Source organism: Acinetobacter sp. YH12144 (assembly GCF_013418345.1).
GTDB lineage: Bacteria > Pseudomonadota > Gammaproteobacteria > Pseudomonadales > Moraxellaceae > Acinetobacter > Acinetobacter amyesii.
In genome coordinates, this window is sequence record NZ_VPCD01000011.1 from 57672 (window position 1) to 115342 (window position 57671).

Below are 57671 nucleotides of genomic sequence, written 5' to 3' on the forward strand. Positions count from 1 at the left end.
CAGGCCAACCTTTAACAGCAGAACAGAAAACACAACATTTAGATGTACATATGCAAATCTTGGAAGCGCTGATTCAAGCCAAAGCCAATGTGCATTTATGGGATGCTGAAGAAATTTATGGTCCATTATGGGATGCTGCGAGTGCAGCATGTGTCCCTGCGGTACAGCGTTTATTGGATGAAAAAGTGAATCCAAATATGATTGATAGCGATGGTTTAACCATTTTATCGTCGATTAGTGAATTATTTTTTGACTGTGATTTTGATGCGGTAAATTGGTCAGAAGCATTGGAAGAAGAAAAACAAACCTTGGAGCTTTTGCGTAGCCATGGCGCAAAAATGACCAAAGAATTAGCATAATTGTGAGTAAAAACATGACTGTATTTAAAGTTTTAAGCATTGCAACATTATCCAGTTTGAGCCTGTCTGCATTTGCGGCGGATTTTTCATTTGATCGTCCGGGCGCGGGTATGGGCACAGGCATTACCCCTGTAGGTCGTTTGGCATGGGAACAAAGTTTGCCAGCAGCGAGCTATAGTGAAAGTCGTGATGAAAATGGTGAAAAAGTAAAAAACACCACTTTAAATGCAGACATGTTATTCCGTACTGGTTTGGCAAAAGATTTGGAATTGCAATTGGGTTGGCAAGGTCCTGCATGGTCTAAAACCAAAGTTGCGGGTCGCTCAGTTGAAGATGATGGTTTGGGTGATGTCAGCATTGGCCTGAAAAAAGCTATTGATTTGAATGATGAGAAATTGTCGATGGCTATTCTTGCTGAAGCGATTATTGCAACAGGCAATGAAGGTTTTAGTGCTGAGGACGATATTTATAGTCTGACTTCCGCTGTGGCTTATGATTATAGCGATACAATTGGGACTTCAATGACCATGCGTTATGAAGTTCAAGATGGTGATTGGGCTGTGAGTGCCATTCCAGGAATGGAATATCAAATTGCGGGTAATTTATCGGGTTTTTCTGAGCTGGTTTATCGCAAAGCAGAGAGTACCGATCAGGAAGTGTCTTTGGCTTCAGGTCTGACGTATGCCGTTTCGGATCGTATGCAGTTGGATGCGAGCGTCGGTCTAGAACTCACCGGCGGTCATAAAAATTATCAGTCCGGTTTGGGCGTATCTTACCTGTTCTAAAAGAACCCTAAATTTTAAAACGTATAAATACAGACTGAGGATGAATTCAGCTGAATGAAACAATGGACTTATGTTGCGGCAGCGGCTGTGCTGTCGTTCAGTATGGGCGTCTCTGCTCAGGATGCATTACTTTCAGCTGAAGATGCTTTTCCTTTCTCGGTCGTCTCCGATCGTGCAGATCAGGCGGAGCTGAGTTGGGATATTCCAGCGCATTATTATCTGTATCAGCACAAAATAGAGGTGAAGCAGGGCAATCAAGTTTTGGCTTTGGATTTGCCTGCTGCTGAGGATTTAAAAGACGATAACTATGGTCATACGCAGGTGTATTACCAACAGTTGAGTTTTAAAATTCCAACTCAAAAACTGCAGACTTATCAAGTCAGTTGGCAAGGCTGTGCCAAGGATCGGGTGTGTTATCCACCACAGAGCATCAGCTTTGAAACGGATGCTTCTGGTTTGGTCACACAGCAAAATCTAGCCACTCCAAGCAAACGTTTACTCGACTTTGCAGCAGAAAATAATGCTGAACAGCCTACGGCGAATCGTTTAGATCAGCAGAGGGCAGATAATGCTGCACTGGCTTCTGAACGCTATACCGCAAGCGACCAAATGTGGTCTGAAAAATTAGCGCAAAGCTCTATATTTTATGGACTTTTGCTGTTTTTTGGCCTGGGTTTTTTGCTGGCTTTTACCCCTTGTTCATTGCCAATGCTGCCGATTTTAACCTCACTGATTGTCCGCGACAGCCGAGGTTTAAAAGCGTGGATGATTGCACTGACTTTTGTCACCAGTATGGCGATGGTGTATGCCATTCTTGGCTTGGTGGCCTCGTCAGCAGGTTTGAATTTCCAGCGTTGGTTGCAACAACCCTCGACTTTAATTGCCTTTAGCGTGCTCTTTGTGGTTTTTGCCCTGAATTTATTTGGTTTATTTGAGCTGAAATTGCCACGCAGTTGGGTCAATCGCTTAGACCAAGCTCAGTCGATGCAAAAAGGTGGTAGTCTCGTTGGCGCAGGGGTCATGGGGATGATTTCAGCATTGCTGGTCGGTCCTTGTATGACAGCACCGTTGGCAGGCGCATTATTATTCATTTCCCAAACCCAAAGCCAGTGGCAAGGTGCATTATTGTTATTCACTCTCGGCTTTGGCATGGGTACACCGCTATTGTTGGCCAGTGTCCTTGGCTCACGGGTATTGCCTAAAGCGGGTTTGTGGATGAATCAAATCAAGGTGCTTTTTGCTTTCATCATGTTGGCATTGGCTTTGTATTTTATTCGACCATTGATCAGTGAAGCTTGGTTACAGTGGTTATCCCTTGCTCTGGGTCTGGTGTTTAGCGCTTATGTGCTTTGGCGCATCTTATGGCGCAGTACTCAGCTCAAATGGTTGTATATCTTGGTGTTCTGTGCAGCCGTACCTTATATTGTGTACAGTCAATATCAACACAGCCAACGTTTTTTAGTCGAAGAAAACCAAAAGCAAAGTGCTTGGCATGTGGCACATACAGCGGAAGAGTTTCAACGTTTATTAAGTGAAATTCCCCAAGGTCAATCCGCGATTATTGATGTCTATGCCGATTGGTGTGTGGCCTGCCAGCCGATTGAACATAAAGTTTTAAAATCGGCTTCGGTACAACAGGCTTTGGCACCGTATTACTTAATTAAGTTAGATTTGAGTCAGTATGATGCAACCCATCAAGTGCTACTCAATCAATGGGATATTTTAGGGCCACCGACCTATTTATTTTTAGATATAGCGCATCAAGAGATACGTGGACTACGCTTGACGGGCGCTTTTAGCGAGAAAGAATTGCTAGCGCAATTGGAAAAATTTAAATCGCGTGGAGAATAAAAATGATGCAATTATATATTGCCAATAAAAACTATTCGACGTGGTCTATGCGACCGTGGTTGGTGTTACATGCGTTTAATTTACCCTTTCAAGAGATCTTGATTCCTTTTTCTGAAGAAGCAGATGGCGGAGCGTTCAAGCAGCAAATGTTAGCCCTACATGCCAATGGCAAGGTGCCCCTACTGCAACATGACGGTGTGATGATTTGGGACTCATTGGCGATTTGTGAATATTTGGCAGAGCAGTTTCAAGAACTCCCGTTGTGGCCAAAAGCTGCTACACAACGTGCATGGGCACGGAGTATTTGCGCGGAAATGCACAGTAGTTTTATGCAATTGCGTAGCTTATGCAGTATGAATCTGCAGGCGGATTATGGTCGGCATGGTCAGAGATTATGGTCTGAACATGCTGAATTACGTGCTGAAGTAGCGCGAATCGAGCAGATTTGGTCGAGTCGTACTGCGGTGGATGGCTTTCTATGCGGTGAGTTTAGTATTGCTGATGCGTTTTTTGCACCCGTGGTAACACGTTTACAGACCTTTCAATTACCCTTGAGTGACAACACACGTCGTTATATGCAAAAGATTTTGCAGCATCCTTCTGTGGAGGCATGGATCACGGCTGCTCAACAGGAACAGCCAGTCCGTCGAATGGAACAGTATCCACGTTAAAAGCTCAACGACGCATCTGAGCTGTAGAAAAGTTTTAAACCAAATGGCTAAAGCTTTGTTGTTCGGTGTAGGCCATCACCATGTTACGGCCACCAGCTTTAGCTGCATATAGCGCCTGATCTGCATGGGTCAGCAATTGTTGCGGTACCAATTCTGGCGTAGAAATCGCAATGCCAAAACTGGCTGTCACATGAATTGACTGACCATCATGTCCCCAAATTTCAAGCTGCTCAATGGCTTTTCGACAGCGCTCTGCAATGAATATCGCTTGTTCTAAGTTAGAATTTTTTAGCACCAAAATAAACTCTTCCCCGCCAAACCGCCCAACCACATCACTACCGCGTAAATGTTGGTTTAATACTTGGCTGACGAGAATCAAGGTTTCATCGCCTTTATCATGTCCATATTCATCATTGATGCGTTTGAAATGGTCTAAGTCCAATAAGACCAGTGCATATGTATCTGTTTTAGCACTATCGAGCTGTTCCAAACACTGATTGATACTGCGTCGATTAAATAAATTGGTCAGTGGGTCGACTTGACAAAGTTTTTGAATCAAATGCTCTCGGTGACGCCATTGGCTGAGTAAGATTTCAAATAAAGCCAAACAGGTTAATAAAATAGGAACAATGAAAAAGATCATTGAAAACAGCCAAAAACTATTTTGATAGCCATAGGCATGAGGTTGAAAAATCGGGGCATAGGGGATAATGCCGCGGATGCTTAAATACATGCATATAGATAAAAAAATCGTGGCTGGGATCAGCATGCTATACACGATTTTTCGTGTAAATAGTACCAATCCAACGGTCACAAGGCTCACGTAGGAGATCATAGTGGCTGGACTCATGACGCCAATTAAATAACCATCACGACATAAAGAAATGACGAATAAGCCGACCGAAAGATAAGGTAAAATTAGCTGAATCTTGGGATTATCTTTTCCAGCATAGCAAGGCCAAATCAGCAGGACCATTAAGCAAAAAAAGACGATATTGGTCCACAATTGAGAGTGGATGAGCTCAAGGTTAACCCACTGCCAAAGTTCTGGCGTGACATAAACATAAAATTTCCAAATGATCCAAAGCAGATGAATGGCTGAGCCAAGCATCAGCATGAGCATACACTTTTTCAGGATACTCCAATTCATCACCACTTCATCTTCCAGCAAATACTGGGCGATTCTATTGCGGAGGATCATGTCACGTATGCTTGATTTCACCGTCATCCTGTGTCATTGCCCTGTTCGAGTTATCAGTTTTTTTCTTAAAGTTTATATAGATATCATTTTATAGGCTTACATTAGCATGAAAATTTACACTTGATAACGGTCAAGAACCGCTCAGTAATTTTAAATTTTTTGCGAGTTCAAAATGATTGTTCTAAAAATAAAACATAGTGTCATAAGGATCGGGATTATTCTATTTATGAAAAATGATTAGACTAGGCTCAAGTTAATAACAACAGCTTTAGGTTTTAGTCATGAAAATTCTGCATATTGATTCAAGCATCATGGGCGACGCTTCAGTTTCACGTCAACTCAGCGCTGAAATTGTACAACAGCTACAGCAAAAACATGGTGATGCGGCACAGGTTCAACATCTCGATTTAGCTGTACAGCAGATTCCACATCTCAGCAGTGAAATTTTGATGGGTCAAAATGCAGAACAATCGGCTTTAGGCGAGCAGTTGTTACAACAGTATTTGGATGCTGATGTGGTTGTGGTTGGTGCTGCTATGTATAACTTCGGTTTGCCATCAACTTTGAAAGCATGGATTGACCGTATCAGTGTTGCAGGTCGTACCTTTAAATATACAGAACAAGGTCCAGTGGGCTTGGCAGGTGACAAAAAAGTTTATATTGCCAGCAGTCGTGGCGGTGTGTATGGCGATAACAGCCCTGTAGATTATCAAGAAGGTTTATTAAAAGCCGTGTTTAATTTTACAGGTGTCAGCGATATTGATGTGATTCGTGCCGAAGGTGTCAATATGGGGCCTGATATGAAAGCACAAGCAATGGCGACAGCTCAGGCTCAAATTCAAGCCATTTAATAGATTGACATTTCCCTCTTAGGTCAGCATCTGCTGACCTTTTTTTATGGTGACTTTGATTAGTTTCAGGGATCAGTTTTCAGGAATTGGTTTTCACGGATTAGTCCTGATCTAGTCGGTGTGCAAAATCAGCTAAATCACTCAGCGCACGTTGTCCTTCTTCAAACCAAGAGCTAAACATTTGGAAGTTATGCCACATGCCAGTGTACAGCTTAAATTCGACATCTAGGCCGGCTTCTTCTGCTTTGACTTTAAAGCGCTGCGCATCATCCAGTAAAATTTCTTTAGAACCCACTTGAATATGAATCGGAGGCAGTCCTTTGAGCTCGGCAAAAAAAGGCGAGACCAAGGGATCAGCTCGATCGACCGAGCGTGGTACATAATAATCAATGCCGGTTTCGAGGGCTTCTATGCTTAACAGCGCATCATGCTTACGGTTATAGCGTAGGGACTCACTGCTCAGCGTCAAGTCTAAAAACGGTGACATCAACACCAAACCACTGACTTGTGGAAGTTGTTCCTGTTGAATTTTAAGGGCTAAGGCAAGCGCCAAGTTTGCACCACAAGAGTCGCCTGACAAAATAATATCTTTGGCTTGAACCCCTTGATCTAATAACACCGCATACACATCAAAAAGAGCATCGAGTGTTTCAGGAAACTGTGCTTCTGGGGATAAAGGATAATCCAAATGTAACACTTGCATTTGCGTGCGCGCAGCAACTTGAGTCAGAAACGCCCGATGTGTGTTCATCGAACCCAAGAAAAATGCGCCCCCATGAATATGAAAAATTAATTGGGTCGATGCCTGTTGAGGTTTGATTTCTTCGGCTTTTAAGCCGGCTAAGCGAATTGGACGAATTTGTACATCCGGGTTTTGGGGAAATGCACGACACATTTGTTCCAAAGCAAAACGTAAAGTATTGGGCGGTAAATTGAACTGGCTCGGCCCACGGATTGTGGTTTTTAAAATGCTTTCTGTAATCAGTTGTTTCGTCAGTGGTGATATCTTCATTGTCTTTCCATCTTTTTCTATTTTTGGAATCGTGTGAGCATATTTACCAACACAAATTACAAGGTTACACTAAACGGTCACATACAAAAATTGATAAATTGTTGTGACTTTTGGATACTAATGTCGTCTATATCAGACCAGGGAAATAAACAAAAATGAAAAAAATTGCACTAGCATTAGGATTGATGAGTTTAGCCGCATTTGCAAATGCTGCAGACCCGCTAAATGGTACAACTTGGAAAACCATTGATGATAAAACCAAGCAGCCAAAAGCGATTGTAAAATTCACCGAGCAAAAAAATGGTACGCTTTCAGCGAGCATTCAGTCAGTTTTGACACCAGGTGAAGAGAATGCATGTAAAAAATGTGAAGGCCCATATCACAACAAATCATTAAAAGGCTTGCGTATTGTGACCGGTCTTAAAAATGTTGGTGGTACAAGCTATGAGAGTGGTTCAATTTTGGATCCTCAATCAGGTAAAACTTACAAGTTAAAAGGTCAATTGGCTGATGGCGGCAAAAAACTAGAGCTTCGCGGCTTTATTGGTGTTGCTGCTTTAGGTCGTAACCAAACATGGATCCGCGCCAACTAATTTGACGTGATTCCTACAAAAAGCCTGACATCGTCAGGCTTTTTTTATGACTGGTTGCTCAGTCAAAATTGAACAAGGGCAGTGCATGAGTGTGATGAAAACATTTATTTCAATGCACGGTAAGCGTTTTCATCAAAGCCAACCAATAAGTCGCTACCTGTATCGAGTACTGGGCGTTTAATCATGCTGCTATGCGCTGTTAAGCACTGAATCAAATTTTCTTCACTGGCTAAGGCTGTCTGTTGCTCTTCTTCACTGAGTTTTTTCCATGTGGTGCCTTTTTTGTTGAGAATCACATCAGCACCTTTGGCATCGAGCCATTTTTTTACGGTTTCAGCATCAATCGCTTCTTTTTTATAGTCATGAAATTCGTAGCTTAGGCCTAATTCGTTGAGCAAGTCGAAAGCTTTTTTCATGGTATTGCAGTTTTTGATGCCATAAATTTTAAGCATGAACAGGTGTCCTCAATTATTCAAAACAATAAGATAAAAAATACAATTCAGCATTATCCTACAGGCTAATTCATCAATGCTCAAAGCCCGATCGTGATGTGGATTAAGAAATAAATGTTTTGCTGTACAAGTCGCATGCTGTAAATATTAGGCATTGTCATCAAAACGACATTTTGGCGTTTTAGAATAGCCTACAGAACAAAACGAATCAGAAAAGAAAGCGATGCCATAACTAGAAAATTCAGCCTAAGGTTGCACAGTCAGAAGTAAAAATAAAGCGAGAATAAGAATTTGCTGTGCAGATCGAATTTTTAGCTGTTTTATTTGGGGGAGTCTAGAGATGTAAGGGCTAGATAAGAGAAAACCCGCATTTAATCATCCTGATCATGCGGGTCTCAGTCCAACGTCCATTGTCACATCCTTGAAAACAAGCTAAATCATTTAGTTTGTTTTTATACTTCCTTCGGCGTCCAATCCTTTTGTGTCATCCTGACATGTCCCTTTGCCGTGCGACCATAATGCTACGTTCGAGTTGTGAGATAAATCCACAAATTCGTCATGTAATGTGAGAAATAACCTCTAATTGAGTAAACAATCGTTCACTCAATTAATTGCTGAAAGCTTAAATTTTATAGTCAATAATCACTGGGGCATGGTCGCTAAACCACTCATCTTTGAATACCCAAGCATTCACGGTACGTTCTTTCCAGTCAGGTGAACATGCATGGTAGTCGATACGCCAACCCACATTTTTGGCACGGGCTTGTCCGCGGTTAGACCACCAAGAGTAAAGCTCGGCTTCTTTACGTACCTCACGGAAGGTGTCGACATAGCCAAGCTCATCATAAATATGATCGAGCCATGCACGTTCATGTGGTAAGCAGCCTGAAGCCTTTTGGTTCCCAGACCAATTTTTAATATCAATACGTTTATGCACGATGTTGTAGTCACCGCAAACAATCACTGACTTATTTTCAGCACGCCATTGCTTCAAAATTTGTTTGTATTCGTTTAAAAATAAATCTTTACGTGCCTGAGCTTCTTCACCCGATGAACCAGAAGGCAGGTAGAGCGAGCAAATATGTGCAGTTTGTCCAAGTCCTAAATCGAACTCAGCAGAAATAAAGCGGCCTTGAGTGTCTGCCAATTCAAAACCTAAACCATCTGTCACTGAAACAAAAGGTAGACGGCTATAAATCGCAGTACCGGCATAGCCTGGGCGTTCTGCAGGGAAAAGGTGTGTAAACCAACCTTCGGGTTTAAATTTATCGGTCCATTGTTCATGGGTAATGCGGCTTTCTTGCATGCAGATGACATCGGCATCTGAAGTTGCCATCCAGTCAAAAATACCTTTTTTTTCAGCGGAACGCAGGCCATTCACATTAATTGAAACGACACGTAAAATTTTTTGATCACTTGGATAGCTACTCTTTGGTATCATGCTCAGGTTTAACCTCAAACTTAAAAAAATGGAGCACCTCATGACAGCGCAAGCGGCATTTAATCCACAAGCTTTTATCGAACTCGCATTATCACGTGGTGTGCTTAAATTTGGTGAGTTTACTTTAAAATCGGGTCGTGTGAGTCCTTATTTTTTTAATGCAGGTCTACTGAACGATGGTGAAGCCTTATCATTATTGGCTTCTGGCTATGCAGCTAAATTAACACAATGCGATAATGTGGAAGTGGTCTTTGGCCCAGCTTATAAAGGTATTCCATTTGTAGCAGCTACGGCTGTCGCACTGTCACAAAACCATGGTGTGAGCGTACCTTGGGGCTTTAACCGTAAAGAAGCGAAAGACCATGGCGAAGGCGGTGTATTGGTTGGTGCGTCTGTTGAAGGTAAAAAAGTCTGGATCATTGATGATGTGATCACTGCGGGTACAGCGATTCGTGAAGTAGTAACTATTCTGAAAAATGCCGGTGCACAAATTGCGGGCGTATTGGTTGCACTAGACCGTCAAGAAAAAGGACAAGGTGATTTGTCTGCGATTCAAGAAGTACAAAAAGAACTCGAAATCCCAGTTCATGCCTTAATTACCATGAAAGATTTGATGACTTTCTTAGAGGCTAAAGGTGAAACTGAAGCTTTAGCGAAAATGGAAGCGTACCGTGTTAAATACGGCATCTAATTTTTCGGGATTTCAAAAGGCAGCTGAAGCTGCCTTTTTTACGTCTTTAAATGATGATTGTTGCATCTAACTAACAAAAAACGTGAAATATTGCTTAAAAAGTAGGCGTTAAACGTGAAGAATCAATAAAAAGCCGTCTCAGTGCGCTATTTACTGAAACGGCTTTAGTTAAAGTATTGATACTTATAGAAAATTTAAAGAATTTCGTATAACGTGTATTATGTTAATTTTAGGGAAATTTAATAAATAGAAGACTTTCATTATGAATTCCATCAGAACTTTTATTATTTTAATACATTTTACTGCTATATGTGGATGTACTGACTCTTCAGAACCTAGGTCTAAATCTTTATCAGAAAAATCGGATATTGAATATTATAAAGATATATCAAAATCAGGGGATTTAGTGACTTGGGGGATTTCATCGGATTTAATTATAAAAACAGTTGTAGGTGGTAAAAAGAATATTGAGCAAGGCATAGTTTTAAGTAACCCTTTTCTTGGGCAGTTTCCTATTAACTTCATTCCTACAGTAGAAATACTAAATGACGATGATAAAATTGAGAACGTTGCCGATTTTCAAAAGCCTATGCAATTTAATCTACTTTTGAATAATGCTAAGAATATAAAAATTAATAACTTTTATGATAGGAGTTATCAAGATCAAGTAAAAGTGCATCTACAAAATTTCAGTACACTTGATCCCATATCTTTTAAATATAAACGAACACCAAGAGAATGGATAAACTATTTAACATCACATAAATTTGTAAAATATGAAGATTCATTTAAAAAATTTGATTTAGAATGCTATTCAATAAATTTGGATTCTGATATTTCTTATCATTGTTTAGGTCATGCATCAGATCCATACCATTCTGAATTTTTAATGACAATTAATCGTAATCTTACAGACCAAATCGTAATAACCACAAAATCTGAAACACCTCTCTATCCTAACGTGAATATTGAATGGAGAATGCCTTATGAATCATTAAAAGATTGGAAAGCTGTAGATCAAAATATTTGGCGTTTATTAAAAGCTTGGAATGCTAATCAATAGAGTAACTATCGCAAAACTTCCACTATTTTTGAGTCTATTTAACATAATGGTGGTTATACGAAATGCACATGTAAGCCCAAAATAGAAATGTCCGGTTTCTCCAAAGTAAAAATGTCCGCTTTTAGAATATGCGCTTTTGCAATTTCCTTAGCGGACGGTTTGATATGTTGGTGTCTATGTCGGATAAAGAACTTAAACGATTGTCGGTCTTGCAAGAAATCTGTGATCAACGTATAACTCAATCCCAGGCTGCTCAGCTACTTCATATCTCAGAACGTCACATCAGACGCTTACTGCAGAAATACAAAGCTCAAGGTCCCGCTGCATTAGCCCATGCCGGTCGTGGCCAAATCAGCAATTCTAAACTTTCTGAAGAACTCAGACTTAAGTGTCTCAATATTGTTTCAGATCAACTTTATGGTTTCGGACCCACTTTAGCGCATGAAAAGCTCACCACCGTGCATGGATTCGATCTTTCAGTAGAAACCCTGCGTTCCTGGATGATTGCAGCCGATTTATGGATCCCTCGCTGCAAGCGCCTGAAACGACCATATCAGCCTCGTTATAACCGAGATTGTTATGGTGAATTGATCCAAATTGATGGCTCACACCATGATTGGTTTGAAGGTCGAGCACCTAAATGCTGTCTGCTAGTATTCATCGATGATGCCACAGGAAAATTGCAGCATTTACGCTTCTGTGCGTCAGAGTCAGCCTTTGACTATATGATTTCGACACGTTTATATATCGAACAGCATGGTAAGCCATTGGCATTTTACAGTGACAAACATTCAGTTTTTAGGGTGAATCAAAGTAGCAAGAAAGACACCAAGATTACCCAGTTTGGACGTGTTCTGAGCACTCTCAATATCGATATCATTTTCGCTAACTCCCCTCAAGCCAAAGGTCGTGTAGAACGAGCGAATAGAACACTTCAGGATCGTCTGATTAAGGAGATGCGTCTAGAAGGCATCAGTTCAATTGCAGATGCCAATAAGTGGCTGCCGTGCTTTATTGAGCAATTTAATCGTAAATTCGCCAAGATGGCTTTTAATCCCAAGGATCTACATCGGCCTATCGCTGAAACAGCCGAAGAATTAGATGATGTTTTTACCTGGCGTGAACCCCGCAGGGTCACGAACAGCTTGACGATTACTTATGATAAATGCGTATATATCTTGGAAAACAGCGAAGAAAATCAAAGATTGGGCGGCAAGTATCTTGAGTTCCTGGAATATCCGGATGGTACTGTAGCCATTGAATATCAGGGAAGAAAAATCAATTACAGCATCTTTGATAAATTAAGTCAGCTCAACCAGAGAGAGATCGTTGAGAATAAACGTTTGGGTTCTGTGCTGGCCCATATCCAGCAGCAACATGAGGAATTGGAGAAACAGAATAAACGTTCCCGCCTCAAGAAAAGTATGCCGAGTCGTAAAGCTCAGAAAGTTGTTATTGAACAAAGAAATTTAAATCCTGTGCTTGACTCTTGTAGTTAAAAACAGGACATTTTAAATGGTTTATCGCATAGACATTTTAATTGGTGAATAACATCTCTTCATCACACTTCTTACATTCCAACATTACCCCTAACTTTTCTTTCCGTCCTTGCTCAGTGATAACCCAAGGACGGTTTTGCCATGGAGGATCATGGCGGACATGCTGTGTATGACCACAAGCTAAAATGGCATACCAATGATTTTCATCATCCAAGGCAAAATCAACAATGGCTTGCTGCATATTAAACACCTATCTAAATTAAAATGATGCTGAAAAGGGAAAAGAGTTCATGTTGAGCAATCACAACGGCTTGAATATCGAATTGCAAAATAGACTGTGAAATTTGGTTTATTTCTGGCGCACACTTAGGCCGCGACAATTCTATTTTTCCCGCCATGTTTAGCTTTATACAGCGCTAGATCAGCACGTTGAATTGTATCTTCGTAGGTGCAATCTTCAGGCATGATGGTTGTCACTCCTATGCTCACGGTGACATGCGCGTTATCTATTGAAAACCGACTTAATTCTTTTCTGGAATGTTCATGAATCCGTTTGGCAAACTGGATGGCCTGCTCGCAGCCCGTGTTGGGCAAGGCGACCACAAACTCATCTCCACCTAAGCGGCAGGCGCAATCGGTCTTACGCAGCGTTAAACGAAGAATATCTGCGACTGCTCGGATTGCCTCATCACCAACATGATGGCCTTTGCTGTCGTTGATCTTTTTGAGGTTATCAAGATCGAACATCAAGATCGAGGTCTGTATGGAATGCCGTAGGTATGATTCATAATGTAATGCTAAGTCATGTTCTAATTTTCTTCGGTTGAAAAGACCGGTTAACTGATCTGTATGGCTGAGTTCTTTCAGCTTGATTTCCAGGTTGTGACGCGCTGAAATATTACTTGCGACCCAAAGTACAACGTCTTCTTCATCTACCGAAAAACTGAGAGCTTGGATGCGCACCTCAAACCAAATGGACTCTTCAGGACCATAATCGGGCAGACCTTTTACATCCCTATTGCTCAATTCGTACTCTTCGATGAGTAGATTTCCTGACGCTAGAGCTTGATCGATCAGTTGCATAAAAAAGTTGGCTTTATCTGGCTTGATCACATCTGAAATATAGGTACCAACAAGACCGGAACCATCGTGGTAATAACGATTATCGCGCCCGCCAAAAACTGCAACGTATTTTCCACTACGTGATATGACAAATGCAGGGTCTGGTAAAGCATCAAGAATGATAGCCATCTGCTCAATGTTGATCATCAATGAATTCTATTTTTTATTTACAATAATTAACACAATAGCTAAAAAAATAAAAAATCACGTATTTTTTAACCAAAAATAGGGCTAAGTATATTTGGAAGTAATTAATCAGGTAGCAATGCTTTGGTATTTATTTATGCAGACCTATCACATGATGTTATTAAAGCTTATTTCCATTATTGAGATAAGGCGGATGATAGAAATGTTTTGAAATATTGCATGCATCACACGAATCCATACATACACATGCAAAATCAGAATAAACAAACGAAAAATCTCGGCTATACTCGTTCATAAATTGATAATGAACAGAGCACTGAATAATGCGTGTACTTGTTGTGATGGATCCCATCGAAAATGTAAACCTAAAAAAAGATACCTCAATGGCGATGTTATGGGCAGCAGCACGTCGTGGACATGAGCTAGGCTATGCATTACAGCAAGATTTATATATCGATCAAGGCAAAGCCTTTGGTTTGATTTCACCGCTAAAAGTTTTTGAAAACTACAACCACTATTACGAACTCGGCGAAAAACAAAAAGAATCAATTGCTGCTTATGACGTGGTTTTGATGCGTAAAGATCCGCCGTTTGATATGAACTTTGTCTACACCACCTATATTTTGGAACAGGCTGAACGCGAAGGCGCATGGATTATTAACAAGCCACAAAGCCTACGTGACTGCAATGAAAAATTGTTCGCGACGCAATTCCCTGAACTTCAAGTACCGACCTTGGTGACTTCACAGCAAAGTCTGATTCGTGAATTTTTACAAGAACATGGCGATGTGATCGTGAAACCATTAGATGGCATGGGCGGTATGGGCATTTTCCGTTTATACCAAGATGGCGTAAACATTGGTTCAACCATTGAAATCCTGACCAATAACGGCACACAGCCGATTATGGCGCAGAGATACATCCCTGAAATTGTGGATGGCGACAAGCGCATCTTGATGATCAATGGCGAGCCCGTGCCGTATTGTTTGGCGCGTATTCCGCAAAATGGCGAAGTGCGTGGCAACTTGGCGGCAGGTGGTTTGGGCGAGGCGCGTCCATTGACCGAAAATGATAAAGCCATTGCAGCCAAAGTCGGACCATTCCTTCGTGAAAAAGGTTTGGTCTTTGTTGGTTTGGATGTGATTGGTAATTACGTGACTGAAATCAATGTCACCAGTCCGACCTGCGTACGTGAAATTGATGCGCAATTTGGCACCTCGATTGCCGATGATTTATTTGATGTCCTTGAGACAGGTTTAAAAGCTTAATTTTGCACTAGATTTAAAAGAGTCCTTCACGGGCTCTTTTTTGTCCTGCGCTAAGGGGAGGGGAGCTAAAAAAGCAAAAAAACTGTAAGTGAATGCAATTAAAGTGAAAAATTGTCTGATTTTTTTTCAATTCTCATAGATTAATAATAAAACTAGTTTAAACTTTTAAAATAGTAGAAAAAAACAATCATACGCCTGTTGAAAAAAAGTAAATTACCTTTCACGGTCATGCGTTTGTGATTACAATTGTTTGCTTAAAATCGAATATCATTAGCCTCTTTTTAGAATTGAAGAATTAGACAGTGACCGAAGTAACGCAAGTAAAGCCGAAACATGTCATGATGATGGCTGCCGGAACCGGTGGTCACGTCTTTCCAGCGCTCGCTGTTGCCAAAGAGTTGCAACAACAAGGCTGTGAAGTTTCTTGGCTCGCAACGCCAACAGGCATGGAAAATCGCCTGCTTAAAAATCATAATATTCCAATTTATCAAATTGATATCCAAGGCGTACGCGGCAATGGAGTCGTGCGTAAGCTGATGGCACCGTTTAAAATTCTCAAAGCTACTTTGAGTGCCATGCGTTATATGAAACAACTCAAAGTTGATGCAGTTGCAGGCTTTGGGGGTTACGTGGCTGGGCCAGGTGGCTTGGCAGCTCGTGCATTGGGCATACCAGTCATTATCCATGAACAAAATGCTGTGGCTGGGTTTACCAATACGCAATTATCGCGTGTGGCGAAAACGGTGTGTCAGGCATTTCCAAATACTTTTCCAGCTCAAGATAAAATCGTGACCACAGGCAATCCTGTACGGAAGGAAATTACAGAAATTTTAAATCCGTCATGGCGTTACCAAGAGCGTGAAAAAGCTGGGTTGCCATTACGGGTTTTAATTGTAGGTGGCTCACTGGGCGCACGTGCCTTAAATGAATGTGTGCCGGCTGCTTTGCAGCAATTAGAACAGCCCCTCAGTGTATATCATCAGTGTGGTCAAAATAATGCTGAAAGCACATTGGCTCGTTATGCAAACGCACCTGAACATATACAAGTTGAAGTTCAGCCGTTTATTGAAGATATGGCAGCAGCCTATTCTGCAGCGGATTTGATTATCTGTCGTGCTGGTGCACTAACCGTCACTGAAATTGCGACAGCGGGTGTAGCAGCCGTGTTTGTTCCTCTGCCAAGTGCAGTGGATGACCATCAAACTGCAAATGCAGGGTTCTTGGCCAATATCAATGCTGCAAAAATTTGCCCACAAGCGGATATGACCGCAGAAAGTTTAACAGCGTTGTTGAAGCCGCTGATGAATCGCCAACGACTTATGGAAATGGCGGTTAAGGCTCGACAACAGGCACAACCCGATGCGACACAGCACGTGGTTGGTTTAATTCAAGATTTGTAAAATTCGAGTAATCTATGTCTCCATCAACGCCTGCCGATCAAGCGAAAAAGCTCATTAAAGTGCCAGAAATGCGCCGTATTAAACACATCCATTTTATTGGGATTGGTGGTGCGGGCATGTGTGGTATTGCCGAAGTATTGAAAAACCAAGGCTATAAAGTTTCAGGTTCAGATATTAAAGCGTCGAAAACCACGGCTCAGCTTGAAGAAAATGGCATTCAAGTTTTCATTGGTCATGCTGCTGAAAATATTCAAGGTGCCAATGTAATCGTGGTATCAACAGCTATTGATTCTGAAAACCCAGAAGTGAAAGCGGCGATTGAAACCCGTACACCTGTCGTGCGTCGTGCAGAAATGTTGGGTGAATTAATGCGTTACCGTCATGGTATTGCCGTTGCGGGGACGCATGGTAAAACCACGACAACCAGTCTGGTGACCTGCATGTTGGCAGAAGAAAATCTGGATCCAACTTATGTCATTGGTGGTTTGTTAAATCGTACCGGTGTAAATGCTGCATTGGGTGCAAGCCGTTATATCGTGGCTGAAGCGGACGAGTCGGATGCGTCATTCCTACACTTACAGCCAATGGCAACGATTGTCACCAATATCGATGCTGACCATATGGATACTTATGGCGGTAGTTTCGATGTATTGAAAGATACCTTCGTACAATTCTTACAGCGTCTTCCATTTTACGGTTTAGCTGTGATGTGTGGTGATGATGCCAACATCCGTGAAATTATGCCGCGTATTGGTCGTCCTGTCGTGACTTATGGTTTCAATGAAGACAACGACATTCGTGCTGTTGATGTGGCTCAAGAAGGCATGCAATCACACTTTACCGTTTTGCGTAAAGACCGTGAGCCGTTACGTTTAACCATTAACTTGCCGGGTCTTCATAACATCTTAAATGCCTTGGCAGCAATTGGTATTGCAACGGATGAAGGCGTTTCTGATGCTGCGATTGCGCGTGCCTTAGAAAGCTTCAGTGGCGTAGGTCGCCGTTTCCAAGTACAAGGCGAATTTGAAGTTGAAGATGGCTTGGTGAAATTGGTCGATGACTATGGTCACCATCCAAAAGAAGTGGAAGCGACCATTAAAGCAGCACGTGCAAGTCATCCAGATCGTCGTTTGGTGATGATGTTCCAGCCACATCGTTTTAGCCGTACGCGTGACTGTTTTGATGACTTCGTCGATGTCTTGTCTCAAGTCGATCAACTGTTGTTATTAGAAGTTTATCCTGCAGGTGAAAAACCAATTGTCGGTGCGGATAGTCGTGCGTTGGCTCGAAGCATTCGTCTCCGTGGTGAGGTTGAGCCAATTCTCATCGATCCAGTAGAAGGCAACTTACAAGCAGTAATGAAAAAAGTGTTACAAGCAAATGACTTGTTATTAACACAGGGCGCAGGTAATGTTGGAGCAATCTCAATCGAACTTGCTCAAAACAATCTCTATGTAAAATGATCACCGCTGGGTGATCCAAAGTTTGTTTAGACCGTAGATAAAAGTTTAAGGATATAAACGTGTCAAATGCTTCAAAATTCGGCAAAGTTGCCGTGTTATTAGGTGGGAAATCTGCCGAACGTGAGGTTTCTCTCGATAGTGGTAAAGCTGTACTTGAAGCATTGGTGCGTTCGGGTGTAAATGCCGAAGCATTTGATCCGCAGCAACGCAGTGTGACTGAGTTGGTGGCTTATGACCGTGCATTTATCGTACTTCATGGCCGTGGTGGTGAAGATGGTCAAATTCAGGGTACTTTGGAATGGTTAAACATTCCGTACACTGGAACGGGCGTTCAAGGCTCAGCGATTGGTATGGATAAAGTCAAAACTAAACAAGTTTGGCAAGGTTCAGAACTACCGACAGCACCTTATCGTATTGTCAGCAAAGATTCAGATTTACAAGAAATTGTAGATTCAATTGGTTTGCCATTTATCATTAAGCCGGTGCATGAAGGCTCAAGCATTGGTATGAGCAAAGTTGAAAAAATTGAAGACTTTGCAACCGCAATTGCAAAAGCGACCCAGCATGATGCAGTTGTGATGGCTGAAAAATGGATTACCGGACGTGAATTTACCATTGTGATTTTAAATGGTCAGGCATTACCTGTGATTCGTTTAGAACCGCCTGCAGATGTGGCTTTTTACGATTACGAAGCGAAATATAACCGTAACGATGTGCAATATGGTATTCCATGTGGCTTGACTGAAGATGAAGAAAAGCGTCTACAAGCTTTATCTTTACGCGCTTTCCAAGCGGTAGGTGCGAGTGGTTGGGGTCGTATTGACGCGATGCAGGATGCCGAAGGAAACTTCTGGTTACTTGAGGTAAATACTGTTCCGGGTATGACCAGTCATTCTCTAGTGCCAAAAGCGGCCAATGCCGTAGGTTATAGTTTTGATGATCTTTGTGTCGCGATTTTGGAACAAACCCTAACAGGTGCGGCACACTAATTATGGCTCAACTTCCTGCGTCTATGCGCCGTAAACGTGCAGCAACGACATCGATACATGACAAACCACCGACACGTAAGGAAAAGCTTACCAATGTGGGTGGATGGCTGTTGTTGTTTATTGCATGTGTGGTCTTGATTGCCGGAATTTGGGGGCTATATAAAGTCATGACGGATGCACGTGTGGCTGAACTTGATGTGGTGGGTGTGCGGAGCGCCCAAGAAAAACAACAAGTGATGTCATACGTTTCACCGATGATGACTCAAAATTATTTTACCTCTGATTTACGTGTCATTCGTGACCGTACTTTAGAAATCTCTTGGGTCGATCGCGTGGTGGTATCGCGTGCTTGGCCAAATGCAATTCGTGTACGGGTGATGCCGCGTCAAGCGATTGCACGATGGGGAACTGGGCGACTGTTAAGCGACAGTGGTGATGTATTTGCCGAATTAACTCCGACCAATCATCAGAATTTGCCGTTATTGCATGGGCCGACGAGTCAGTCCAAAATGATGATGCGTCGCTATAATGAAATTAATCAATTATTTATTCCTGTTGGCATTCGTTTAAAAGAATTATATTTAACAGAACGAATGACTTGGTTTATGCAGTTTGATTCAGGCTTACGTGTGATTGTCGATCAGGATCAGACCATGAGTAAGTTGCAGCGTTTAAGTTATCTCGCACACAGTGACTTAAAACCTGTTTGGCCACGAATTTCTGCCATCGATTTGCGCTACCGAAATGGTTTAGCGATTCAATGGAAAAACTCTGTGCCAGCAAAGTCGGTAAATGGTCAGTTTGTTGTAACCAGTGATGACATAGGCATTGCGAATGCAGCGCCTGTAAAGCCATAATGATCGGCTTTATAAGTAGAGGCTTTAAGCCATAAATTAAACAAACATGTGAATGGTAGTAGTAAATAATGAATGAAGCTGTTCCCTCGGTTGTTGCGATTGACATTGGGACACACAAAGTTTCAGTTTTGATTGGTAAGGTACACGCGCCAGACAATATCCAAGTGGTAGGGATGGCGACCGCTCGTAACCGCGGCATGAATAAAGGGAAAATTGTCAGTCTCGATAAAGTTGTTACCGCAATTAAAAATGCAGTGCAGGAAGCGGAAGATATGGCGGAATGTCGTGTACATTCTGCGTGGATTTCCATTCCAAGTGCTGAACTAAAAAGTTTTTATGCCTCTGGTCGCACTCCAATTGAAAATAATGACCATGCGATTACCACCAATGAAGTGGTGCGTGCATTAGAACTGGCCAAAGCCAGTCATTTAACGTCTGACCACTATTTGGTGAGTGCTGTACCTTTAGGTTTTGAACTAGATGATGAACCTGAGTGGGTATTAAACCCGATTCGCATGTCAGCACGGAGTATGACAGGGCATTATCATTTGATGATGTTGCCCATCAGCACCATGCAGAATTTGGATCGTGCATTAAAAGGCGCCAATATTGGTGTTGAACGCATGGTCATTTCATCATTAGCAACAGCTGAAGCCAGTTTGCTTAAAGATGAAAAAGAATATGGTGTGTGCTTGGTCGATATTGGTGCAGGTACGACCAATATCGCGGTGTATTTAGATGGTCGCTTGGCGATGACACATACCTTGCAACGTGGCGGTGAGCATGTAACACGTGATATTGCTGCTGTATTGCAAACCACAACAGAAGAAGCGGAACGCATTAAGCTGTTGTATGGTTGTGTCGACCTGAAAGTGGTTAAACCTGAAAGTATGATTCAGTTCCAAGGGATTGATGGTCCACAAACCATTAGCCGTATTGAACTGACCGAAATCATTATTGCGCGCTATGAAGAAATCTTTAATCAAGTGCGTAATGAGTTGGTGGATCATGGTGCGATTCATGGTTTATACCATGGTGTTGTACTCACAGGTGATGCCTGCCAAATTGAAGGGATGGTGACATTTGCGCGTCGGATGTTAGGTGTTTCTGCACATTTAGGTAATCCACCTATGCAAGTGTATGCTGATGATCAACAGCAAGCCGCTTTACGTCGTTCACAATACGCGACTGCCGCAGGTCTGTTAATTTTCAGTCAAAGTGAAACACAAGATACGATCGTTGAGCCAGAAGATACGGAAAAACTTTCAGTATTGAATCGGGTAAAACGTGCATGGTCGGGCTTCAATGACACCTTGAAGTCGATCTTTTAAGTTGAAATATTTGGGAATATTGTTGGGAAGTTGTACGGATTATTGCTTGTACTTGACAAGCTGGAACTTGGACAGCATTCTAAAAAACAATTTTTATTAAGATCAAGGCAGTATACGGGCTGAAGTGTCTGCCAATTATGGATTAGGAATTTTTTAGGCATGGCCTCATTTGAATTTTTAGAAGATGATCAAAGCGACAGCAACGGTCAAGCCCGTTTCACAGTATTCGGTGTAGGTGGTGCTGGCGGTAACGCTGTGCAACATATGTTGGAATCAGATATCGAAGGTGTAAAATTTGTTTGTGCCAATACAGACAAACAGGCACTCGACCGCATGAATGCACAATTTAAAATCCAACTCGGCGAGCAAAGTACGCGTGGTTTGGGTGCAGGTGCAAATCCACAAGTGGGTCAAACTGCTGCTGAAGAAAGCCGTGAGTTGATTCGCCAACACCTTGAAGGTACGGACATGGTGTTTGTGACTGCAGGTATGGGTGGTGGTACAGGTACAGGTGCTGCGCCAGTTGTTGCTGAAATTGCCAAAGAAATGGGTATCTTAACTGTAGGTGTGGTGACGACTCCGTTTAACTTTGAAGGTAAACGTCGTCAGCAGTCTGCTGAGAAAGGTATTGAAGCACTTGAGCAACATGTTGATTCTCTGATTATTATTCCGAACCAACGCCTGCTAAAAGTGTTCCGTGATATCTCGATGAAAGATGCTTACAAAAAAGCAGACGACGTACTGTTAAATGCTGTACGTAGTATCTTCGATCTTGTGGTGCGTCCTGGTCATATCAACCTTGACTTCGCCGATTTGAAAACTGCGATGAGTACACGTGGTTATGCCATGATGGGTGCAGGTTCTGGTCGTGGTGAAAACCGTGCACGTCAAGCTGCTGAACAAGCGATCCGTAGTCCATTGTTAGATAACGTGACCATCATGAATGCAAAAGGCATTTTGATTAACGTTACAGGTGGCGATGACGTAACTTTCGGTGAAATTGAAGAAATCACTGATGTGGTGAACCAAATTGTGGATCTTGATGAAGGTCAAGTGTTCTACGGTACGGTATTTGATCCAGATGCACGTGATGAAATTAGTGTAACGGTGATCGCAACGGGTTTAACTCGTAATTCTGCCGATTCTGCTGAGCCAGTGAAACGCCCTGTCGCACAAGCAACGCGTACAGTCGCTTCTGCACAAGCACCTGTAGATGAAGATGATGTACCAGCGATTCAACGTCAGCACAATGAAGCAGCTGCTCCGGCGGCTGCGGCGGCGTCAGCATCGAATTCACGCCCTACGCCAATGAGTATTCAAGACTACTTGAAAAATCAGCAACGTAAATAAAACAAATTCAATGACTTAGGTGTCTATTGATTACAAAAGGTAGTTGAACAGCTACCTTTTTGTTTTTTATCAATGGCTAAATATGCTAACGTATAGCGGTTTTGTGAACTGATGATAGAAGACACATGTTGAAACAACGTACCCTGAAACGCATCGTGAAAGCGAGTGGCATCGGACTGCATAGTGGGCAAAAAGTGATGATTAACTTTGTGCCACATCATGCCGATGGGGGCATTGTGTTTCGTCGTATCGACTTAAATCCACCGATTGATATTCCAGCTGATGCTATGCTGATTCAAGAAGCATTCATGTGTTCTAACTTGGTGCAAGAAAACGCCAAGGTGGGCACAATTGAGCACATTATGAGTGCGATTGCTGGTTTAGGGATTGATAACCTGATTGTGGAAGTGTCGGCGTCTGAAGTGCCTATTATGGATGGGAGTGCAGGCCCGTTCATTTATTTGCTTATGCAAGGTGAACTACAAGAACAAAATGCACCTAAAAAATTCATAAAAATACTTAAACCTGTCGAAGCACTGATTGATGATAAACGTGCTGCCTTTCAACCGCATGACGGTTTCCAATTAAATTTTACGATTGATTTTGACCATCCTGCATTTAAGAAAGAATTTCAATCGGCAACCATCGACTTTTCAACCGAAACATTTGTCTATGAAGTCAGTGAAGCGCGGACTTTTGGCTTTATGAAAGATTTGGATTATCTCAAAGCCAATAATTTGGCTTTGGGGGCGAGTCTCGAAAATGCCATTGGCGTAGATGAAAATGGTGTGGTCAATGAAGAGGGTTTACGCTTCTCGGATGAGTTTGTTCGTCACAAAATATTAGATGCTGTGGGTGATTTATATTTGCTTGGTCATCAAATTATTGCGAAATATGATGCCTATAAGTCAGGTCATGCATTAAATAATCAGTTATTACGCAATGTCAAAAGTGATCCAGATAGCTATGAAATTGTAACATTTGATGACATTAATGATTGCCCAATTAGTTATGTGAATGTGACATAAGTCATTGTCTTATAATAGTGATGTTATATTGTATCATTTGTAAGTGTTAAGTCTGTCACATTCTGAGCATTCAAATTTGTCTGTTACAACTGGGTGGTTACTTTTTATTGCTTGCCAAACGCAGCATTGCTTGGCTAAGCTTAGGGTCGCTCACAAAGTCAGCAGCATTACGGAGTAAATCCTGAGTTTCTGTACTGAGGGTTCTTGAAATTTTTTCAGGGGAATGGGGCGTTGGAGACGGAGTTCTCAGACGGACTTGAATCTTGTGCAAATCCTTGAATTCGTATATTTGTGATAATTGTGCAATATATTGCTTTTGCAAATAGGCCAACTGACTAATCAGTGCCTGATTTTCTCCAGTTAATATAAGTACACCATTTATATAACAAACAACTTGCCATTGATCCGGTTGGGGCAATAGCGGTTGAACAATTTTCGTAAGTTTCTGCCATACAGCAACTTGCGTTGAGAGAAACGACAAGTTTCCTGTTTTTATGTGTTTTCTTGTTGGTTGAAAGACGTTGACAGGTTCTGACATACATATTTCCTACATGTTTATGTCTTAATCTTATGCGCTCCTTTTGGCTGATATCAAGGACGAAATCACACAAGGAACGAAAGAGAACAGTTTATAGAGGTTTTTTATGCATTTACGACGTATTTTATTGGCGTTTTCATTGGCAGCTTCGGCCGCTTCAGTCGCTTTTGCAGATTTAGTTGAATTAAATCAAGCAGACTCATCATCAGATCGTATTGAACAGTTAACTCGCACCTTGTCTCAAGGTGCTTACTCTGAAAGCAATGATATTGATGTTCCAGCGGAAACGAAGTTGAATGTTCAAATTCGTGAAAAATCAATTGAACTCAACAATGCGACAATCGCAAAAAAATACGGTTCAAGCAATTCCTCTAAAAACTATTCAGCAAGTTCAAATAATCCATATTCATGGTTAATTGCCCACCCACTTCCAGACATGAAGCGTGTAAGTTCAAACTATGGTGGTCGTACCATGGGTGGCCGTGCAGAAAATCATTCAGGTTTAGATCTTTCTGCGGCTAGTGGCACACCTATTTATGCAACGGGTCCAGGCATTGTAACAAAGTCAGGTTGGGGCACAGGTTATGGTCAATATGTTGAAATTAACCATGGTAATGGTTACCTGACACGTTATGCACATGCATCACGCTTAATTGCACGTGTAGGCGACCGTGTTGCTGCGGGTGAGCATATTGCTAACGTTGGTTGTACTGGTCGTTGTACTGGCCCACATTTACATTACGAAGTAGTGAAAGATGGTCAACGTAAAAATCCATCAACGTATTTAGCGATGTTACCATAAGCACATATAACATCCTATATACGAAGCCATTGTCTGAACCTCTACAGACAATGGCTTTTTTATTTATCGCTAATAACTATAAAATTATCATTTTAAAAAATATTGTCTGTATGAAAAATGGCGAAAATTGACCCAAAAATGTAAATTTGTGTAATTGTTAATCAATGAGTATTTAGTAAATAAATAACAGAGCTATTTCGTATTCATTTGTGGCGATAACTGAGCCTAGCCAAAATATGGTACTAATAGAGCCATATATTTAGCACATAGGATAGGTGAAGTATGGCGTTTTATGGCGATACAGATGCGCAAGAAACCCAAGAATGGCAGGACGCATTTGATTCAGTTTTACAGCACATGGGAACTGACCGCGCTGCATTTTTGCTTGAAAAACTCTATCAACAAGCGATTGCTAAGCACGTTCCCATTCAGCGACTAAATACTCCTTACTTAAATACCATTTCAGTTGAAGAACAGCCGCCTATGCCAGGTGATTCGGATATGGAGCGCCGTATTCGTGCGCTGATCCGCTGGAATGCCTTAGCGATGGTACTGCGTGCCAATAAAACAGGTGATGACTTAGGTGGTCACTTGGCAAGTTTTGCATCATCTGCAACTTTATATGACGTGGGCTTTAACCACTTCTTCCGTGCCAATAGCGACAGCTTTGGCGGTGACATGATCTATTATCAAGGTCACTGTGCACCGGGTATCTATGCACGTTCGTTCTTAGAAGGTCGTTTGACTGAAGAACATTTAAATAATTTCCGTCGTGAAGTGGGGGGTAAAGGTTTGCCGTCATACCCACATCCGTACTTGATGCCAGATTATTGGCAGTTCCCAACCGTATCGATGGGTCTAGGCCCAATCATGTCGATCTATCAAGCACACATTCAAAAGTACTTGATGAACCGTGGCCTGATCAAAGAAGAAAACCGTAAAGTTTGGGCTTACCTCGGTGATGGTGAAATGGATGAACCTGAAAGTACAGGTGCCATTTCACTTGCAGGTCGTGAAAAGCTCGACAACCTAATTTGGGTCGTGAACTGTAACTTACAGCGTCTAGATGGCCCAGTTCGTGGTAACGGTAAAATTATTCAAGAACTTGAATCATTGTTCCGTGGTGCAGGCTGGCGGGTAATTAAAGTGGTATGGGGTCGTCATTGGGATCCGCTACTGGCAAAAGATGATTCAGGTGCCTTAAAAGCGGTGATGGAAGAAGCGGTCGATGGTGACTTCCAACGCTATCAAGTGAAAGGCGGTGCGTATACGCGTGCACATTTCTTTGGTAAGTATCCTGAAGCTGAAGAGTTGGTGCGCAACTTAAGCGATGAAGATATTGATAACCTGAACCGTGGTGGTCATGACCCATTCAAAGTGTATGCGGCTTATGCCGAAGCGATGAAGGAAACGGGTCAGCCAACAGTTATCTTGGCAAAAACAGTCAAAGGTTATGGTTTGTCGGAAGAGATTGAAGCAGTCAATAAGACGCATCAAATCAAGAAAATGCAGCTTGAGTCGTTGAAATACGTGCGTAACCGTTTCAACTTGCCATTTACCGATGAACAGCTTGAAGAAGTGCCATTCTACCGTCCAAGTGAAAATTCACCTGAAATTAAATACATGAAAGCACGTCGTGAGGCATTGGGTGGTTATTTACCTGCACGTCGTAAAGAAAGCGAGCAGCTGGCGATTCCTGAATTGTCTGTGTTTGATGCGGTACTCAAAGGCAGTGGCGGTAAAGAGCAATCGACGACCATGTTGATGGTACGTTTGATTTCATCATTATTGAAAGAAAAAGCCATTAAAGATCGTGTCGTACCAATTGTGCCAGATGAAGCGCGTACTTTCGGTTTGGAAGGTATGTTCCGTCAGTTGGGGATCTATGCTGCGCATGGTCAAAAATATACCCCTGAAGACCAAGAACAGTTGATGCATTACCGTGAAGCTAAAGATGGTCACATGTTACAAGAAGGGATTAACGAAGCGGGTGCGATGAGTGCTTGGGCTGCGTTAGGAACCAGTTATTCAACCAATAACTTGCCAATGATTCCGATGTATATGTACTACTCGATGTTCGGTTTCCAGCGTATTGGCGATATTGCATGGGCTGCAGGTGATGCGCAGGCGCAAGGCTTCTTGCTCGGTGCAACTGCGGGTCGTACAACACTGAACGGTGAAGGTTTACAGCACCAAGATGGTCATTCACATATCTTGGCAAATACGATTCCAAACTGTATTTCTTATGACCCATGTTTTGGTTATGAGTTGGCAGTGATCGTACATGATGGTTTAAAACGCATGTACGTGAACCAAGAGCGCGTGTTCTATTACTTAACAGTAATGAATGAAAACTACGAACACCCTGCTATTCCTGAAGGTGCTGAAGAAGGCATTAAACGTGGTATGTATCTCTTCGAAGAAGATGAGAAAGCAACGGTTCAGTTGATGGGTTCAGGTGTGATTCTGCGTGAAGTGATTAAAGCGGCGAAAATCCTTCGTGATGAATATCAAATTCATTCAAACGTGTGGAGCGTCACTAGCTTTAACGAATTAGCTCGTGATGGTATGGCGTGTGAAGAATACAACCGCCTACATCCATTGGCTGAAGATACGAAAGAAGCTTGGATCTCTCAATTACTTCGTGAAAAAGACGGTATTGTGGTATCGGCAACCGATCACATGCGTGCTTATAGCGAACAAATCCGTGCTTATCTTCCAGACAATCGTCCGTTCGTTGCATTAGGTACAGATGGTTATGGTCGTTCAGATACACGTGGCAACTTACGTAGCTACTTTGGTGTCGATGCCGCACATATTGTGGTAGCAACATTGAAAAAACTCGCGGATGAAGGCGAAGTTGATGCGCGTTTAGTCAAAGATGCTATCTCAAGCTTTGAACTAGATACTGACCGTCCAGTGGCATGGGCTCCGCAGGAAACGCCGGAACTGCATGCTGTGGCTGACTACAAAGAGGAGAACTAATCATGCAAATTACGACTCCTGATATTGGTGTAGATAAAGCAACGGTCGCTGAGATTTTAGTGAAAGTCGGCGACAGCATTAGCGTCGACGACAGCATTGTGTTGTTAGAGTCTGATAAAGCCTCTGTTGAAGTGCCAAGCACTTCGGCAGGCGTGGTGAAAAGCATTGCAGTCAATCTAGGTGACAGTGTTGCTGAAGGTGCTGTGCTGATCGAGTTAGAAGAAGAAGGTCAAAGTGCTGCTACAGCTGAGCCAGTACAAAATGCAACGGAAGACCAAGCAGCAGAACCAACTCCGGTTGTGGAAGCAGAACAAACTGCAGCAGCATCTGTTGCAGCCAATGCTCCTCAGTCGCAAAGCATCGATGTGCAAGTTCCTGATATTGGCGTAGAAAAAGCTACGGTAAGTGAGATTTTGGTCTCTGTTGGTGATGAGATTGATGTCGATCAAAGTATTATCGTGGTGGAATCAGACAAAGCGACAGTCGAAGTCCCAAGTACTGTATCAGGCCGTGTTGAATCGATCACAATCAGTGCTGGCGATGTAGTGAAAGAAGGTGTAGTGATTTTAACGGTGAAAACGGCGGCTTCATCTGCTGCGGTTGAATCGGCTGCTGTGCAAGAAACTGCACAGCCTGTTGCTGCACCTGTTGTTGCAGAAGCAACACCAGCGCCGTCTACGGCTGCGGCGTCTGGACCTGTTGATATTGCAGTGCCTGACTTAGGTGTTGATAAAGCAGCAGTGGCTGAAATTTTAGTCGCTGTGGGTGATGTGGTTGAAAAAGACCAAAGCATCATCGTGGTGGAATCAGACAAAGCAACGGTAGAAGTGCCAAGCTCTACCGCTGGTAAAATCACCGCGATTCATGTCCAGTTAGGGCAAAGTGTCTCTGAAGGCGTCGCTTTAGTGACGATAGAAGCCGAAGGTCAAGCTGTTGCAGCACCCGCACAAGCAGCGAAACCTGCACCAGCTGTAGCACAGCCTGCGACAGTTGCACCTACAGCTGAAAGCAAAGTTGAAGCAGCTCCACAATCACAAGGCGCAGATAAACTCACCAAAGAGCAAAATGCTGCCAATGCCAAAGTGTATGCAGGACCGGCCGTTCGTAAGCTTGCACGTGAATTGGGTGTGGTTTTGGCAGAAGTCAAAGCATCTGGCCCGCATGAGCGTTTAATGAAAGAAGATTTATTCGCTTATGTGAAAACCCGTTTGACCACTCCGCAAGTTGCACCTGCAGCTCAAGCTGTGGCACAGGTTTCAGGCTTGCCGAAATTGCCAAGCTTTGATGCTTTTGGTGGTGTGGAAGAGAAAGTTTTGACACGTTTACAACAAGTGTCGATTCCGCAATTGTCTTTAAACAATTTTATCCCGCAAGTGACGCAATTCGATGCTGCGGATATTACCGATCTTGAAGCTTGGCGTAATGATTTAAAAGCTAACTTTAAGAAAGAAGGTATTGGCTTAACCATTATGGCTTTCATCATCAAAGCAGTGGCTTATTTGTTGAAAGAAGAGCGTGAATTTGCAGGTCATTTGTCTGATGATGGCAAGTCAGTATTGCTACGCAATGAAATCCACATGGGGATTGCCGTTGCCACGCCTGATGGTTTGACCGTGCCTGTACTGCGTAATCCAGATCAAAAATCGATTAAGCAGATTGCAATTGAGCTGGGTGAGCTGAGTCAAAAAGCACGTGACAAAAAACTATCGCCAAAAGATCTACAAGGTGCGAATTTTACCATTACCAGTTTGGGTTCAATTGGTGGCACGGCATTTACACCGTTGGTCAACTGGCCACAGGTGGCGATTTTGGGTATTTCACCTGCAACCATGCAGCCAGTATGGAATGGTGAAAGCTTTGATCCACGTTTGATGCTGCCGCTGTCATTGTCATACGATCACCGTGTGATTAATGGAGCGGACGCTGCACGTTTTGCCAATAAACTGACGAAGCTGCTCAAAGATATCCGAACTTTATTGATCTAATCTGACCTGTTTAAGTTTCAAAATGAACCCTGCTTTGGCAGGGTTTTTTTATGGCGTGGTGGTGGACTGACAAAGCCAATCAGGAAGTTCAATGGGTGAAGGGTAGAGCTTTAATGCCGAGTTTGCGTTGAGGTTATAAGTGAGTGGAAGTGTACGATGTGGGTGCGCCGTCGACCAAAGCTTTTGTCGTAAATGTTCAAAGCGTTGGAAGTCTTTTAAAAATAAGCCCCAAAACTTTTCATAATGCTCCAGTTCTTGCACATGTTGATGCTGATACGCATGTGTTTGGCCCTGTTGGTGCTGGAAGTCATAGCCCATCAGCCAAATACGTTGCGGTTGAAAGAGATGTGCGAGTGAATAGGCTTGAAGGCCGCAATTATTACCATACACAAAGTACGGTGAATGAAATAACTCCGCTTGCGTATCGATGCGCACGGTTTTGAAGTTAATCACTTCATGTTCAGGATATGGACGGTTGTGACCTAAACCACATCCGCTAATGATGTCACCTTGAAAGCAGGCTTTGAGCATGGGTTGATAGTGTAACCACCACGCATAATCTGAATGATGGGCAATTTGAGCCTGAGGAAGTTGAAGAAAACTTTGATTACAGCAAATGATTAGCAGCTTTTTTGAGGGCTGAATGGTGGTTAAGTCAAAACTGAGTTGAGACGGGCCGCCTGCAATGATTAATACATCCTGCACATGCATATAGTGTTGAATAAATTCTTGAAATTTTTGATTATTGTTTTGCATATCAAATTGAGTCATCGAAAATTAAAATTGCGAAAACATGCATTCCTCGCTAGAATAGCATTACTTCATTGGGGAGTAGCCGCTTTTTACGCAAAGTAAAAAGGTGATGGTCAACATATTTGCTCTAAAACGAGCATGGTCATCATAGCAAAGAACCAAATGAGCTCTTCGTAGCTTTCTTTTGTTGGCAAGACCTTTGATTTATCACTCTGCACATTGGCTAGCAGGAGGGATAAGTCATCGGTATATGTTATTGCTAGCCAGAGAAATGCACCATGTTAACCGCTTTCTTCATTTCCCTTGCTGTTGTTGCCCTGTCAGAAATGGGCGATAAAACACAACTACTTGCCTTACTGCTTGCTGCACGTTTTCGTAAACCCGTTCCGATCTTAATTGCAATTTTCCTCGCGACTGTGGTGAACCACGGGGTTTCTGCTGTGTTGGGTCAATGGATTACCACTGTTTTAAGTCCAACCGTTTTATTGTGGATCGTTTCTCTGGGCTTTATTGCCATGGCGGTGTGGATGTTGATCCCCGATCAATTGGATGATGAATCTGAAAGTATCAATAAGTGGCAAAAATATGGGGTATTTGGTGCCACTTTCGTTTTGTTCTTCTTGGCTGAAATTGGAGATAAAACCCAAATTGCCACAGTCGCACTGGCTGCACGTTTTGACAGTATTGGATGGGTCACATTAGGGACGACACTAGGCATCATGTTGGTTAATGCGCCTGCGGTATTTATTGGCAACAAACTAGCAGAAAAACTACCGATTTCACTGATTCATAAAATTGGCGCCTTGGTATTCTTGGTGATTGGTTTGGCTGCGTTGGCACAACACTATTTATTTTAAATAGCAATCTCACCATATTAAAAAACATATGAAATCCTGAGTTAAAAACTCAGGATTATTTGCCAATAAATGAGACCCAATTCACTGATATTTCAGATAATATTGACTGAATATTTATTGTAAGTTTCCCTAAATAAATATATGTTATTCACCTATAGAATATATATTTTTTGATAAAAAATTTGGGGAATTGGAATGGCTTTCGAACGCACAACATCACAGGTACTTTATGATGATGGAAAGCATAAATGTATTAGCTTTACCAGTTTGGTAAAAGGCGAGGGCGTACAGGCGAACCAGTTCCTGATTTTGGATAATGAGCGCGCAGCGGTGCTCGATCCGGGTGGTGACTTGACCTATGTCCCACTGACTATGGAACTGAATAAATATACCCGTTTGACCAATCTTGACTATGTGATGGCCTCGCATCAGGACCCAGACATTATTACCTCGATGCCACGTTGGTTGGTTTATACCGAGGCCAAAGTGGTGGCATCTAAACTGTGGGCGCGTTTCTTACCACATTTAAACTCTGCATTTATGAGTGACCGGATGAAAGGCAACTGGTTGGATCGTCTGATCGAACTGCCAGATCATGGTCAGGTGATTCCATTAGGCAACAGTCATTTGGTGGCTGTTCCTGCACATTTCCTACATTCGGTTGGTAACTTCCAATTTTATGACCCGATTGCCAAAATTTTATTCTCAGGGGATATGGGCGCATCTATGGTGGATGATGCCTCTAAACCTTTAGAAAATTTTGCCGCTCATATTCCTAAAATGAAAGGCTTCCATCAGCGCTACATGTGTTCGAACAAAGTGATCCGTCTGTGGGTCAACATGGTACGGACGATGGATGTGGAAATGATCGTACCGCAGCACGGCACGCCATTTATTGGTAAAGAACAGATCAACCAATTCTTAGATTGGATCGAAACCTTGCAGTGTGGTGTCGATTTAATGGATGAAACAGTCTTTACTTGCCCAGTATAATGACTTGAAAATTCAGAAAAAATAATTGAGTTTGCAGATAACATTTTTTAGTATTTTTCGTCCATAAAATAAGCTTTTAGATGACGAGAATAGATAAAAATGTTGTCTCAAATACCGACTCAGGATGCATGTTTAACCTGTGGAGCATGTTGTGCCCACTATCGCGTTTCTTTTTATTGGGCAGAAGGGCTGAATATGCCCGAACATTATACTGAGCCGGTTAATGCCGTGTATTCATGTATGGCGGGCACCAATCAAACACAGTCTCGTTGTATCGCTTTGGGTGGGAAAATTGGGCAAGCAGTGAGTTGTAGGGTGTACGAGGCACGTAGTTCATCTTGTAAAGAAGTTCAAATCGCCGATGAGCAATGTAATAAAGCACGCATCGCGCATCAAATGATTCCATTGATCAGTATTCCACTGCATGACGCTGAAAATGACGAAGATTTCGATCAAGTCAGTTAAGGCTTTATTTCCAGAATAAATTTATTGAAATCTAAGAGGTAGAATCTTCGGATTCTGCCTGTATTGCACTGGATGCTGACCAACCCCCAGAGTATTCTTGCTGAAAACAGCATATTTGATGGTTAATATTGAAAACTCCGTAAAGAATTGCCGCAATTAAAATGAAAATTGAACGGAAATTTGTATATAATGGCTCACGGAAATTACCAGCGAGACTGTTATGTTGACCATCGTTCAAGAAGCCCTAACCTTTGATGATGTCTTATTACTCCCTGCCTATTCTACTGTTCTCCCAAAAGATGTCTCTCTTAAGACACGTTTCACACGTGGCATCAATTTGAATATTCCACTTGTTTCTGCTGCGATGGATACTGTGACTGAATCACGTATGGCGATTGCAATGGCGCAAAACGGTGGTATCGGTATCCTGCATAAAAACATGGATATTGCTGCACAAGCTGCAGAAGTTCGCCGCGTGAAAAAATTTGAAGCAGGTATGGTGAAAGACCCAATTACCGTTACACCAGAAACGACTGTACGTGAGTTGATTGCTTTAACTCAAGCAAATAACATCAGCGGTGTACCAGTGGTGAAAGACGGTCAAGTGGTGGGTATTGTTACTGGTCGTGACACTCGTTTTGAAACCAATCTTGAGCAACCTGTTAGTAACATCATGACAGGCCATGATCGTTTGGTGACTGTTCGTGAAAACGAATCAAAAGAAAACATCCAAGCATTACTTCAAAAGCACCGTATTGAAAAAGTCCTTGTTGTAAATGACAACAACGAACTGAAAGGTTTAATCACGGTTACTGATTTCCGTAAAGCTGAAAACTATCCAAACAGCTGCAAAGATGACTTAGGTCGTTTACGCGTTGGTGCTGCAGTTGGTACAGGTGCAGAAACACCAAGCCGTGTAGAAGCATTGGTAGAAGCGGGTGTTGATGCGATTGTTGTTGATACTGCACATGGTCACTCTGCAGGTGTAATTGAACGTGTACGTTGGGTTAAAGCCAACTATCCACAAGTTCAAGTGATTGGCGGTAACATCGCGACTGGTGATGCAGCACTTGCATTATTAGATGCTGGCGCAGATGCAGTGAAAGTGGGTATTGGCCCGGGTTCAATCTGTACTACACGTATTGTGGCTGGTATTGGTATGCCGCAAATCTCTGCGATTGACAGCGTTGCCAATGCACTAAAAGATCAAATTCCATTGATCGCAGACGGTGGTATCCGTTTCTCTGGTGATATGGCAAAAGCGATTGGTGCAGGCGCGAGTACCATCATGGTAGGTTCATTGATGGCGGGTACGGAAGAAGCACCGGGCGAAGTTGAATTCTTCCAAGGTCGTTACTACAAAGCGTATCGTGGTATGGGTTCATTGGGTGCGATGGCAGGTGCAACAGGTTCTGCTGACCGTTATTTCCAAGACTCAAAAGCAGGCGCTGAAAAACTTGTACCAGAAGGTATTGAAGGTCGCGTACCGTACAAAGGCCCAATGGGTAACATCGTTCATCAAATGATGGGTGGTTTACGTTCATCTATGGGTTATACCGGTTCTGCGGTGATCGATGACTTACGTAAAAATGCACAGTTTGTCAAAATTACTGCGGCAGGTATGTCTGAATCTCACGTACATGACGTGACTATTACTAAAGAAGCACCAAACTACCGTGTTGGTTGATATTTAGTAGCTTTTAGCCGAAAAGGCCGTCATTAATATGACGGCCTTTTTGTTTTTGGTGTAAAGTATTTGCAGTAAAAAGTGATGATTAAGATCACCATTAAGAAGTGAGTACAACATGAGTTATTTTGGTACAGATGGCATTCGTGGCAAATTCGGTGAATTGCCTATTACCCCTGAATTTGCATTAAAACTAGGATTTGCCGCAGGTAAAGTATTAAAACAATACAGTAAAAAAGCAAAGCCCATCGTTGTACTAGGTAAAGATACCCGATTATCGGGCTATATTTTAGAGTCAGCATTACAAGCCGGTTTAAACGCAGCAGGTGTTTATGTTCATTTGTTGGGTCCATTACCTACACCCGCAATTGCCCATTTAACCCGTGCATTACATGCCAGCTTAGGCATCGTGATCTCGGCGTCGCATAATCCGTATTTTGACAATGGTATTAAGTTCTTCTCGAGCGAAGGTAAAAAATTGCCGGATGAAATTCAAGAAGCCATTAACAAAGAACTTGAAAATGACTTGGTGATCGAAGACCCTGCAAACTTAGGTAAAAGTGTGCGTGTAAAAGATGCCAATGGTCGTTATATCGAGTTTTGTAAATCAACCTTCCCGTACCATTTTGACCTGACAGGCTTAAAAATTGTGGTGGACTGTGCCAATGGTGCAGCTTATAGCGTCGGCCCTTCGGTGTATCGTGAACTCGGTGCAAAAGTGATTGCGCTGTTTAACGAACCGGATGGTTTAAACATCAATAAAGACTGTGGTTCGACGCATCCTGAATTTTTACAAAAAGCCGTTGTTGAACATCAGGCGGATTTAGGGATTGCTTTTGACGGTGATGCCGACCGTGTGATTATGGTGGATAAAAACGGTCAGCAAATTACTGGTGACCATATTCTGTATATTTTAGCCACTCAAGCGAGTCAAAAGCCTGCGGGTATCGTGGGTACTGTGATGAGCAATATGGCGCTTGAAATTGCTTTAGATCAAGCCAATGTGCCTTTGCTTCGTGCTAAAGTTGGTGACCGCTATGTTCTACAAGGCCTAGAAGAAAAGGGCTGGGTAACGGGCGGTGAGCCATCAGGTCATATCTTGACTTTGGACAAGAGCACCACAGGTGATGCGATCATTGCTTCACTTCAGGTGTTAACGGTGATGGTTGAGCAAGGTAAAGCTTTGCATGAATTGGTGGAAGGGTTTGAGTTATTACCAAATGTCTTGGTGAATGTTCGCTTGGCTGCGATGTTTGATCCCTACGCTGTACCTGCACTGGTGAGCGAGTTTGAAAAAGCTGAAGCTCAGCTTAAAGGGCGTGGTCGCATCTTGATTCGTAAATCAGGCACAGAGCCGGTGATTCGTGTCATGGTTGAAGGTAATGACCTTGAAGAAGTCACCGCGTTAGCAAATCATTTGGCTGATGCTGTTCGTGCCAATGCAGCTTAAATCAAGAGGGGAAATTGCATGAATGATGTGATTAAGGACTTAAGTGAACTGCGTTTAACTTATCAAAAAGGTGAGTTGCATGAAGATCAGGTGAACCGTGATCCACATGAGCAGTTTTTATTATGGTTTAACCATGCCTTAGCAGCACAATTGCATGAACCCTATGCCATGTCTTTGGCGACGGCAAATGCCCAAGGTCGTCCGCATGTGCGGACGGTCTTGTTACGCGGTGCGACCCATTCAGGTTATGACTTCTACACCAACTATGACAGTCAAAAAGGCAATGATCTGCTCGATAATCCTTATGCAGAATTATTGTTTTATTGGCAAGAGCAGGAACGTCAAATTCGGGTCAGTGGTCATGTGGAAAAGATTTCTCTTGAAGAATCGACGGATTATTACCATAAACGACCGCGTGACAGCCAAATCGCAGCACACATTAGCACTCCACAAAGTGGTGTTATCGCCAGTCGTGAAGAATTACAACAGCGATTCCAAAATTTGCATGATCAAGTGGAAAGCAAAGACGTATTGGCGAAACCTGAGTTTTGGGGTGGCTATCGTTTAGTTCCGGATTATTATGAATTTTGGCAAGGCCGTCCGAATCGTTTACATGACCGCTTGAGTTATGAACAACAGGATGGTCAATGGGTTCTACAGCGACTGATGCCATAAATGTCTAAACTTTTAATTCAACAAAGACCCTATTTGACGCGCCCTGAAGATATTCAGGGCGTTGCGCCGTTTATTGCGGACTTATTGGCACGTCGCGGGGTTTCTTCCGCACAAGAACTGGAATTGAAGCTCAAGCATTTACATGCCCCGACCTTAAAAGGCATGCAGCAAGCTATAGAGTTGATCGACCAAGCCATTGATGCACATAAAAAAATTGTCATTGTAGGCGACTATGATGCCGATGGTGCAACCAGTACTGCATTGATGGTCTTGGCACTGCGTGATATGGGCGCGGATGTTGAATATCTGGTTCCAGACCGTTTTAAGTATGGTTATGGCCTGACACCCGCCATTGCTGATTTAGCCTTCGTGAGTTTTACCCCAGATGTGCTGATTACAGTCGATAATGGTATTTCGAGCCATGCTGGTGTAGCACAGGCACAGGCGCATGGTATGCAGGTGATCATTACAGATCATCACCTGACTACGAAGGAAACACCACAAGCAGAAGCGGTGGTGAATCCGAATCAGTTGGGATGTGAATTTCCAAGTAAAGCCTTGGCTGGTGTGGGTGTCGCATTTTATGTGTTGGCCAATTTGGCCAGTATGCGTAAAAAAAATGCTAAATCCACAGCCAACCTCAGCCAATATTTGGACTTGGTGGCTTTAGGCACTTATGCCGATGTTGCAAGTCTAGATCTGAATAATCGGATCTTGATCGATGCTGGTTTGAAGCGGATTCAGCAAGGACTATGTCGTCCAGGGATCAGTGCATTATTGGATATCGCTGGTCGTGATCCCGCACAGTTAAAAGCACAAGACTTGGGCTTTGTGGTCGGCCCACGACTCAATGCAGCTGGGCGTATGGAGACTATGGATATTGGGATTGAGTGTCTGATTGCGGCGGATTTAAGTACGGCTTATCCGATTGCGCAGCAGTTGAATCAACTCAATATTGAAAGACGCCAAGTCGAAGGGCAGATTAAACAGGAAGCTCTGGCTGAGTTAGAACATATTCAGCTTGATCAGGATAACTTACCTGCAGCCTTGATCATGTTTGAACAGCATTGGCATCAAGGGGTGATTGGGATTGTTGCAGGGCGTTTGAAAGAACAATTCCATAGACCTGCAATCGTCTTTGCTGCAGATGAAGATGGCGTACATATTAAAGGCTCTGCGCGTTCTATCGAAGGTATTCATATTCGAGACAGTATTGAGCGTATTGCTGAATTACATCCGCATTTGGTCAGTCATTTTGGTGGACATGCAGCCGCAGCAGGACTAACCATTCAAAAGCAGCATTTTTCTGAATTTAAAACCGCTTTTGAAGCACTAATCGCTGCGCAAGATGAAAGTTTATTTCAGGCCACTATTTGGACAGATGGCGAATTGCCCGATTCGGCCATTAATGTCGAAACCGTCGATCTTCTGCAAAATTTAAGTCCATGGGGACAAAAATTCCCTGCACCGGTCTATGAAGGCCTATTTAAAATTTTAGATTATCGTTGGTTGAAAGACCTACATTTGAAATTAAAACTTGCTTTAGATAATGGTTTAATGGTGGACGCAATTGCATTTAATGCGGCAGAAAAATATGAATTTAATCCTATGCAAGATAAAATCCGCTTGGTCTACGAACTCGATAAAAATGAATTTAGAGGAAATGTCAGTGTTCAATTGAGAGTTTTACACTTGGCTCAATAAATTCCATTTTTACAGGCAAATAAAAAACCGCTCAGAAGAGCGGTTTTTTTATGGTTTTGACTTCAATGGATTAGAAGCGGTATTTCGCTGCTACACCAAATGAATTGTAGTCATTGTTGCCAACTTCACCGAAACCAACACGACCTTCAAGGCTCACTTGTTGGTTGAAGAATTTACGTGCATTGATCCCTACTTCGTTACGATCAGTGACATCGTTGTTGTAGTAGTCAGCACCAACACTGAATGTTTTGTCGATGAAGTAATCCGCTGCTAGATTGAATTCATCTAGATCACCGAATGCTGCACCCGCTTCAAGGTTGATGTCTTTACCATTGCTTAAAGTTGTTACGTATTTAGCACGTAAAGTTGGATCTACACCGTCGTCATCGTCATTGTCCCAACCTTTTAGACCGGCAGCAACTAAGAAACCAGGTGCAGGAAGGTAACCCACTTCAGCTGCATAATAAGTTGTATCGTTGTCTATTGTGCCGACTGCAGTGTCAACTTCGACATTATTACGGCTTACATCACCAGATACATAGAAATCTGAGTTTGGTACGAAGTATTCGATACCAACGCCATAAGTATTGTCGTCAACATTGCCACGATCAGCGAAAGTTGCGTGTGCATTGACGTTACTTGCACGGTTTAAGAATGCAGCTTCTGCAAGAGGAGCGTTACGCGTTTGAACAGGGTTGAAGTAATAAGTACCGTTTACACCAAATTCACTGCCAGAGCTTCCATTATCTGGGTCGATGTAACCAGCTGAAGCGCCTACTTCTGCTTGATAAGCATGAGCTGTACCTGTAATAGCAAGTGCAGAAAGAAGTGCTGAAGCAATTGCGAGTTTTTTCATGGAAACTACCCCTCTAAATTGTTTGGCTAAATTTAATACATTTTTTGTTACAAGTTTTAGTCTAGAGAATTTTTAAAGATGGTCAATCGCTGCAAAGTTGCAGAACTGTGTATTCGGTAATTTTATGTAATTTTAATTATTTAAGATATTGAAAAATATATAATTATTATTAATGTTTTGTTTTATTAAAACTGTGTAGATATTATGAATTTGTAGATTATTTGGTCAACAACTGGACTTTTTTTAAAGTAAATATTACATCGAAAAGAAAAAAGCACCTCAAATTTGAGGTGCTTTTTTAATGCACATTCCTAATTCAAACGAAATTAGAAACGTAAAGTTGCATTGATGTTGAACGCTTGAACATCATCACCAAAACCAACTTGACCACCGATTGCTAGGTTCGGGTTAAGGAAGTATTTTGAACGAATAGCGAAGTAATCCGTGTCTTCATTACCATCATCAACGATGTTATAAGCTGCACCCACGCTAAAAGCTTGGTCGAAGTAATAGTCTGCACCAATTGTTGCAGAATCAACGTCGCCAAAAGCACCATCTGCTTCAAGGTTGATGTATTGACCATTGTTCAAAGGCGCAACATATTTTGCTTTTACAGCAAAACGGTTATCGTCATCACCATCTTCAACTTTAACGCCGTCAACACCAGCAGCTAAAAGTAAATTAGAAACAGGTAAGAAGCCAACCAATGCACGATAAGTCGTTACATCATAGTCGTCTTTATCAGAACCTGACCAACTTGGGAATTTATAGTTTTCTTTGTACTTAACTCGAGAAGTACCAATTTCACCATTTACATAAAATTGTTGATAGTAGTATTCGATACCCGCCGAAATCGAATGTGTATCTTGTTCATCTTTGCCTGAACCAAATTCTGAAATAGACTCATCAAATGCAATATAATCAACGCTTTCTTTACGATTAAAAGCATATTGCGCATAGACGTTGCTGTTATGACCTAGAAAAGCAGCTTCATTTAATGGACCATTACCAGTTTGTACTGAGTCAAAATACAAAGTACCTGTAAGATTGAATGTATTATCAGTATCAATAATATCATTGTCCCAATCTGTATAAGTAAAACCGCCATCAACTTGGCCGTCATAAGCAAAAGTTGATGAAGTGATAACAGCTAATCCTAGTGCAAGTAATGTCTTTTTCATAAAACCCTCGAAACATTATTGTTGTAAAAAAAATGTAATAAATAGTAATGCGAGCGTATTGTTCATATTATGTGCATTGAAGTCAATGATTTGGATGATCAATCTGGCTGAAACTGTGCAAATGCTCTGTGATATAATAGGCGGCTATTTAAGCCAAATTTTTTGATTGAGAGTAATTCACGTGGAAATTAATCCGTATCTATTACAGCTAAAAGACTTAAACGACCGTGGTCAAACATTACGGGGGTATCTTTGACTACGATCTGAAAAAAGAGCGTTTAGAAGAGGTTCTACGTGAGCTGGAAGACCCAGCAATTTGGAATGATCAAAGCCGTGCGCAAGCAATGGCAAAAGAAAAAGGTGAACTCGAAAACGTCATTAACGTGCTCGAAGGGCTTTCAACTCAGCTAGAAGATGCCCAAGCGATGTTGGATCTTGCGGTTGAAGCAGAAGAAGAAAGCTTACTTGCGGATGTGCAAGCAGAGTTAACTTCAGCGGAAGCAGAACTTGCGAAATTAGAATTCCGTCGTATGTTCAGTAATCCGATGGACCCGAACCCATGCTATGTCGAAATTCAAGCGGGTTCTGGTGGTACTGAAGCACAGGACTGGGCATCTATGTTACTGCGCATGTATCTACGTTGGATTGAACGTCATGGCTTTAAAGCAGAAGTGATGGAAGAGTCTGATGGTGATGTGGCAGGGATCAAGTCTGCAACGATCCGTGTAGAAGGTGAGTATGCATATGGTTGGTTACGTACAGAATCTGGCGTACATCGTTTAGTCCGTAAGTCACCTTTTGACTCGGGTAACCGTCGCCATACTTCATTCTCAGCGGTTTTTGTATCGCCTGAAATTGATGACAATATTGAAATTGAAATCAATCCAGCTGATGTACGTACTGATACCTATCGTGCATCTGGTGCGGGTGGTCAGCATATTAACAAAACAGACTCTGCAGTACGTTTAACTCACGCTCCAACAGGGATTGTGGTGGCATGTCAGAACCAACGTTCACAGCACGCCAACCGTGACCATGCTTGGAAACAGTTACGTGCAAAATTGTACGAACTTGAGATGCAAAAACGTAATGATGCGGCACAAGCGTTGGAAGACACCAAGTCCGATATCGGTTGGGGCAGCCAAATTCGTTCATACGTTTTAGATGACTCGCGTATTAAAGACTTACGTACCAGTGTGGAAAGTTCAAACACTGGTGCAGTGCTTGATGGCGATTTAGATAAGTTTATTGAAGCCAGCCTCAAACAAGGTTTGTAATTTAAATTTATATAGAAAACAAAGTTCTATCTGTTTTTGATCATCATATCTAAAAAAATCGATATAAAAATCGAAAAAATACGATATAGTGTATTCAAGATGCTGAATAGAACTTTGTTGTCCAAATTTTTATTTAATTAAACCCGTTTAAATTATGGATATTGATTTAATTTTTAAAGCACTTGCCAATCCGACTCGACGTCAAATCTTGGAATGGTTGAAAACACCTGAACAATTTTTGTCAGAAGAACAATGTGGCGGCTTTAATCGTGGTGTATGCGCTGGCAATATCGAAAAACTCGGTAATGTTTCGCAGTCTACGATGTCTAATCATTTGTCTGTGTTACAACAGGCGGGCTTAATTCAAGCCGAGAAATATGGTCAATGGTCATATTTTTCGCGCAATGAAGAACTCATTCAGCAATATATTGATTATCTGCAGAACTCACTTTAAATCATTTTTCGCATTTGAAGTGTTAGGCGAGACATATATGGCTGAACTTAATACTCCTCTCATTTTGGGTGATTTACACCTCAAAAATCGCGTTGTAATGGCGCCACTAACCCGTAGTCGTGCAACCATTGACCGTGTTCCAACGCCGATGATGGCTGAATATTATGCACAGCGTGCAAGTGCTGGATTAATCATTTCAGAAGCAACAGTCATTTCAGAAGCCGCTAATGGCTATTTGCAGACGCCGGGTTTATTTACCGATGCTCAAGTTCAGGGCTGGAAATTGGTGACCCAAGCCGTACATGAACAGCAAGGTTTAATTGTGGCACAATTGTGGCATGTCGGACGTGTCTCACATCCCGACCTTTTGAATGGTGATACACCAGTTTCTGCCAGTGCGGTACAACAGGCGGGTTATGTCAGTCTGCTTCGCCCAAAACGCGAATATGTCGTGCCACGTCCATTAGAGATTGCAGAAATCAAAAGCATTGTAGAACAATACAAACAGTCTGCGATCAAAGCCAAAGAAGCCGGTTTTGATGGTGTGGAATTGCATGCGGCCAATGGTTATTTGATCGATCAATTCCTACAAAGCAAAACCAATTTACGTGAAGATGAGTATGGTGGTTCTGTCGAAAACCGCGCACGTTTATTGCTTGAAGTGGTGGATGCGCTGATCGAAGTGTGGGGTGCAGGTCGTGTAGGTGTACATCTTGCGCCGCGTGGTGATGAACACGATATGGGCGATCATGATCCACGTGAAACCTTTGGCTATGCCTTAGAGCAGTTGGGGCAGAGGAAGATTGCATTTTTCTTTACCCGTGAATATCTGGCGGATGACAGTATTAGTGACTATCTGAAACAGCGCTCAAATGGTGTGCCGTACATTGCCAATATGCGTTTAAGCCGTGAAGATGCTGTTGATTTATTGGCCTCAGGTAAAGCCGATGCGGTGTCTTTTGGTAAAGCTTATATTGCCAATCCAGATTTGTTTGAACGTTTGCTAGCGAATGCTGCACTGAATGAATTGCAGTTGGAAAATATGATTGGAACAGATGTTGCCGAAGGCTATATTGATTATCCAAGCATGAAAAATAAATTTGGTTCAGGTCGTTCAACCTATTAATCGACACTTGAATACGCATTATCCATTAACATGTGGATAATGCTCTGATATATTCTGCCGATTCAAACCGTTTTTGAGCGTAATAATTTGACTACTCCTTTTTGGTATAACGCAGCTTTGGCGCTGATTAAGCCGCTATATCAATGGCGCATCAAAAAACGTGCTGAAGATTTCCAACTATATCAGCAAGAGTGTCTTGAGCGCTTTGGGCCATTTCAGCCGGTTAAAAACCGCGATGCAATTTGGTTTCATGTGGTTTCCGTAGGAGAAACCAACGCTGCACAGCCGCTGATTGAACATTATCTCAAAGCAGGTCATCCGGTCTTAGTCACCAATACCACCAAAACCGGACAAGCGCGTGCGAAACAATTATTTTTAAAAGCACCGTATGAATCACTGTTTCAGGCCGTGTATTTGCCGGCAGATCAAAAAAAATTAGTCCGTCGTTTTATCGAAAAATATCAACCGAAAATGTTGGCTCTAGTCGAAACTGAACTCTGGCCAAATTTGATGATTGAAGCCGATCAGGCTAACGTTCCGAGTTTATTAATTAATGCCAGATTATCTGAAAAATCGGCGAAGGGTTATGGCAAAGTCCCGAGTTTGACGCAGCCGATGCTAAAGAGTTTAAAACAATTATTAGCGCAAGATCAGGCAACTTTAACGCGATTTATTGGGTTGGGTGCAAACCCGCATACCAGTCAGGTCGTCGGTAGTATCAAGTTTGATATTCATGCGCCTGATAGCTTTGTGCAACAAGCAGCGCAGTTGCGTCAAGATTGGGCTTTGCAAGATCGTAAAATCATCACCATTGCCAGTACGCATGCGCCCGAGGAACAAAAACTACTCGCAGCGCTGCAGCCGATTTTGCAACAACAGCCTGAGCTGTTATGTATCGTCGTACCACGGCATCCTGAACGCTTTGATGAGGTTTTTGTAGAAGCGCAGAAACTGAATTTACGTACACAGCGCCGCAGTTTAAAGCAAACGATTCAGCCTGAAACGCAAGTGTATTTGGCAGATAGTATGGGTGAATTATGGCTTTGGCTGGCACTGAGTCAGGCGTGCTTTGTCGGCGGGTCTTTAAATGAACCTGGTGGTGGGCATAATATTTTGGAGCCCATTACGTTACATGTCCCGACAGTATTAGGTCAGCATTATTTTAATTTTCAAACCATTGTGGATGAATTTGTAGCGGCCCATGCGGTTGTGGTTGTGCGGGATTTTGAGCAGGCGGCCAGTGCATTGGTTGACATCATTCAAAATACTGCGAAAGCTCAGGCTTTAAATGATGCAGCTCAGCTGATTATGCAAAAGAATACTGGGTCGCTGCAAAAGCATATTCAGGTGATTGATCAGTACCTTTGATTTTTCAACTATGATTTAAATTGGTTGATGCTTCAAATAGATGAATGAATAGGCTTGGCGGAGCCTTACATCTAAGGTTTGAAGAAAGGGCTTAGCCTTCGGCTGGAGGTACTCTTACGAAACGTTGTTTCTCATTCGGTAAAATGAGATGCTAAGCTTCGCAAGGAAATCATCTGGTGGTGCAATGCACCTCACCGACAAAACGCGTCGAATTTTTATGTCTAACAAATAATCGCTGAAATTTGAGTGATTCTATTGAGTGTTGCCTTGAACCGTTGTGGATGACGTTTTCGTGTATCCAATTGAGTTGGGTAAGAGAATTTTTTATGAACATCGTCTTGCTTGATCCTCGTCAAACTGAATCTGAACTTTGGAGTATTAGCGCCAAACGTCAAATTGAGCATTTAAAAAACCATGTGAATATACAGGTGGGCGATACCCTCAAAGTCGGGATTCGGGAAGGAAAGCGTTATTTAACCCAAATCGTCAGTATTGCGGATCACGGCATTCAACTTAAACCCTTACAAGAAGAAGAAGTACCAGCAAAGCATCCGGTGACTTTAATTGTGGCAATGCCTCGTCCGAAAGTGTTGCGCCGTCTGATCATGGATGCCGTCACCTTAGGCGTAGAAAAAATCATTTTGCTGCACAGTTATCGCGTGGATAAAAGCTATTGGCAGACCCCATTTTTACAGCAGCTCGATCACTATGTGACCTTAGGTTTGGAGCAGGCTAGTGACACTATTGCGCCCAAAATTGAACTGTATAAACGCTTTAAACCCTTTGTGGAGGATGTTTTACCGAGCGTGATTTCATCGGACTATCCCGCTTATGTTGCGCATCCTTATGTTGAAGATGTGATGCCCGCAGGGATTCAACATGGATGTACGATCATTATTGGACCTGAAGGTGGATTTATCCCTTATGAGGTGGATTTACTCATAAAAAACGGCTGCCAAGCAGTCAGCTTAGGCAACCGAATTATCCGTACAGAAACTGTGATTCCGTACGTTTTAGGGCGATTATTTAGCTGTTGAAGCTTCTGCCTCAGCTTGATCACCACGGTAAACTTTCACTTCCTGTACAGGGTACGGAATTGAAATACCATTTTGATTGAATGCTTGGATAACGTGTTCTTGCACTTCACTGATCGAGTTCGCAGTGGTGGTTTCTGTGGTATCTACCCACCAACGGACATTGAGGTTGACTGAGAAATCAGCCAAAGCATTCACGTTTACGGTAAACGCAGGTTGGCTCAAAATGGTCGGGTCTTTGTCTAAAATGGCCAAAACAATGTTTTTAGCTTTTTGAATGTCATCTTCATAACCAATACCCACCACAAATTCACAACGACGACGTTGATAAGCGGTATTCACCGTTACCGCACTGGTGTAAACCGTCGCGTTTGGAATCACGATACGACGACCATCGGGAGAGCGTAGGAAGGTTGCACGAATTTGAATATCTTCAACTGTACCTTCCATTCCTGACACAATAATGTCGTCACCGATTTTGAACGGTTCACCGAGGAGAATCAAAATACCCGACAGTAAGTTCTGGAAAATATCTTTAAACGCGAAACCGATTGCAACCGAACCAATCCCCAAGGCACTCATGAGCTGACCCGGTGTGAAACCAGGGATCGCAATGACCATTGCAATCAGGAAACCGAAGAACATAATGGCTGAGCTACCGACACGGTTCAGGACCAAAACTAGATTTTGTTTTGAATAAGAACGGTCAGTGAGCGCTTTACGAACAAAGAATCTAAAGAGTTTTGACAGTAGATAGAAGATCGTAAAAACAATTAATGCGATACAAATATAAGGCAGGCGTTCCCAAAATCCATCGACAAATTTATCGATCGTTGAGTATGCGTCATTATATTTAGAGGTATGTTCCAGCACGGTTTGTGCGGTTTTTTCAGTTGCCTCTTGCAAAAGTTGAGTCGTGCCTTGAGTGACATCACTCAAGGCATTTTCTTTTTCAGCCACGAGTTTTCCAAATGTTCAGATTTTTCGCTATTTTGCCTGAAATTAGTGGCGAAAATAACCCTCATTTACAGGCTTGCGAACAGATGTATCAAAATTCAGACAGGCTCAAATTTGGTTAGTGGCTTAGAAATATTCAGTACCTTGTTGAATGATTTCTGTTGGCGATTCAATTTCTCCGCTACCCATCATATAAGACGTGATGCTACCTGTAGCCAAGAGCGACAAGACACTGATTAAAATCATCAACCATGCCAGAATTTTTTCCCAAACCGCAGCAGGGCGTGGCGCGCCGTATTGATTTACGGTCGGTGTGCCTGAGGCCAATAATAAATACAGGATAAAGAACAAATTGATCACGGGGATAAATAATAATAGTAGCAACCAACCGGCTTTATTGAGGTCATGCAGCCGACGCACGACAAAGACACAATAAAAATAAATGTAGAGAATAATAATCGCCAAATAGGCGAGGCCAGATACCCCAGTAAATATGCCAACAAATTGCTCATTTAACGCCATAGTATTGATATTGAAAATCCCAACGGCAAGGCTTAAAGCGATCAAGGCAAAAAAGCTGATGATATTGAGAAAGCCGTACCAACCAATCATGCTCAGTCGACCAAAACGTCCATCAGGTTTCAGGGGATTATCCGATGTAGTGGTCGTCTGACGGGAAAAGAAAGAAGAGTCATTGGTATTCATGCTTGGGTCAACTCAACGTGTATGGAAGAATAAAAAAGCGGAATGCTGAGTAAAATTACCTTTGCATTATAGTTTCAAATGAACTGATCAGATACTGAATTGAAACATGTTTTTGTTGAAATTTTGCTCAAAAATATGCTTTAAATGGGAAAGAATAATACGACCAAAGCATGATTGCTGCGATTAAAAATTAATAGTCATACTGCTGTGATGCAGAAATTATAAAAGTAGAAATGTGGCATGGCATCTCGTGATGAGATGAATCAGATCAAGGAAAATACAATATGAAAGAGATCTATCCAGTACCTGAAAGTTTTAAAAAAACCGCGCGCATCAATGAGTCGGAGTACTTTGAGCGTTATCAAAAATCGATTGAACAACCAGATGAGTTTTGGGCGGAGCAAGCGCAAAAGATCGATTGGATCAAACCGTTTACCCAAGTTAAAAATACCAATTTTAAGCAAGATGATTTCAAGATCGAGTGGTTTGCTGACGGTGAACTGAATGTCAGTGCCAACTGCCTCGATCGACATTTAAAAGAACATCCACATAAACCGGCCATTATTTGGGAAGGTGATCATCCTTCACGGCATAAAATCATTTCTTTTGAAGAACTGCATGATGAAACTTGCCGTTTTGCCAATGTGCTGAAAAAACATGGCGTGGGCAAAGGCGACCGTGTGGTGCTGTATATGCCAATGGTACCCGAAGCGGCAATTGCGATGTTGGCTTGTACCCGAATTGGTGCAGTACACTGCGTGGTTTTTGGCGGATTCTCACCAGACTCATTGGCAAGTCGTATTGATGATAGTCAGGCGAAAGTCGTGATTACTGCGGATTGTGGGATGCGTGGTGGCAAGCCCATTCCACTCAAAGAAAATGTCGATCTTGCACTCGACATTGAAGGCACATCTTCGGTTCAAAATGTCATTGTGGTGCACCGTACAGGTAACCCGATCGAAATGAAAGCGGATCGTGACCTGTGGTATCACATGGAAATCATGTCGGTCAATGATATTTGTCCACCTGAACCTATGAATGCCGAGGACCCACTATTTATTTTGTATACATCAGGTTCGACAGGAAAACCGAAAGGTGTATTGCATACCACAGGCGGCTATTTAACCTATGTGAATTGTACCTTCCGTGAAGTTTTTGACCTTAAACAAGATGATGTGTTTTGGTGTACTGCCGATGTTGGTTGGATTACGGGACACTCTTATGTGTTGTATGGGCCATTGTCGAATGGCACCACGACCGTGATGTTTGAAGGTGTACCACAATATCCAAGTTGGGCTCGAACCGGACATATTGTCGATAAACACAACGTCACTATTTTATATACGGCACCGACTGCAATTCGCGCCATGATGCGAGAAGGGGATGCCTTTGTCCGAGAAAGTGACCGCAGTAGTCTGCGTTTACTAGGTTCAGTGGGTGAACCCATTAACCCAGAGGCATGGAATTGGTACTACACCGTGGTAGGTGAAAGCCGCTGCCCAGTGGTAGATACATGGTGGCAAACAGAAACGGGTGGTTTCATGATTACGCCATTGCCTGGAGCAACCGATTTAAAACCAGGTTCAGCGACGCGTCCATTCTTTGGTGTACAACCTGCGATAGTTGATGCTGAAGGCAATGAGCTTGATGGTGCCGTAGAAGGCAATTTGGTGATTAAGGATTCTTGGCCGGGACAAATGCGAACCATTTGGGGTGATCCTGAGCGCTTTATTGAAGCCTATTTCTCCACTTATCCAGGGACGTATTTTACAGGTGATGGCGCACGTCGTGACGAGTCTGGCTATTATTGGATTACGGGCCGTGTGGATGACGTCTTGAACGTTTCAGGGCATCGATTGGGAACGGCTGAAATTGAGAGTGCGCTGGTTGCACATGATGCTGTGGCAGAGTCTGCGGTGGTGGGTATGCCACATGATATTAAAGGGCAAGGGATTTGCGCCTTTGTGACTTTACAAGCAGGGACAGCCGAGACGGATGAGTTACGTCAGGAACTAGTGGCTTGGGTACGCAAAGTCCTTGGACCAGTGGCAACGCCAGATGCATTGCATTGGGCGCCGGCCTTACCGAAAACCCGGTCTGGTAAAATCATGCGCCGTATTTTAAGAAAAATTGCGGCCAATGAGCTGGACTCTTTAGGCGACACTTCGACCTTGGCAGAGCCTCAAGTGGTTGAACATTTGATTGCGACGGTTTATCCGAAGGCATAAGCAACTTGAGCGTGAGTGATAGCGTTCTGATGAAAGTTCACTATCGCTCATGCGATGGGTTATTAAGGCAATATTTAACGTCCTTTCTCCTATAAAAGTTGATTAGGATGAAGGGACGTTCATGATGCATTTTATCCATCCTAAATACGACGTATAAAATGATCAAATTATAAGTCGCCTGAATCTTGGTGACTTAGATTTCATGAGATATAGATTTTACAGATATAGACTGCAGGCATTGAGATAAGCTGAATGCCTCTACTTTGTTAAGCTAAAACGGTAACAGAATAATCAGACAGACATATGAACGCTTCAACTCCATTGACTCAAGATCCGATCGATATTGCCCAAAAACTGGCGGCAGAATTTGCCACGACGGCTGCTCAGCGTGATAAGCAGGGGGGAAATCCCAAAGCTGAACGTGATTTGATTCGTCAAAGTGGTTTGCTTGCACTTTCCATTGGAAAACAATACGGTGGACAGGGGGCAGATTGGCTGACGATTTTTAAAACCATTCAAACCATTGCTCAAGTGGATAGCTCATTGGCGCATGTTTATGGTTTCCATCATTTATTGATTGCAACGGTACAGTTGTTCGCGCAGCCAGAGCAATATGGCCCGTGGTTTGAACAGACTGCACGTGAGCATTTGTTTTGGGGCAACACCCTAAACCCTTTAGACCGCCGTACTACAGCGACGCAACTGTCTGAACATGAATATGTGTTTCATGGCGATAAAAGTTTTTGTTCGGGTTCCATGGATTCAGACATTTTGCTGTGTTCTGGCTTCAATGACGACGGAAAATTATTGATCGGGGTGATTCCTACAGCACGTGAAGGCGTCAGTTTTCTCGGCGATTGGGACAATATGGGACAACGTCAAACCGACAGTGGAAGTAGCCATTTTGAACAAGTTAAAATTTCCAAAGATGAATTACTACTGAACCCAGGCCCATTAAGTACACCTTATTCGAGTTTACGCCCTTTGATTGCACAGTTGATCTTTGTACATATGTTCTTGGGGGTGGCAGAAGGGGCTTTTGAAACAGCAAAACAGACGGTTCAAAACCAAAAGGCGTGGTCAAAATCTCTGGCTGAAAATGCAGTGAATGACCCATTTATTCAAAAGCAATTTGCTGAGTTTTATGTGCAATTAGAAAGTGTACGATTATTGGCAGATAAAGCGGTTCAGCGTTTGCAAGGGGCTTGGGAGATTGGTGAAGCTTTGACGGCGGAACAACGTGGAGAAGTCTCTATTGCGATTGCAACTGCCAAAATCGCAGCCACCAATAGCTCGCTATACATTACGCAAAATATTTTCCAAGTGATGGGCGCACGTGCCACGACAGCCAAACTGAATTTAGATCGCTTCTGGCGCAATGTGCGTACCCAGACCCTACACGATCCGATTGATTATAAATATCAGGAAGTTGGTGAATGGGTACTCACAGCCAAAGTGCCAGACCCAAATTTTTATTCTTAAACGTATATTGCACATGAGCCAATAAAAAGTCTCCGAAAGGGAGGCTTTTTGCAATGTGCTGTCAGTCGATTTTAACGCTGATGGATATTTTCTAAGGTATCGACTAAGGTTCGCGTTGTTTGATCAATTTCATAATTCACGGCATCACCGACTTGGACATCTTTCCATGTAGTGAGGCGCAGTGTTTCAGGAATAAGATCGATTGAAATTTCACTGCTGGCACGATCAACACGGTTCACAGTCAAACTACAACCATTGAGCCCAATAAAACCTTTGAGAAAGAAATATTTAATATTGCCTGCTGGAATGTGAATATCGAGATGAAAGGTTTCCCCGCGATGCTCTAAGTTTTTGATCGTGGCTGTGCCTTCGATATGACCATATAGATTGTGACCACCATTTTCTGCTCCAACTTTGGCTGAGCGTTCGACATTGACCTCATCACCGGCCTTGAGTGCTTTTAACGTGGTGAGTTGATTGGTCAAATCAGAGACATCAAAATGCACTTGGTTGGCTGCCAAATCAATATGTGTAGCCGTTAAACACACGCCATTAATCGCCACACTTGCCCCGATAAAGACATCATGAAAAAAATTCTGATGATTTGAAATCACTAAGGTTGTGAAGCCATTGCCTTGACGAATGTCTAAGACTTTTTCTAAACCTTGCACGATGCCTGTATACATGTGAGCGTCTCTAAAATGATTTGCGTTTTCTGTATTGTAGGGACAAAACGACCGATCGGCTATGCCTTAGAGTGACCATTTCAGTACAGCGTTTTGATCCCTAGCAGTTCGATCTTGGCAATGGCCTACAATGCTCGGAAAGTTTCAATTGCAGCTAAGCGAGACTGCTTTAAATCGACGATCGGTTGAGGGTAGTTCAATTCTAGTTGAGGATTTTTGGCAAAGGGTTGGTGAATTTGCTTTGCATCCAAATCTGCCAGTTCAGGTAGCCATTGACGTAAATAATCCCCGTTCGGATCAAATTTCTGAGATTGGCTGATCGGGTTAAAAATCCGAAAATAAGGTACAGCATCTGTACCCGTCGAGGCGCACCATTGCCAACCGCCATTATTGGCTGCTAAGTCACCATCGACAAGGTGCTGCATAAACCATTGCTCCCCCAACCGCCAATCGATCAGTAGATTCTTACTGAGGAACATGGCACAAATCATCCGCACCCGATTATGCATCCAACCCGTAGCCAGTAGTTGACGCATCCCTGCATCGACAATTGGAATGCCTGTCTGACCTTGCTGCCATGCAGCCAAGTCTTGTGGTGCATGGCGCCATTTTATTTTTAAGGTTTTGGTTTGAAACGGCTGGTGCTGAGATACCTGCGGGTAGTCAAATAAAATGTGTTGGTAAAATTCACGCCAAAGTAGCTCATCGAGCCACGTTTGTTGCCCTCTGTGGTCGATCTGGAAATAGCCACCTTGTTCACGAAACAGGGCTTGCAGACATTGGCGAATAGACAAGATGCCCAAGTTGAGATACATGCCAATTCGACTGGTAGCATTGAGCGCTGGATAGTCCCGATCATCAGCATAACGACTCAGATGTTGTTCTATAAATTCATCTAAGCACTGCTGTGCATGATTTTCCCCAATCGGCCAAAGCTCGATTTGAGCTGCTAACAGCCCTGCGGGATAAAAAGGACGAAGATCGAATTCGGTTTGCCACAGAGGATGCTGGGCGAGAGCCGTTTGGGCTTCGATCGCAGGATAACAACTGGGCACACTGATGCTCAATTTCTCGTAGCAATTTTTCTTAAATGCACCGAAAACTTGATAAGGATGTCCAGATAGATTGCGAATACTGCCAACAGGAAACAGGGTGCGGTCATGGTACAGCTCAACAGAGATGTGCTGCTGTTCTAATAACTGTTGTACTTCGCGGTCTCGTTTAAGTTCATTCACACCATGTTCAATATGTGCATGAACAGTGTGTATATTGAGCTGAGTACATAGGGTTAATAGCTCAGTGGCGATGTCTGACCAATGGGGAATATTCTGAATAATCAGTGGAATATTTAGTTCAGCCAATTGCTGTCGCAAAAGTTCCAGTTGGGCAAGATAGCGATGGATTTTAATGGGGGCATCGTCATGCCTTGCCCATTGTTCAGGAGAAAGCGCAATAAAGGCAATCGTTGGACCAGACTGTGTCGCCTGCCACAGTGCGCTATGGTCATGTCGTCTTAAATCTTGTCGAAACCAAACCAGTTGCATGTTTATTGCCTCGTTTGTGTTGGAAATATCACTGGAATTACGGGGGTATCTATTGGTAATAAAATTATATAAAAAATCGATTTCTATAAAAAACCATATAATATCTATGGTTTAAGTTAACCGATTGCGCACAATGCTGTCAGCTTAAGCGTACAAGCAACGAAGTTTTTGACGCTAGGCGCACTTTTAAATTTTACCTAAGATGAACTCATACAGGAACAGGATGTTCCGGAACATAAAACAATAACAAAGTGTTCACCATCAGGACTGTGAAGCAAGACAGGAGTCATGCTTAAGTATCCATATAGAAAAAGCCCGACAGGATGTCGGGCTTTTTCTTTGTCTATAGGTTAGCTCATTTTCTAGAATCAAAGCATATCTTTAAATGGGACTCGAGATAAAAAATCCCCTAAGCCGAGCCTTAGGGGAGGAAAGTGAAGTGAGCCGATTGTGATTATTATGCTGATTTTATGAGCTGTGACTGCATCAACAATTATGCTGATTTAGCCTGCACAACTTGCTGCTGTTGAGCTTCCAGTTCACGAACCAGTGGCAACACTTTTTCGCCAAAGTATTCCACTTCTTCAATGAAGTGGAGAAAACCTGAGAGTACCAAATCGACGCCTACACTTTTGAGTTCCACAATACGTTCAGCAATTTGTTGTGGTGTGCCAATCAGATTGGTTTTAAAGCCGTCGTTATATTGAACCAAATCTTCAAAAGTTGATTTTGCCCAGTTACCTTCGCCCTCTTTGGTGGATGCACCTGCTTCACGAGTTGCATCGCCAAAAGCATTGACCGCTTCGGTATTGGCATTGTCGATAATAGCTTGAAGCACCGCTTGGGCTTCTTCCTCCGTATCTCGGGCAATGATGAAGGCATTCACCCCGATTTTGACCTGATGGTTGTTGGCTTTGGCTTTTTCACGAATATCATCGATCTGCTTTTTCAACTCAGCAGGAGTATTGCCGTTGGTGAAGTACCAATCGGAAACACGGGATGCCATGTCACGTGCTGCACGTGAACTGCCACCTTGGAAGATTTCGATATGCGGTTTTTGCACAGGTTTTGGAGATAGGGTGTAGTCTTTAAATTGATAGTATTTACCATCAAAACTAAAGTTATCCTGCGTCCACACGCCTTTTAAGCTACGAATGAACTCTTCAGAGCGCGCATAGCGTTGATCATGTTCGGGCCATTCTTCACCAATCGCATCAAACTCTCCACGGAACCAACCACTTACAACATTGATTGCAATACGGCCATTGGTAAGATGATCGATGGTCGCCAATTGTTTCGCAGCCAGAGCTGGTTTCCAAGGGCCGGGTAAAATCGCTGCAATGACTTTGAGCTTTTCGGTTTTGGCCAAAATACCATGACTGAAACTAACCGATTCATGTTGATTTTCCGCGTTATAGCCTGCGGTAAAACGAATTTGAGTCAGCGCATAATCAAAGCCACTTTTTTCTGCAGCTTGTGCCAAACGCACGTTATAGTCGTAGCTCCAATCGGTACGCTGTTCAATATTACTGACCACCAAACCACCACTGACGTTTGGTACCCAATACGCAAATGTAATGTTTTTTTCTTGTACTGACATTTTGCAAACCCTCGGGATCGAATTGTTAAGCTGTGGTGTTTAGGCCACTTGCGTTTTTGGCTTTTTACTATGCAGTCGAGCTTCAGCGGCATCCAAACTTGGAACAGCTGCAGAAGGAAGGACTTCTTCTTGCTCGATTTGCTTATTAATGCCCAAGTTTTGGTTGGCTTGTTGAGACTTGGCTTTCACCACTTCAGCACGCTGACCTTTGGCTGGAGCCCATTCCAAAATCGGCAGCGCACGTGCTACAGCTAAAGTAATGCGGTCACGCAGTAATTCACTATGAATGGTGTATTCAGGGGTGAAATCACGATCTGTTGCATAGACCCCAATCGGCAATGTTTGCGCTTGGAAGAAACTGAACAATGGACGCAGTTGATGTTCAAGCACTAAAGCATGGCGTTCAGAACCACCCGAAGCTGCAAGCAAGACAGGTACATCCACCAATGCAGTTTGTTCGACAAAGTCAAAGAAGTGTTTAAACAGACCTGTAAATGAAGCACGGTAAACTGGTGTTCCAACAATCAGTGCATCAGCAGCTTCAACGGCAGCAAGGTCATCTTGTACACGTTGTGGCAATTGGTTACGGTAAATCGCGCCACCTAATAAATTGCCAATTTCACTAAACTTAATAAAATGCACATTGATTGGAGTCGCATCACCGAGCTCATCAACAATGGCTTGTACCAAAGCTTCAGTTTTAGATGGATTGTTTAGACCACCTGACACAGCAACAATATTCAGGGGTTTTTGTAGATTAATTTGAGACATTTTTTAAACCTAAAAGTGTGGTTTCTCGGAATGCCTTTTATTAATCTCGATGGGTGGATCACTGTAAAATAACGAAAATCAGAAAAGTTATCTGATTTTTAGATATATTGGAAAAACCACAAGATTCGTGAAATTTCAAATTTTAAACTGTTGATATTCAACATATAATGCTTAGATATAAGCATTTTTACTGTGTTGATAAAATTTATATGAAAATATGATTAGATTTAAAGATTTATAGAAAATGCGAAAAAAGACGCATTTTAGGTGAAAATCTACATTTTAAATGCAAAAAAATAAGTTCTTGCATATCCTTCACATAGCATGTGTGGTTAGAATAGGGTCATTGTGCACAAGATCTCTCACGTTGCTTATGAATATTTTAATCGTTGATGATCACCCGCTGTTTCGTCATGCTTTAATTCAGGCGGTTCGTTATAGTTTGCCTCAGGCGCAAATTCATGAGACTGCAGCAGTCAATGAATGCTATGAACGTCTTGAAAATGGCCCTGAGCCTGATCTTGTGTTATTGGATTTAAACTTGCCGGGTGCTTCAGGCTTTTCTGCCTTGGTGCATATTCGCGCGCAATATCCATCGATTCCAATCATTGTGGTCTCTGCGCATGAAGAAGCGTCGATTATCCAACGTGCGATTGCACATGGTGCGATGGGTTATATTCCAAAATCTGCACATCCAAGCCACATTGGTGAAGCGATTCGTCAAGTCTTAGAAGGCGAGATTTGGTTACCACCAAATTTACCTGCCAACATGAACTTTGACCCACGTGCTGCAGATGAAACAGCATTGGCAGAACGTATTCAGTCTTTAACACCGCAACAATTCCGTGTGTTAATGATGGTGGCAGAAGGTTTGTTGAATAAGCAAATTGCCTATGAGTTGGATGTGTCTGAAGCAACCATCAAGGCGCATGTAACGGCAATTTTCCGTAAGTTGGGCGTACAAAACCGAACTCAAGCTGTATTGGCAATTAATGCATTGAATATTGAAGAAAAGAAAATCTAAGGATTTTTTCAAAAAAAAGACCTCCATCGTGGAGGTCTTTTTTTATGCTGTTTAAGCGATAGAACAATGCGAATTAAACCAATAACTGATATTACGCACCTAAAAGTAATTTCGCATTTTTAAAATGATTTTTAAGTCAGTTCGACGGAGTCTTACATCTAGGGATTAAATAAAGGGATCAGCCTTCGGCTGGAGGTACTTTTGTTTCGGCAAAAGTACCCAAAACCATTGTCATCCGCAAAACTCGTTCACTTGCGCCAAATTATTCAAAGTATCGCAAAAACATTTGTGATTAGAAGTCGTCCTGTCTCAAACACTTGCGGATGACGTTACCGCGTATCGTTCTTTTATTTGAATCAAATTGTGCTTCTGATGTTACTGCGTAACATCAGTTAATACCTTATATAAACAACTTCAACAATAACTTAAGCAATATAGTCTTGCTTAGGCGTCAGATCGGTACAATACAAAGGGTTGAGCGCACATTGTAATTCATCAATTTGTTCATCGGACACATAGCCCCGCGCTTTGAGATAATCCGCTACACGGTCATCACGTAAACTCAGGAAAGCCGCATCATAAACACCCAAATCCACAAATAGGGCTGCAGTTTCTAAGCTGTTAAAACGATCCAGATAAACATCATTGTCATACATCAGGAAGATATGGTCTTGCTTGGAGTTGGCATCGACATTTAAACGTTGTGCCAATTCAAATGGCGCTGTTTTAATAAATAGTAAATCAGATAATTCATCAAACTGTGTTTTATCCAGCTGGTTTTGGTCGGTTTTGACTTTACCGAGCCACGCTTTAAACACCAAAACCGCACCACCACGCAGTAGCATGCTCCAAATCTGATGACGGGTGTCCAAACCCAAGCCATTGGATTCTGCTTCTAAATTTTGCAGCAGTAGGTCTTCTTGCTCTGCCAGTCGATCGAATAAGCCAAGGCCTTGAGGTTTGTAGGCATTCGGCGAAAAGACATCAAAATTCAGTTCATCAAACACTTGTAACGCGAGAGGAACGGCACTGCGATAGAGCGTTTCCAGCGCTTCGACTT

The 57671-nt window shown here is 42.5% G+C and carries 52 protein-coding genes and 1 riboswitch (2 of these 53 cut by a window edge); of the genes, 35 read left to right on the plus strand and 17 right to left on the minus strand.

Going from position 1 to position 57671, the window contains the following annotated elements; genetic code table 11:
• The 4 genes in view from FTU79_RS09025 to FTU79_RS09040 are tightly spaced (at most 54 nt apart) and all read left to right on the plus strand, a layout consistent with a single transcriptional unit that may run on beyond the window.
• A protein-coding gene (locus FTU79_RS09025; RefSeq protein WP_078190592.1) for an ankyrin repeat domain-containing protein crosses the window boundary here: on the plus strand, positions 1 to 359 show its 3' portion. The gene continues 184 nt to the left of window position 1, outside the view; only the last 359 of its 543 coding nucleotides appear in the window; its start codon lies off the left edge, out of view; it ends in the stop codon at positions 357 to 359.
• Between the two features lie 14 nt (positions 360 to 373).
• Complete coding sequence (locus tag FTU79_RS09030; protein WP_180022329.1) at positions 374 to 1144, plus strand: transporter; 771 nt, start codon at positions 374 to 376, stop codon at positions 1142 to 1144.
• A gap of 54 nt (positions 1145 to 1198) precedes the next feature.
• Positions 1199 to 2995, plus strand: a complete 1797-nt coding sequence (dsbD, locus tag FTU79_RS09035; protein ID WP_180049717.1) for a protein-disulfide reductase DsbD — start codon at positions 1199 to 1201, stop codon at positions 2993 to 2995.
• 2 nt (positions 2996 to 2997) lie between these two features.
• Positions 2998 to 3666, plus strand: a complete 669-nt coding sequence (locus tag FTU79_RS09040; RefSeq protein WP_180049719.1) for a glutathione S-transferase family protein — start codon at positions 2998 to 3000, stop codon at positions 3664 to 3666.
• Between the two features lie 34 nt (positions 3667 to 3700).
• Here FTU79_RS09040 and FTU79_RS09045 read toward each other — a convergent pair whose 3' ends face one another.
• Complete coding sequence (locus FTU79_RS09045) at positions 3701 to 4867, minus strand: GGDEF domain-containing protein (protein ID WP_257224282.1); 1167 nt, start codon at positions 4865 to 4867, stop codon at positions 3701 to 3703.
• A 281-nt stretch (positions 4868 to 5148) separates the two neighbouring features.
• Here FTU79_RS09045 and FTU79_RS09050 point away from each other — a divergent pair, with 281 nt between their 5' ends.
• Entirely contained in the window at positions 5149 to 5718 is a 570-nt protein-coding gene (locus FTU79_RS09050) for an FMN-dependent NADH-azoreductase (RefSeq protein WP_078190588.1), read from the plus strand.
• 100 nt (positions 5719 to 5818) lie between these two features.
• On the opposite strand, the gene FTU79_RS09055 is transcribed toward FTU79_RS09050, so the two are convergent.
• A complete protein-coding gene (locus FTU79_RS09055) occupies positions 5819 to 6730 on the minus strand; it encodes an alpha/beta hydrolase (RefSeq protein WP_180049723.1) in 912 nt (303 codons plus the stop codon).
• A 155-nt stretch (positions 6731 to 6885) separates the two neighbouring features.
• Here FTU79_RS09055 and FTU79_RS09060 point away from each other — a divergent pair, with 155 nt between their 5' ends.
• Positions 6886 to 7323: a DUF2147 domain-containing protein gene (locus tag FTU79_RS09060; protein WP_078190586.1), complete on the plus strand. Its 438-nt coding sequence runs from the start codon at positions 6886 to 6888 to the stop codon at positions 7321 to 7323.
• A 104-nt stretch (positions 7324 to 7427) separates the two neighbouring features.
• Here the strand turns inward: FTU79_RS09060 and FTU79_RS09065 are convergent, their stop codons facing one another.
• Both FTU79_RS09065 and FTU79_RS09070 read right to left on the minus strand, forming a co-directional pair.
• A complete protein-coding gene (locus FTU79_RS09065) occupies positions 7428 to 7775 on the minus strand; it encodes a Spx/MgsR family RNA polymerase-binding regulatory protein (RefSeq protein ID WP_180049725.1) in 348 nt (115 codons plus the stop codon).
• Between the two features lie 622 nt (positions 7776 to 8397).
• Positions 8398 to 9216 (minus strand): exodeoxyribonuclease III, encoded by an 819-nt coding sequence (locus tag FTU79_RS09070; RefSeq protein WP_180049727.1) that lies wholly within the window; start codon positions 9214 to 9216, stop codon positions 8398 to 8400.
• Between the two features lie 40 nt (positions 9217 to 9256).
• On the opposite strand from FTU79_RS09070, the gene pyrE reads away from it, so the two are divergent.
• The 3 genes from pyrE (at position 9257) to FTU79_RS09085 (ending at position 12469) form a co-directional block, all read left to right on the plus strand.
• Complete coding sequence (pyrE, locus tag FTU79_RS09075) at positions 9257 to 9907, plus strand: orotate phosphoribosyltransferase (RefSeq protein ID WP_111885133.1); 651 nt, start codon at positions 9257 to 9259, stop codon at positions 9905 to 9907.
• 262 nt (positions 9908 to 10169) lie between these two features.
• Positions 10170 to 10970, plus strand: a complete 801-nt coding sequence (locus tag FTU79_RS09080; RefSeq protein WP_180049729.1) for a hypothetical protein — start codon at positions 10170 to 10172, stop codon at positions 10968 to 10970.
• Between the two features lie 176 nt (positions 10971 to 11146).
• Positions 11147 to 12469, plus strand: a complete 1323-nt coding sequence (locus tag FTU79_RS09085) for an ISNCY family transposase (RefSeq protein WP_180049797.1) — start codon at positions 11147 to 11149, stop codon at positions 12467 to 12469.
• 37 nt (positions 12470 to 12506) lie between these two features.
• Here the strand turns inward: FTU79_RS09085 and FTU79_RS09090 are convergent, their stop codons facing one another.
• Together FTU79_RS09090 and FTU79_RS09095 are read right to left on the minus strand one after the other, a co-directional pair.
• Positions 12507 to 12710 (minus strand): DUF3565 domain-containing protein, encoded by a 204-nt coding sequence (locus FTU79_RS09090; RefSeq protein WP_180049730.1) that lies wholly within the window; start codon positions 12708 to 12710, stop codon positions 12507 to 12509.
• A 125-nt stretch (positions 12711 to 12835) separates the two neighbouring features.
• Entirely contained in the window at positions 12836 to 13738 is a 903-nt protein-coding gene (locus FTU79_RS09095) for a GGDEF domain-containing protein (protein ID WP_180049732.1), read from the minus strand.
• A gap of 323 nt (positions 13739 to 14061) precedes the next feature.
• Here FTU79_RS09095 and gshB point away from each other — a divergent pair, with 323 nt between their 5' ends.
• The 8 genes from gshB to lpxC all read left to right on the plus strand — a co-directional run bounded on the left by gshB (position 14062) and on the right by lpxC (position 23424).
• Positions 14062 to 15006, plus strand: coding sequence for a glutathione synthase (gene gshB, locus FTU79_RS09100; RefSeq protein ID WP_180049734.1), 945 nt, complete (start codon positions 14062 to 14064; stop codon positions 15004 to 15006).
• 302 nt (positions 15007 to 15308) lie between these two features.
• On the plus strand, positions 15309 to 16406 hold the full coding sequence (murG, locus tag FTU79_RS09105) for an undecaprenyldiphospho-muramoylpentapeptide beta-N-acetylglucosaminyltransferase (protein ID WP_180049736.1): 1098 nt from the start codon (positions 15309 to 15311) through the stop codon (positions 16404 to 16406).
• A gap of 14 nt (positions 16407 to 16420) precedes the next feature.
• The gene (gene murC, locus FTU79_RS09110) at positions 16421 to 17869 is read left to right on the plus strand and encodes a UDP-N-acetylmuramate--L-alanine ligase (protein WP_078190576.1); all 1449 of its coding nucleotides are present in this window, start codon (positions 16421 to 16423) and stop codon (positions 17867 to 17869) included.
• A gap of 59 nt (positions 17870 to 17928) precedes the next feature.
• Entirely contained in the window at positions 17929 to 18858 is a 930-nt protein-coding gene (locus FTU79_RS09115) for a D-alanine--D-alanine ligase (protein WP_078193219.1), read from the plus strand.
• A gap of 2 nt (positions 18859 to 18860) precedes the next feature.
• On the plus strand, positions 18861 to 19715 hold the full coding sequence (locus tag FTU79_RS09120; RefSeq protein ID WP_078190574.1) for a cell division protein FtsQ/DivIB: 855 nt from the start codon (positions 18861 to 18863) through the stop codon (positions 19713 to 19715).
• Positions 19716 to 19783: 68 nt separating this feature from the next.
• Complete coding sequence (gene ftsA / locus FTU79_RS09125; protein WP_111884462.1) at positions 19784 to 21046, plus strand: cell division protein FtsA; 1263 nt, start codon at positions 19784 to 19786, stop codon at positions 21044 to 21046.
• A 159-nt stretch (positions 21047 to 21205) separates the two neighbouring features.
• Positions 21206 to 22396, plus strand: coding sequence for a cell division protein FtsZ (gene ftsZ / locus FTU79_RS09130; protein ID WP_168379400.1), 1191 nt, complete (start codon positions 21206 to 21208; stop codon positions 22394 to 22396).
• Positions 22397 to 22521: 125 nt separating this feature from the next.
• Positions 22522 to 23424, plus strand: a complete 903-nt coding sequence (lpxC, locus tag FTU79_RS09135; RefSeq protein ID WP_168379401.1) for a UDP-3-O-acyl-N-acetylglucosamine deacetylase — start codon at positions 22522 to 22524, stop codon at positions 23422 to 23424.
• A 97-nt stretch (positions 23425 to 23521) separates the two neighbouring features.
• Here lpxC and FTU79_RS09140 read toward each other — a convergent pair whose 3' ends face one another.
• Positions 23522 to 23962: a DciA family protein gene (locus FTU79_RS09140; protein WP_168379402.1), complete on the minus strand. Its 441-nt coding sequence runs from the start codon at positions 23960 to 23962 to the stop codon at positions 23522 to 23524.
• A gap of 106 nt (positions 23963 to 24068) precedes the next feature.
• Here FTU79_RS09140 and FTU79_RS09145 point away from each other — a divergent pair, with 106 nt between their 5' ends.
• From FTU79_RS09145 to FTU79_RS09155, 3 genes are all read left to right on the plus strand, one after another.
• Positions 24069 to 24764 (plus strand): M23 family metallopeptidase, encoded by a 696-nt coding sequence (locus FTU79_RS09145; protein ID WP_180049738.1) that lies wholly within the window; start codon positions 24069 to 24071, stop codon positions 24762 to 24764.
• 282 nt (positions 24765 to 25046) lie between these two features.
• Entirely contained in the window at positions 25047 to 27749 is a 2703-nt protein-coding gene (aceE, locus tag FTU79_RS09150) for a pyruvate dehydrogenase (acetyl-transferring), homodimeric type (RefSeq protein WP_180024620.1), read from the plus strand.
• Positions 27750 to 27751: 2 nt separating this feature from the next.
• Positions 27752 to 29734 carry a 2-oxo acid dehydrogenase subunit E2 gene (locus tag FTU79_RS09155; RefSeq protein WP_180049741.1) on the plus strand — a complete coding sequence of 661 codons (1983 nt, stop codon included), beginning with the start codon at positions 27752 to 27754 and terminating at the stop codon, positions 29732 to 29734.
• 48 nt (positions 29735 to 29782) lie between these two features.
• Here the strand turns inward: FTU79_RS09155 and FTU79_RS09160 are convergent, their stop codons facing one another.
• Positions 29783 to 30490: a methyltransferase type 11 gene (locus FTU79_RS09160; RefSeq protein WP_180049743.1), complete on the minus strand. Its 708-nt coding sequence runs from the start codon at positions 30488 to 30490 to the stop codon at positions 29783 to 29785.
• A 58-nt stretch (positions 30491 to 30548) separates the two neighbouring features.
• A riboswitch (yybP-ykoY riboswitch) is annotated at positions 30549 to 30691 on the plus strand.
• A 74-nt stretch (positions 30692 to 30765) separates the two neighbouring features.
• Between FTU79_RS09160 and FTU79_RS09165 the strand changes: the two genes are divergently transcribed.
• The 7 genes from FTU79_RS09165 to recJ all read left to right on the plus strand — a co-directional run bounded on the left by FTU79_RS09165 (position 30766) and on the right by recJ (position 38318).
• On the plus strand, positions 30766 to 31344 hold the full coding sequence (locus FTU79_RS09165) for a TMEM165/GDT1 family protein (RefSeq protein ID WP_078190565.1): 579 nt from the start codon (positions 30766 to 30768) through the stop codon (positions 31342 to 31344).
• A gap of 195 nt (positions 31345 to 31539) precedes the next feature.
• Positions 31540 to 32337, plus strand: a complete 798-nt coding sequence (locus FTU79_RS09170) for an MBL fold metallo-hydrolase (RefSeq protein WP_180049745.1) — start codon at positions 31540 to 31542, stop codon at positions 32335 to 32337.
• A 99-nt stretch (positions 32338 to 32436) separates the two neighbouring features.
• Positions 32437 to 32802 carry a YkgJ family cysteine cluster protein gene (locus FTU79_RS09175; RefSeq protein WP_180049747.1) on the plus strand — a complete coding sequence of 122 codons (366 nt, stop codon included), beginning with the start codon at positions 32437 to 32439 and terminating at the stop codon, positions 32800 to 32802.
• A gap of 220 nt (positions 32803 to 33022) precedes the next feature.
• Positions 33023 to 34489 (plus strand): IMP dehydrogenase, encoded by a 1467-nt coding sequence (gene guaB, locus FTU79_RS09180; protein ID WP_078190562.1) that lies wholly within the window; start codon positions 33023 to 33025, stop codon positions 34487 to 34489.
• A 118-nt stretch (positions 34490 to 34607) separates the two neighbouring features.
• The gene (gene glmM / locus FTU79_RS09185; protein ID WP_078190561.1) at positions 34608 to 35939 is read left to right on the plus strand and encodes a phosphoglucosamine mutase; all 1332 of its coding nucleotides are present in this window, start codon (positions 34608 to 34610) and stop codon (positions 35937 to 35939) included.
• Between the two features lie 18 nt (positions 35940 to 35957).
• On the plus strand, positions 35958 to 36614 hold the full coding sequence (gene pdxH / locus FTU79_RS09190) for a pyridoxamine 5'-phosphate oxidase (protein ID WP_180049750.1): 657 nt from the start codon (positions 35958 to 35960) through the stop codon (positions 36612 to 36614).
• Positions 36615 to 38318 (plus strand): single-stranded-DNA-specific exonuclease RecJ, encoded by a 1704-nt coding sequence (gene recJ / locus FTU79_RS09195; RefSeq protein ID WP_180049752.1) that lies wholly within the window; start codon positions 36615 to 36617, stop codon positions 38316 to 38318.
• A gap of 70 nt (positions 38319 to 38388) precedes the next feature.
• Here recJ and FTU79_RS09200 read toward each other — a convergent pair whose 3' ends face one another.
• The gene (locus FTU79_RS09200) at positions 38389 to 39174 is read right to left on the minus strand and encodes a putative porin (protein ID WP_067761595.1); all 786 of its coding nucleotides are present in this window, start codon (positions 39172 to 39174) and stop codon (positions 38389 to 38391) included.
• A gap of 326 nt (positions 39175 to 39500) precedes the next feature.
• Positions 39501 to 40355: a putative porin gene (locus FTU79_RS09205; RefSeq protein WP_180049754.1), complete on the minus strand. Its 855-nt coding sequence runs from the start codon at positions 40353 to 40355 to the stop codon at positions 39501 to 39503.
• Positions 40356 to 40536: 181 nt separating this feature from the next.
• On the opposite strand from FTU79_RS09205, the gene prfB reads away from it, so the two are divergent.
• From prfB to FTU79_RS09230, 5 genes are all read left to right on the plus strand, one after another.
• Positions 40537 to 41632 (plus strand): peptide chain release factor 2 gene (gene prfB / locus FTU79_RS09210; protein WP_111884474.1). Its coding sequence is split into 2 segments (ribosomal slippage): positions 40537 to 40608 and positions 40610 to 41632, totalling 1095 coding nucleotides; the frame shifts between segments, so codons are not numbered across the junction.
• A 154-nt stretch (positions 41633 to 41786) separates the two neighbouring features.
• Entirely contained in the window at positions 41787 to 42086 is a 300-nt protein-coding gene (locus FTU79_RS09215) for a helix-turn-helix transcriptional regulator (protein WP_078190555.1), read from the plus strand.
• 37 nt (positions 42087 to 42123) lie between these two features.
• Positions 42124 to 43212: an alkene reductase gene (locus tag FTU79_RS09220; RefSeq protein ID WP_111884475.1), complete on the plus strand. Its 1089-nt coding sequence runs from the start codon at positions 42124 to 42126 to the stop codon at positions 43210 to 43212.
• An 87-nt stretch (positions 43213 to 43299) separates the two neighbouring features.
• Entirely contained in the window at positions 43300 to 44580 is a 1281-nt protein-coding gene (locus FTU79_RS09225) for a 3-deoxy-D-manno-octulosonic acid transferase (protein ID WP_180049756.1), read from the plus strand.
• A gap of 326 nt (positions 44581 to 44906) precedes the next feature.
• Positions 44907 to 45617: a 16S rRNA (uracil(1498)-N(3))-methyltransferase gene (locus tag FTU79_RS09230; protein ID WP_180049758.1), complete on the plus strand. Its 711-nt coding sequence runs from the start codon at positions 44907 to 44909 to the stop codon at positions 45615 to 45617.
• Here FTU79_RS09230 and FTU79_RS09235 read toward each other — a convergent pair.
• Positions 45603 to 46574, minus strand: coding sequence for a mechanosensitive ion channel family protein (locus FTU79_RS09235; protein WP_078190551.1), 972 nt, complete (start codon positions 46572 to 46574; stop codon positions 45603 to 45605). The genes FTU79_RS09230 and FTU79_RS09235 overlap by 15 nt on opposite strands.
• A 123-nt stretch (positions 46575 to 46697) precedes the next feature.
• A complete protein-coding gene (locus FTU79_RS09240; protein WP_180022760.1) occupies positions 46698 to 47276 on the minus strand; it encodes a DUF805 domain-containing protein in 579 nt (192 codons plus the stop codon).
• Positions 47277 to 47560: 284 nt separating this feature from the next.
• On the opposite strand from FTU79_RS09240, the gene acs reads away from it, so the two are divergent.
• Positions 47561 to 49504: an acetate--CoA ligase gene (gene acs / locus FTU79_RS09245; protein ID WP_180049760.1), complete on the plus strand. Its 1944-nt coding sequence runs from the start codon at positions 47561 to 47563 to the stop codon at positions 49502 to 49504.
• 303 nt (positions 49505 to 49807) lie between these two features.
• Positions 49808 to 50986, plus strand: a complete 1179-nt coding sequence (locus FTU79_RS09250; RefSeq protein ID WP_180049762.1) for an acyl-CoA dehydrogenase family protein — start codon at positions 49808 to 49810, stop codon at positions 50984 to 50986.
• 71 nt (positions 50987 to 51057) lie between these two features.
• Here FTU79_RS09250 and FTU79_RS09255 read toward each other — a convergent pair whose 3' ends face one another.
• The 4 genes from FTU79_RS09255 to msuE form a co-directional block, all read right to left on the minus strand.
• Complete coding sequence (locus FTU79_RS09255; RefSeq protein ID WP_180035440.1) at positions 51058 to 51672, minus strand: riboflavin synthase subunit alpha; 615 nt, start codon at positions 51670 to 51672, stop codon at positions 51058 to 51060.
• 125 nt (positions 51673 to 51797) lie between these two features.
• Complete coding sequence (locus FTU79_RS09260) at positions 51798 to 53216, minus strand: deoxyribodipyrimidine photo-lyase (RefSeq protein ID WP_180049765.1); 1419 nt, start codon at positions 53214 to 53216, stop codon at positions 51798 to 51800.
• 493 nt (positions 53217 to 53709) lie between these two features.
• Positions 53710 to 54816 carry a dimethylsulfone monooxygenase SfnG gene (sfnG, locus tag FTU79_RS09265; RefSeq protein ID WP_078190545.1) on the minus strand — a complete coding sequence of 369 codons (1107 nt, stop codon included), beginning with the start codon at positions 54814 to 54816 and terminating at the stop codon, positions 53710 to 53712.
• A 39-nt stretch (positions 54817 to 54855) separates the two neighbouring features.
• A complete protein-coding gene (gene msuE, locus FTU79_RS09270) occupies positions 54856 to 55587 on the minus strand; it encodes an FMN reductase (RefSeq protein WP_180049767.1) in 732 nt (243 codons plus the stop codon).
• A gap of 373 nt (positions 55588 to 55960) precedes the next feature.
• On the opposite strand from msuE, the gene FTU79_RS09275 reads away from it, so the two are divergent.
• Entirely contained in the window at positions 55961 to 56611 is a 651-nt protein-coding gene (locus tag FTU79_RS09275) for a response regulator transcription factor (protein ID WP_078190543.1), read from the plus strand.
• 425 nt (positions 56612 to 57036) lie between these two features.
• Here the strand turns inward: FTU79_RS09275 and FTU79_RS09280 are convergent, their stop codons facing one another.
• On the minus strand, positions 57037 to 57671 hold the 3' portion of the coding sequence (locus FTU79_RS09280; protein ID WP_218945445.1) for a hypothetical protein. Its footprint extends 115 nt past the window's final position; only the last 635 of its 750 coding nucleotides appear in the window; the start codon falls outside the window, past its right edge; the stop codon is at positions 57037 to 57039.

Excerpts from the sequence above, each read along its gene's own strand:
- FTU79_RS09230 (WP_180049758.1), top strand. The coding sequence starts at position 44,907 with ATGAACATCGTCTTGCTTGATCCTCGTCAAACTGAATCTGAACTTTGG.
- FTU79_RS09250 (WP_180049762.1), top strand. The coding sequence starts at position 49,808 with ATGAACGCTTCAACTCCATTGACTCAAGATCCGATCGATATTGCCCAA.
- FTU79_RS09155 (WP_180049741.1), top strand. The coding sequence starts at position 27,752 with ATGCAAATTACGACTCCTGATATTGGTGTAGATAAAGCAACGGTCGCT.
- FTU79_RS09050 (WP_078190588.1), top strand. The coding sequence starts at position 5,149 with ATGAAAATTCTGCATATTGATTCAAGCATCATGGGCGACGCTTCAGTT.
- FTU79_RS09040 (WP_180049719.1), top strand. The coding sequence starts at position 2,998 with ATGATGCAATTATATATTGCCAATAAAAACTATTCGACGTGGTCTATG.
- FTU79_RS09065 (WP_180049725.1), bottom strand. The coding sequence starts at position 7,775 with ATGCTTAAAATTTATGGCATCAAAAACTGCAATACCATGAAAAAAGCT.
- FTU79_RS09165 (WP_078190565.1), top strand. The coding sequence starts at position 30,766 with ATGTTAACCGCTTTCTTCATTTCCCTTGCTGTTGTTGCCCTGTCAGAA.
- FTU79_RS09085 (WP_180049797.1), top strand. The coding sequence starts at position 11,147 with ATGTCGGATAAAGAACTTAAACGATTGTCGGTCTTGCAAGAAATCTGT.
- FTU79_RS09055 (WP_180049723.1), bottom strand. The coding sequence starts at position 6,730 with ATGAAGATATCACCACTGACGAAACAACTGATTACAGAAAGCATTTTA.
- msuE (WP_180049767.1), bottom strand. The coding sequence starts at position 55,587 with ATGTCTCAAATTAATCTACAAAAACCCCTGAATATTGTTGCTGTGTCA.
- pyrE (WP_111885133.1), top strand. The coding sequence starts at position 9,257 with ATGACAGCGCAAGCGGCATTTAATCCACAAGCTTTTATCGAACTCGCA.
- guaB (WP_078190562.1), top strand. The coding sequence starts at position 33,023 with ATGTTGACCATCGTTCAAGAAGCCCTAACCTTTGATGATGTCTTATTA.
- FTU79_RS09160 (WP_180049743.1), bottom strand. The coding sequence starts at position 30,490 with ATGCAAAACAATAATCAAAAATTTCAAGAATTTATTCAACACTATATG.
- FTU79_RS09220 (WP_111884475.1), top strand. The coding sequence starts at position 42,124 with ATGGCTGAACTTAATACTCCTCTCATTTTGGGTGATTTACACCTCAAA.
- FTU79_RS09255 (WP_180035440.1), bottom strand. The coding sequence starts at position 51,672 with ATGTATACAGGCATCGTGCAAGGTTTAGAAAAAGTCTTAGACATTCGT.
- murC (WP_078190576.1), top strand. The coding sequence starts at position 16,421 with ATGTCTCCATCAACGCCTGCCGATCAAGCGAAAAAGCTCATTAAAGTG.
- glmM (WP_078190561.1), top strand. The coding sequence starts at position 34,608 with ATGAGTTATTTTGGTACAGATGGCATTCGTGGCAAATTCGGTGAATTG.
- FTU79_RS09175 (WP_180049747.1), top strand. The coding sequence starts at position 32,437 with ATGTTGTCTCAAATACCGACTCAGGATGCATGTTTAACCTGTGGAGCA.
- FTU79_RS09120 (WP_078190574.1), top strand. The coding sequence starts at position 18,861 with ATGGCTCAACTTCCTGCGTCTATGCGCCGTAAACGTGCAGCAACGACA.
- sfnG (WP_078190545.1), bottom strand. The coding sequence starts at position 54,816 with ATGTCAGTACAAGAAAAAAACATTACATTTGCGTATTGGGTACCAAAC.
- FTU79_RS09070 (WP_180049727.1), bottom strand. The coding sequence starts at position 9,216 with ATGATACCAAAGAGTAGCTATCCAAGTGATCAAAAAATTTTACGTGTC.
- FTU79_RS09080 (WP_180049729.1), top strand. The coding sequence starts at position 10,170 with ATGAATTCCATCAGAACTTTTATTATTTTAATACATTTTACTGCTATA.
- FTU79_RS09145 (WP_180049738.1), top strand. The coding sequence starts at position 24,069 with ATGCATTTACGACGTATTTTATTGGCGTTTTCATTGGCAGCTTCGGCC.
- FTU79_RS09240 (WP_180022760.1), bottom strand. The coding sequence starts at position 47,276 with ATGAATACCAATGACTCTTCTTTCTTTTCCCGTCAGACGACCACTACA.
- acs (WP_180049760.1), top strand. The coding sequence starts at position 47,561 with ATGAAAGAGATCTATCCAGTACCTGAAAGTTTTAAAAAAACCGCGCGC.
- ftsZ (WP_168379400.1), top strand. The coding sequence starts at position 21,206 with ATGGCCTCATTTGAATTTTTAGAAGATGATCAAAGCGACAGCAACGGT.
- aceE (WP_180024620.1), top strand. The coding sequence starts at position 25,047 with ATGGCGTTTTATGGCGATACAGATGCGCAAGAAACCCAAGAATGGCAG.
- FTU79_RS09030 (WP_180022329.1), top strand. The coding sequence starts at position 374 with ATGACTGTATTTAAAGTTTTAAGCATTGCAACATTATCCAGTTTGAGC.
- lpxC (WP_168379401.1), top strand. The coding sequence starts at position 22,522 with ATGTTGAAACAACGTACCCTGAAACGCATCGTGAAAGCGAGTGGCATC.
- FTU79_RS09205 (WP_180049754.1), bottom strand. The coding sequence starts at position 40,355 with ATGAAAAAGACATTACTTGCACTAGGATTAGCTGTTATCACTTCATCA.
- FTU79_RS09045 (WP_257224282.1), bottom strand. The coding sequence starts at position 4,867 with ATGATCCTCCGCAATAGAATCGCCCAGTATTTGCTGGAAGATGAAGTG.
- pdxH (WP_180049750.1), top strand. The coding sequence starts at position 35,958 with ATGAATGATGTGATTAAGGACTTAAGTGAACTGCGTTTAACTTATCAA.
- FTU79_RS09200 (WP_067761595.1), bottom strand. The coding sequence starts at position 39,174 with ATGAAAAAACTCGCAATTGCTTCAGCACTTCTTTCTGCACTTGCTATT.
- gshB (WP_180049734.1), top strand. The coding sequence starts at position 14,062 with ATGCGTGTACTTGTTGTGATGGATCCCATCGAAAATGTAAACCTAAAA.
- dsbD (WP_180049717.1), top strand. The coding sequence starts at position 1,199 with ATGAAACAATGGACTTATGTTGCGGCAGCGGCTGTGCTGTCGTTCAGT.
- FTU79_RS09170 (WP_180049745.1), top strand. The coding sequence starts at position 31,540 with ATGGCTTTCGAACGCACAACATCACAGGTACTTTATGATGATGGAAAG.
- FTU79_RS09260 (WP_180049765.1), bottom strand. The coding sequence starts at position 53,216 with ATGCAACTGGTTTGGTTTCGACAAGATTTAAGACGACATGACCATAGC.
- FTU79_RS09095 (WP_180049732.1), bottom strand. The coding sequence starts at position 13,738 with ATGATCAACATTGAGCAGATGGCTATCATTCTTGATGCTTTACCAGAC.
- recJ (WP_180049752.1), top strand. The coding sequence starts at position 36,615 with ATGTCTAAACTTTTAATTCAACAAAGACCCTATTTGACGCGCCCTGAA.
- FTU79_RS09140 (WP_168379402.1), bottom strand. The coding sequence starts at position 23,962 with ATGTCAGAACCTGTCAACGTCTTTCAACCAACAAGAAAACACATAAAA.
- FTU79_RS09060 (WP_078190586.1), top strand. The coding sequence starts at position 6,886 with ATGAAAAAAATTGCACTAGCATTAGGATTGATGAGTTTAGCCGCATTT.
- FTU79_RS09275 (WP_078190543.1), top strand. The coding sequence starts at position 55,961 with ATGAATATTTTAATCGTTGATGATCACCCGCTGTTTCGTCATGCTTTA.
- FTU79_RS09215 (WP_078190555.1), top strand. The coding sequence starts at position 41,787 with ATGGATATTGATTTAATTTTTAAAGCACTTGCCAATCCGACTCGACGT.
- FTU79_RS09090 (WP_180049730.1), bottom strand. The coding sequence starts at position 12,710 with ATGCAGCAAGCCATTGTTGATTTTGCCTTGGATGATGAAAATCATTGG.
- ftsA (WP_111884462.1), top strand. The coding sequence starts at position 19,784 with ATGAATGAAGCTGTTCCCTCGGTTGTTGCGATTGACATTGGGACACAC.